The sequence below is a fragment of the Marinobacter sp. NSM genome (assembly GCF_052380025.1).
Classification (GTDB): Bacteria; Pseudomonadota; Gammaproteobacteria; order Pseudomonadales; family Oleiphilaceae; genus Marinobacter.
Genome location: NZ_JBQTCK010000005.1, coordinates 228,292 through 285,549 on the forward strand (window position 1 = coordinate 228,292; position 57,258 = coordinate 285,549).

53 protein-coding genes (2 of these 53 cut by a window edge) are annotated in these 57,258 nt (G+C 58.3%); 16 read left to right on the plus strand and 37 right to left on the minus strand.

Annotated features, from left to right (window positions below; all coding sequences use genetic code 11):
* From ACTZWX_RS13010 to mpl, 5 genes are all read right to left on the minus strand, one after another.
* Window positions 1-956, minus strand: partial view of an ABC transporter permease gene (locus tag ACTZWX_RS13010; protein WP_444714290.1) — the 5' portion only. 724 nt of this gene lie to the left of the window's left edge; the window shows 956 of its 1,680 coding nt (coding positions 1-956); it begins with the start codon at window positions 954-956; its stop codon lies beyond the left edge, outside the window.
* A gap of 1,054 nt (window positions 957-2,010) precedes the next feature.
* Window positions 2,011-3,948 (minus strand): hypothetical protein, encoded by a 1,938-nt coding sequence (locus ACTZWX_RS13015; protein WP_444714291.1) that lies wholly within the window; start codon window positions 3,946-3,948, stop codon window positions 2,011-2,013.
* Window positions 3,949-4,088: 140 nt separating this feature from the next.
* A complete protein-coding gene (locus tag ACTZWX_RS13020; protein ID WP_444714292.1) occupies window positions 4,089-5,228 on the minus strand; it encodes an acyl-CoA dehydrogenase family protein in 1,140 nt (379 codons plus the stop codon).
* Window positions 5,229-5,357: 129 nt separating this feature from the next.
* On the minus strand, window positions 5,358-5,978 hold the full coding sequence (locus tag ACTZWX_RS13025) for a flavin prenyltransferase UbiX (protein WP_444714293.1): 621 nt from the start codon (window positions 5,976-5,978) through the stop codon (window positions 5,358-5,360).
* The gene (mpl, locus tag ACTZWX_RS13030) at window positions 5,971-7,365 is read right to left on the minus strand and encodes a UDP-N-acetylmuramate:L-alanyl-gamma-D-glutamyl-meso-diaminopimelate ligase (RefSeq protein ID WP_444714294.1); all 1,395 of its coding nucleotides are present in this window, start codon (window positions 7,363-7,365) and stop codon (window positions 5,971-5,973) included. Before mpl ends, ACTZWX_RS13025 begins: the two co-directional genes overlap by 8 nt.
* A gap of 144 nt (window positions 7,366-7,509) precedes the next feature.
* Here mpl and ACTZWX_RS13035 point away from each other — a divergent pair, with 144 nt between their 5' ends.
* Complete coding sequence (locus ACTZWX_RS13035; protein WP_444714295.1) at window positions 7,510-8,772, plus strand: 6-phosphofructokinase; 1,263 nt, start codon at window positions 7,510-7,512, stop codon at window positions 8,770-8,772.
* Window positions 8,773-8,843: 71 nt separating this feature from the next.
* Here the strand turns inward: ACTZWX_RS13035 and ACTZWX_RS13040 are convergent, their stop codons facing one another.
* Window positions 8,844-9,098, minus strand: coding sequence for a GrxA family glutaredoxin (locus tag ACTZWX_RS13040; protein ID WP_138435373.1), 255 nt, complete (start codon window positions 9,096-9,098; stop codon window positions 8,844-8,846).
* Between the two features lie 148 nt (window positions 9,099-9,246).
* Window positions 9,247-11,373 carry a methyl-accepting chemotaxis protein gene (locus ACTZWX_RS13045; RefSeq protein WP_444714296.1) on the minus strand — a complete coding sequence of 709 codons (2,127 nt, stop codon included), beginning with the start codon at window positions 11,371-11,373 and terminating at the stop codon, window positions 9,247-9,249.
* 59 nt (window positions 11,374-11,432) lie between these two features.
* Here ACTZWX_RS13045 and ACTZWX_RS13050 point away from each other — a divergent pair, with 59 nt between their 5' ends.
* A complete protein-coding gene (locus tag ACTZWX_RS13050; RefSeq protein WP_152437399.1) occupies window positions 11,433-11,882 on the plus strand; it encodes a YqaA family protein in 450 nt (149 codons plus the stop codon).
* Here ACTZWX_RS13050 and ACTZWX_RS13055 read toward each other — a convergent pair.
* Complete coding sequence (locus tag ACTZWX_RS13055) at window positions 11,816-13,267, minus strand: ABC1 kinase family protein (RefSeq protein ID WP_444714297.1); 1,452 nt, start codon at window positions 13,265-13,267, stop codon at window positions 11,816-11,818. The two genes, ACTZWX_RS13050 and ACTZWX_RS13055, sit on opposite strands and share 67 nt — an antisense overlap.
* A gap of 275 nt (window positions 13,268-13,542) precedes the next feature.
* Between ACTZWX_RS13055 and ACTZWX_RS13060 the strand changes: the two genes are divergently transcribed.
* Window positions 13,543-14,628, plus strand: a complete 1,086-nt coding sequence (locus ACTZWX_RS13060) for a GGDEF domain-containing protein (protein WP_444714298.1) — start codon at window positions 13,543-13,545, stop codon at window positions 14,626-14,628.
* A 3-nt stretch (window positions 14,629-14,631) separates the two neighbouring features.
* Here the strand turns inward: ACTZWX_RS13060 and lipB are convergent, their stop codons facing one another.
* From lipB to ACTZWX_RS13110, 10 genes are all read right to left on the minus strand, one after another.
* Window positions 14,632-15,273 (minus strand): lipoyl(octanoyl) transferase LipB, encoded by a 642-nt coding sequence (gene lipB, locus ACTZWX_RS13065; protein ID WP_444714299.1) that lies wholly within the window; start codon window positions 15,271-15,273, stop codon window positions 14,632-14,634.
* 4 nt (window positions 15,274-15,277) lie between these two features.
* Window positions 15,278-15,547, minus strand: coding sequence for an HP0495 family protein (locus ACTZWX_RS13070; protein WP_058090966.1), 270 nt, complete (start codon window positions 15,545-15,547; stop codon window positions 15,278-15,280).
* 42 nt (window positions 15,548-15,589) lie between these two features.
* Window positions 15,590-16,756 carry a D-alanyl-D-alanine carboxypeptidase family protein gene (locus tag ACTZWX_RS13075; protein WP_444714300.1) on the minus strand — a complete coding sequence of 389 codons (1,167 nt, stop codon included), beginning with the start codon at window positions 16,754-16,756 and terminating at the stop codon, window positions 15,590-15,592.
* Window positions 16,757-16,805: 49 nt separating this feature from the next.
* Entirely contained in the window at window positions 16,806-17,708 is a 903-nt protein-coding gene (locus ACTZWX_RS13080) for a septal ring lytic transglycosylase RlpA family protein (RefSeq protein WP_444714301.1), read from the minus strand.
* A 115-nt stretch (window positions 17,709-17,823) separates the two neighbouring features.
* On the minus strand, window positions 17,824-18,966 hold the full coding sequence (gene rodA, locus ACTZWX_RS13085) for a rod shape-determining protein RodA (RefSeq protein WP_342631915.1): 1,143 nt from the start codon (window positions 18,964-18,966) through the stop codon (window positions 17,824-17,826).
* The gene (gene mrdA, locus ACTZWX_RS13090; protein WP_444714302.1) at window positions 18,966-20,861 is read right to left on the minus strand and encodes a penicillin-binding protein 2; all 1,896 of its coding nucleotides are present in this window, start codon (window positions 20,859-20,861) and stop codon (window positions 18,966-18,968) included. Before mrdA ends, rodA begins: the two co-directional genes overlap by 1 nt.
* Window positions 20,862-20,869: 8 nt before the next feature.
* On the minus strand, window positions 20,870-21,340 hold the full coding sequence (rlmH, locus tag ACTZWX_RS13095) for a 23S rRNA (pseudouridine(1915)-N(3))-methyltransferase RlmH (protein WP_072678034.1): 471 nt from the start codon (window positions 21,338-21,340) through the stop codon (window positions 20,870-20,872).
* Between the two features lie 2 nt (window positions 21,341-21,342).
* Window positions 21,343-21,693, minus strand: a complete 351-nt coding sequence (gene rsfS / locus ACTZWX_RS13100; RefSeq protein ID WP_058090972.1) for a ribosome silencing factor — start codon at window positions 21,691-21,693, stop codon at window positions 21,343-21,345.
* 70 nt (window positions 21,694-21,763) lie between these two features.
* Window positions 21,764-22,414, minus strand: coding sequence for a nicotinate-nucleotide adenylyltransferase (gene nadD, locus ACTZWX_RS13105; protein ID WP_444714303.1), 651 nt, complete (start codon window positions 22,412-22,414; stop codon window positions 21,764-21,766).
* Window positions 22,415-22,418: 4 nt separating this feature from the next.
* Complete coding sequence (locus ACTZWX_RS13110; RefSeq protein WP_444714304.1) at window positions 22,419-23,675, minus strand: glutamate-5-semialdehyde dehydrogenase; 1,257 nt, start codon at window positions 23,673-23,675, stop codon at window positions 22,419-22,421.
* A 137-nt stretch (window positions 23,676-23,812) separates the two neighbouring features.
* Here ACTZWX_RS13110 and ACTZWX_RS13115 point away from each other — a divergent pair, with 137 nt between their 5' ends.
* The 3 genes from ACTZWX_RS13115 to ACTZWX_RS13125 are packed head-to-tail and all read left to right on the plus strand — an operon-like array spanning window position 23,813 to window position 27,277.
* Complete coding sequence (locus ACTZWX_RS13115) at window positions 23,813-24,829, plus strand: GGDEF domain-containing protein (RefSeq protein WP_444714305.1); 1,017 nt, start codon at window positions 23,813-23,815, stop codon at window positions 24,827-24,829.
* Window positions 24,826-25,827, plus strand: coding sequence for a GGDEF domain-containing protein (locus ACTZWX_RS13120; protein ID WP_444714306.1), 1,002 nt, complete (start codon window positions 24,826-24,828; stop codon window positions 25,825-25,827). Before ACTZWX_RS13115 ends, ACTZWX_RS13120 begins: the two co-directional genes overlap by 4 nt.
* Entirely contained in the window at window positions 25,820-27,277 is a 1,458-nt protein-coding gene (locus tag ACTZWX_RS13125) for a bifunctional DedA family/phosphatase PAP2 family protein (RefSeq protein ID WP_444714307.1), read from the plus strand. Before ACTZWX_RS13120 ends, ACTZWX_RS13125 begins: the two co-directional genes overlap by 8 nt.
* Here the strand turns inward: ACTZWX_RS13125 and ACTZWX_RS13130 are convergent.
* Complete coding sequence (locus ACTZWX_RS13130; protein WP_072678278.1) at window positions 27,274-27,852, minus strand: LON peptidase substrate-binding domain-containing protein; 579 nt, start codon at window positions 27,850-27,852, stop codon at window positions 27,274-27,276. The two genes, ACTZWX_RS13125 and ACTZWX_RS13130, sit on opposite strands and share 4 nt — an antisense overlap.
* 45 nt (window positions 27,853-27,897) lie before the next feature.
* Window positions 27,898-29,151: an HDOD domain-containing protein gene (locus ACTZWX_RS13135; protein WP_444714308.1), complete on the minus strand. Its 1,254-nt coding sequence runs from the start codon at window positions 29,149-29,151 to the stop codon at window positions 27,898-27,900.
* Window positions 29,152-29,302: 151 nt separating this feature from the next.
* On the opposite strand from ACTZWX_RS13135, the gene ilvD reads away from it, so the two are divergent.
* Window positions 29,303-31,138, plus strand: a complete 1,836-nt coding sequence (ilvD, locus tag ACTZWX_RS13140) for a dihydroxy-acid dehydratase (protein WP_444714309.1) — start codon at window positions 29,303-29,305, stop codon at window positions 31,136-31,138.
* A 69-nt stretch (window positions 31,139-31,207) separates the two neighbouring features.
* Here ilvD and ACTZWX_RS13145 read toward each other — a convergent pair whose 3' ends face one another.
* Complete coding sequence (locus ACTZWX_RS13145; protein WP_444714310.1) at window positions 31,208-31,612, minus strand: peptidoglycan-binding domain-containing protein; 405 nt, start codon at window positions 31,610-31,612, stop codon at window positions 31,208-31,210.
* Between the two features lie 96 nt (window positions 31,613-31,708).
* Window positions 31,709-32,800: an AI-2E family transporter gene (locus ACTZWX_RS13150; protein WP_444714311.1), complete on the minus strand. Its 1,092-nt coding sequence runs from the start codon at window positions 32,798-32,800 to the stop codon at window positions 31,709-31,711.
* Between the two features lie 137 nt (window positions 32,801-32,937).
* On the opposite strand from ACTZWX_RS13150, the gene ACTZWX_RS13155 reads away from it, so the two are divergent.
* The 3 genes from ACTZWX_RS13155 (at window position 32,938) to ACTZWX_RS13165 (ending at window position 34,656) form a co-directional block, all read left to right on the plus strand.
* Window positions 32,938-33,288, plus strand: a complete 351-nt coding sequence (locus ACTZWX_RS13155) for a hypothetical protein (protein WP_444714312.1) — start codon at window positions 32,938-32,940, stop codon at window positions 33,286-33,288.
* A gap of 97 nt (window positions 33,289-33,385) precedes the next feature.
* Entirely contained in the window at window positions 33,386-33,634 is a 249-nt protein-coding gene (locus ACTZWX_RS13160; protein ID WP_058090983.1) for a hypothetical protein, read from the plus strand.
* 122 nt (window positions 33,635-33,756) lie between these two features.
* Window positions 33,757-34,656 carry a haloalkane dehalogenase gene (locus tag ACTZWX_RS13165; RefSeq protein WP_444714313.1) on the plus strand — a complete coding sequence of 300 codons (900 nt, stop codon included), beginning with the start codon at window positions 33,757-33,759 and terminating at the stop codon, window positions 34,654-34,656.
* A gap of 12 nt (window positions 34,657-34,668) precedes the next feature.
* Here the strand turns inward: ACTZWX_RS13165 and ACTZWX_RS13170 are convergent, their stop codons facing one another.
* Window positions 34,669-35,457: an acyl-CoA thioesterase gene (locus ACTZWX_RS13170; RefSeq protein ID WP_319636315.1), complete on the minus strand. Its 789-nt coding sequence runs from the start codon at window positions 35,455-35,457 to the stop codon at window positions 34,669-34,671.
* 197 nt (window positions 35,458-35,654) lie between these two features.
* Between ACTZWX_RS13170 and ACTZWX_RS13175 the strand changes: the two genes are divergently transcribed.
* Window positions 35,655-37,178 (plus strand): DEAD/DEAH box helicase, encoded by a 1,524-nt coding sequence (locus tag ACTZWX_RS13175; protein WP_444714314.1) that lies wholly within the window; start codon window positions 35,655-35,657, stop codon window positions 37,176-37,178.
* A 20-nt stretch (window positions 37,179-37,198) separates the two neighbouring features.
* Here the strand turns inward: ACTZWX_RS13175 and ACTZWX_RS13180 are convergent, their stop codons facing one another.
* From ACTZWX_RS13180 to ACTZWX_RS13195, 4 genes are all read right to left on the minus strand, one after another.
* Window positions 37,199-37,714: a dihydrofolate reductase gene (locus tag ACTZWX_RS13180; RefSeq protein ID WP_444714315.1), complete on the minus strand. Its 516-nt coding sequence runs from the start codon at window positions 37,712-37,714 to the stop codon at window positions 37,199-37,201.
* Between the two features lie 351 nt (window positions 37,715-38,065).
* Window positions 38,066-38,905 carry a thymidylate synthase gene (locus ACTZWX_RS13185; RefSeq protein WP_444714316.1) on the minus strand — a complete coding sequence of 280 codons (840 nt, stop codon included), beginning with the start codon at window positions 38,903-38,905 and terminating at the stop codon, window positions 38,066-38,068.
* Window positions 38,902-39,690 (minus strand): prolipoprotein diacylglyceryl transferase, encoded by a 789-nt coding sequence (lgt, locus tag ACTZWX_RS13190; RefSeq protein WP_444714317.1) that lies wholly within the window; start codon window positions 39,688-39,690, stop codon window positions 38,902-38,904. The genes ACTZWX_RS13185 and lgt overlap by 4 nt, the downstream gene beginning before the upstream one ends.
* 10 nt (window positions 39,691-39,700) lie before the next feature.
* Window positions 39,701-40,498, minus strand: a complete 798-nt coding sequence (locus ACTZWX_RS13195) for a sulfite exporter TauE/SafE family protein (RefSeq protein ID WP_444714318.1) — start codon at window positions 40,496-40,498, stop codon at window positions 39,701-39,703.
* A gap of 99 nt (window positions 40,499-40,597) precedes the next feature.
* Between ACTZWX_RS13195 and ACTZWX_RS13200 the strand changes: the two genes are divergently transcribed.
* The 4 genes from ACTZWX_RS13200 (at window position 40,598) to dxs (ending at window position 44,650) form a co-directional block, all read left to right on the plus strand.
* Window positions 40,598-41,371, plus strand: a complete 774-nt coding sequence (locus ACTZWX_RS13200; RefSeq protein WP_444714319.1) for an NRDE family protein — start codon at window positions 40,598-40,600, stop codon at window positions 41,369-41,371.
* Between the two features lie 57 nt (window positions 41,372-41,428).
* Window positions 41,429-41,686, plus strand: coding sequence for an exodeoxyribonuclease VII small subunit (locus ACTZWX_RS13205; protein ID WP_058090992.1), 258 nt, complete (start codon window positions 41,429-41,431; stop codon window positions 41,684-41,686).
* The gene (gene ispA / locus ACTZWX_RS13210) at window positions 41,686-42,582 is read left to right on the plus strand and encodes a (2E,6E)-farnesyl diphosphate synthase (protein ID WP_444714320.1); all 897 of its coding nucleotides are present in this window, start codon (window positions 41,686-41,688) and stop codon (window positions 42,580-42,582) included. Before ACTZWX_RS13205 ends, ispA begins: the two co-directional genes overlap by 1 nt.
* A 136-nt stretch (window positions 42,583-42,718) precedes the next feature.
* Complete coding sequence (dxs, locus tag ACTZWX_RS13215) at window positions 42,719-44,650, plus strand: 1-deoxy-D-xylulose-5-phosphate synthase (RefSeq protein WP_444714321.1); 1,932 nt, start codon at window positions 42,719-42,721, stop codon at window positions 44,648-44,650.
* A 57-nt stretch (window positions 44,651-44,707) separates the two neighbouring features.
* Here dxs and ribA read toward each other — a convergent pair whose 3' ends face one another.
* From ribA to ACTZWX_RS13245, 6 genes are all read right to left on the minus strand, one after another.
* Window positions 44,708-45,319, minus strand: a complete 612-nt coding sequence (ribA, locus tag ACTZWX_RS13220) for a GTP cyclohydrolase II (RefSeq protein ID WP_058090995.1) — start codon at window positions 45,317-45,319, stop codon at window positions 44,708-44,710.
* A 132-nt stretch (window positions 45,320-45,451) separates the two neighbouring features.
* Window positions 45,452-45,934 carry a cyclic pyranopterin monophosphate synthase MoaC gene (gene moaC / locus ACTZWX_RS13225; protein WP_058090996.1) on the minus strand — a complete coding sequence of 161 codons (483 nt, stop codon included), beginning with the start codon at window positions 45,932-45,934 and terminating at the stop codon, window positions 45,452-45,454.
* A gap of 91 nt (window positions 45,935-46,025) precedes the next feature.
* A complete protein-coding gene (locus ACTZWX_RS13230) occupies window positions 46,026-47,006 on the minus strand; it encodes a Nudix family hydrolase (RefSeq protein WP_444714322.1) in 981 nt (326 codons plus the stop codon).
* Window positions 46,987-48,204 carry a bifunctional glutamate N-acetyltransferase/amino-acid acetyltransferase ArgJ gene (gene argJ / locus ACTZWX_RS13235; protein ID WP_444714323.1) on the minus strand — a complete coding sequence of 406 codons (1,218 nt, stop codon included), beginning with the start codon at window positions 48,202-48,204 and terminating at the stop codon, window positions 46,987-46,989. The genes ACTZWX_RS13230 and argJ overlap by 20 nt, the downstream gene beginning before the upstream one ends.
* A gap of 102 nt (window positions 48,205-48,306) precedes the next feature.
* Window positions 48,307-51,039 (minus strand): preprotein translocase subunit SecA, encoded by a 2,733-nt coding sequence (gene secA / locus ACTZWX_RS13240; RefSeq protein ID WP_444714324.1) that lies wholly within the window; start codon window positions 51,037-51,039, stop codon window positions 48,307-48,309.
* An 89-nt stretch (window positions 51,040-51,128) separates the two neighbouring features.
* Window positions 51,129-52,082, minus strand: coding sequence for a M23 family metallopeptidase (locus ACTZWX_RS13245; RefSeq protein WP_444714325.1), 954 nt, complete (start codon window positions 52,080-52,082; stop codon window positions 51,129-51,131).
* A gap of 217 nt (window positions 52,083-52,299) precedes the next feature.
* On the opposite strand from ACTZWX_RS13245, the gene ACTZWX_RS13250 reads away from it, so the two are divergent.
* Window positions 52,300-52,752: a DUF721 domain-containing protein gene (locus ACTZWX_RS13250; RefSeq protein ID WP_444714326.1), complete on the plus strand. Its 453-nt coding sequence runs from the start codon at window positions 52,300-52,302 to the stop codon at window positions 52,750-52,752.
* Between the two features lie 11 nt (window positions 52,753-52,763).
* On the opposite strand, the gene lpxC is transcribed toward ACTZWX_RS13250, so the two are convergent.
* The 4 genes from lpxC to ACTZWX_RS13270 form a co-directional block, all read right to left on the minus strand.
* Window positions 52,764-53,678, minus strand: a complete 915-nt coding sequence (gene lpxC, locus ACTZWX_RS13255) for a UDP-3-O-acyl-N-acetylglucosamine deacetylase (RefSeq protein WP_058091002.1) — start codon at window positions 53,676-53,678, stop codon at window positions 52,764-52,766.
* Window positions 53,679-53,894: 216 nt separating this feature from the next.
* Complete coding sequence (gene ftsZ / locus ACTZWX_RS13260) at window positions 53,895-55,052, minus strand: cell division protein FtsZ (protein WP_444714327.1); 1,158 nt, start codon at window positions 55,050-55,052, stop codon at window positions 53,895-53,897.
* A gap of 102 nt (window positions 55,053-55,154) precedes the next feature.
* Window positions 55,155-56,390 carry a cell division protein FtsA gene (ftsA, locus tag ACTZWX_RS13265; protein ID WP_058091004.1) on the minus strand — a complete coding sequence of 412 codons (1,236 nt, stop codon included), beginning with the start codon at window positions 56,388-56,390 and terminating at the stop codon, window positions 55,155-55,157.
* Window positions 56,391-56,426: 36 nt separating this feature from the next.
* On the minus strand, window positions 56,427-57,258 hold the 3' portion of the coding sequence (locus tag ACTZWX_RS13270; protein WP_444714328.1) for a cell division protein FtsQ/DivIB. 8 nt of this gene lie beyond the right edge of the window; 832 of the gene's 840 nt are visible here — the last part of the coding sequence; its start codon lies beyond the right edge, outside the window; its stop codon occupies window positions 56,427-56,429.

Consider the following 57,258-nt stretch of genomic DNA (forward strand, 5'->3'; position numbering starts at 1 on the left):
AGGATCAGCGCTGGCACAATGAACCCGATCAGAATTGGCAGGAAGCACACCAGAAAAGCCAGGGCGGCCTGTCCGGATTTGAGCGAATACTCCGGCAGAGCCTGGTAGCGCGCCGAGGTATGGTATTGCTTGCCCCCGCGGGAAACCCTTTCAAGAACCACAACCAATACCACGAACACCAGCAGACAGGCCGCCAGCTGCGCAGCCGCCACCGGCTCACCCAGACCAAACCAGGTGCGATAGATGCCGGTCGTGAAGGTATCCACACCAAAGAACTGGACCGCCCCGAACTCGTTCAGCGTTTCCATTAGTACCAGTGAGACCCCGCCGATAATGGCGGGACGCGACAGCGGCAGGGCAATGCGTTTGAACATTCGCCAGGGGCCGAGGCCCAGAGTTCGGCCGACATCAAGCGCGCTTACCGACTGCTCCATGAAAGAGGCCCGGGCAAGCAGGTAAACATAGGGATAGAGCACCATGGTAATCAGCAGGGATGCGCCACCCAACGATCGAATATCCGGAAAATAGTAGTCGCCAAACTCCCAGCCAAACCAGTCACGCAGCGTACTCTGTAATGGCCCTGCGAACTGCAGGAAATCGGTGTAGGCGTAAGCTATGACGTAAGTCGGTACAGCAAGGGGTAGTAAAAGTGCCCACTCGAACAGACGCCTGCCGGGAAAACGGCACATCACCACCAGCCAGGCACAGGAGGTGCCGATCAAGGTGGTGCCAATAGCCACCGACAGGCTCAGAATCACCGTGTTGCTCAGATATCTGCCGAGCACGGTACTAACCAGGTGTTGCCAGACCCCGCCGGACGGGAAAAACACGTGGGCTAATATAACCAGAACTGGCAGAGCAACCAGCAACGCAATCAGGAAGGTACTGACCGTCCAGGCGCTGAAACGGCGGGCGCGATGACCGGCCGCACGGGCTCCGGTACCGGAGCCTGTCAAACCGCTTGTTTGCGATGTCGTATAATTAGCCATACAGCCTACGAAGAGCAGATAAGTTTGCGAAGTATAAGCGATACAATGGCACTATGAAAAATAACGAACCGGCAATCACGGACCTGACAATGCTATACCGGTGCGCGTTTGATCATACTCTACAACCGGTGCATGTTTAATTAGAGTCTGGACTTACGCCGGTCCATCAGAATCCCCTCGCCTATCATCGAACTTACCCGGCACCACCTCCAATCAATGGCCAACCCCGACATGGCAATCAGGACAGCTGTGTAATAGAAGCGCTGAGGTCAAAAAGCGATGACTGGTATTTGCTTCAGTTCGAGAGCGAATCGCCGAGACTTTGTCGAGCTACCCAGAACCAGAGTATGGTCGTCAACCAGATAGGGAACCTGCCTCTTGCCACCGAGCTTACTGAGTTCGTCCCTAAAGCTTTCTGTCACTTTGGGCAGGGTTTGATCAGCACAGATAGATCCAACACTACCAAGACTTCACTAACCGAACGAAATTATTGCCAGCCTCCATATAATAAGACTCCAGCCAGTGCTCTGACTGGGCAGTTTAAACCTCCGCAGATATCCCGCGCCATCCACGAGTGGTAGAGAGCAAGGTCGATTTATGTAGCAACACTAATCAGCATGCTGACCTTTTAATCTGTCTGTGCTCCATGCTTTTGAAACGAACCGACTGTCTTGCGCTTTCCTGGCCAGGGAGGTAATCAGCAGACAAACAGGCGCTATGCAACGCTCTCGGTAGACCGCACCTCGAGTGAGGCCAGGTCAGCCAGCCTGAAAATAATAATGCAACATATTGGTGGGCACTTTATTCACTGAGCTTTCCACCAACGTGGTGCCTAAAGCAAATGTTCGCTTTCAGTTATGATCGGGGGGGGGCAACTGGACCTATTCGGAGGCTGAACGCGTTAATAGTGAAATAATAAAAAAGCTCATTCATGTCTGATGCACTAACGTTCTGGCGAATCTGGACTCCTGAGCCCTGCCCCCTCGCCTAACCTCGGAAGCCACAACCCGACGAGCTCAAATCACTCCGCCAGCAACCCCAACAGGTAATCCGACAAGGTCTGATACTGATAATCTAACCTGGCATAGGCGTTTCTCGGCGCATTCTGGAACCGGGCACCACAACCGGCCACGGTTGTCGCATCCATCAGGTACGCCGTCTGGATCAAGTTTGGCAGGTCGGGGTTCAGGCTGTCGGCATCCAGCCGGGGGTAGTAGAGCGACCATTGGAAGGCGCCATCACCGGGGCTGACCCCATCGAGATTAGCCGTTGCCGTGTCCAGGAACGGCAGTTTCAGCAATCGCTTTATGGCCAGTCCGTCCACGTCACGGGCGTCGTACTCATAGGCTCGGGGCCCGAAGTTGTTGGCGGCCTCTGTATTGCCGGCGTAGTCAAACGGGAATAGCCGGGTGACATAGGGTGCCGCCTCATCAACCGGTGTTCGGTCGGTATCTTCAGGTTCGCAGGCCTCATCGGGCGTGGTGAAACTGAGTTCTGCTTCCGTCACCTCCTCCGCCAGTACCCGGTAACCGGTCACCCAATCCGGCGCATCTGCCTCCAGCTCTTCCGATGGCGAGTTGGCCGCCAGTGTCGTGAAGGTTCGCCGCTCAACTCCCGCACTCCCTTGGCGCTCAACCAACTCTACTCCGGCATCATCCTGGGTCCAGCTCCAGGACAGTTCCGGCGTTCCGTCCAGCTCTGAGCTTTCCGGAGAAACCGCCAGGGTTTGCTCGTGGCAGCTGGTTACGGTATCGAAGTACGCTTGCTGATTGTCCCAATCGAAGACTATTCGCTCGTGGATAGCCTCGCCCTCTTCCTCATAGCGCTGTCGACTTTGGCGGGAGAGAGAGGCCGACGGCAGCCACTGGGTCTTCAACTGCGCCATATAACCGTTCACCTGGATCAGGCGGGTGACCTCAGGCATGGAAGGCACCAGGCACCCACGACTGGACACGGAAAGCAGTTGCCCGTCTTCGGTGTAATCAAAAACCAGTTCCGCAGATATCTCGAGATCGGAGGTACCCGTGGGCAGATCCTGCCCCCGCCTGGAATACGCAGATACCTGCAGGCGGGTCAAGAGCATCGGATTGGCCAACCCCACTGGCACGTTGGGCAATGCCAGTGAATCGGTGTCCAGATTCTCATAATTGCCTGCTGCAGCCGCATCAACGATGGCAATAACATCGCCCGCGTTCTGCACCAGGGAATAGCCCAACAGGAAAACGGCATCCTTACTCAGTTGCCGCTCGGTACCGTCACTGCCGGGGCGCGAGAGCACTTCATTGTAACTATCCGGAATCTGGCTGGCCATGAAGCGAGCCAAGGCTCTGGCGTAAGCGTGGGCGCGATGATCACCGGCAACGATATAGTCCTGCCAGAGGTTCAGGCCATCCAGATCTGCTAACTGGCTTTCATTGACCGGGCTCAGGCTATTGCGGCGGGCGGCGTCGGCGCGGAACCGGGCCAGTGTGGTCAGTGGTGTCACGTTACGGATGCCGGGGCCGGCCGACATCAGGTAAGCCTGCTGAATTACCACGTCACCGCGGGAGGTTTCCTCCAGGGTTTTGCCGGGAATGGCCAGGGCGTACAGCGGGTAATGCCTGGGGTCCAGATTAGGCCCAACGGATGGGTCCACGCTGAGTGCCGAGATATTGATGGAGAACCTGCCGCCCGGGCCACTCATGGCCGTGGGCTCACCTTCGTCGAGAATCACAACTGCGCCGTTGGCCAACTCCACTTCCAGCGGGCCCGGGGTGAATTGGCCATCACCATCAATATCCAGCCAGACTCGGGCATTGTTGAGGTAACCGTCAATCACGCGCCCCTGATATGGCGCAGGCTCGCTGTAATCAACCCCATCGAAATCTCGCCCGTCAACGGGCAAGCGATCGGATTCTTCACCGCAGCCGGCGATAACAAGAGACAGCAAAGGAACAGTAAGGGTGATCAGGCGTTTCATCGCGGCAACCATTTATCTTTATTAGTGCCGCTACTTTAGGAGATGTGATCGGTACAGACCTTGACAGGCTTGGCAAATTGTAAAGTTTGGTAACAGGCAAGCCCCGGAATGTGCCGGGGCTTGCACTTACAGGGCTCCGATCAGAACGACCGGGCCACGATTTCCTTCATGATTTCGTTGGTGCCGGCGTAGATGCGCTGAACCCGCGAGTCTGCCCAGGCCCGGGCGATCGGGTATTCCCACATGTAGCCGTAACCGCCGTGCAGCTGCACGCATTCGTCCATCACCTTGCACTGGAGGTCGGTGGTGTGCTGCTTGAGCATGGCAGCGGTGGGAATGTCCAGCTTCTTGTCCAGGTGCAGTTCCAGGCAGCGGTCGGTAAACACGCGGGCGGCGGTGATTTCGGCTTTCAGTTCCGCCAGTTTGAAGCGGGTGTTCTGGAACGCGATAACCGGCTTACCGAAGGCCTTGCGCTCTTTAACGTAATCCAGGGTCCATTGCCAAGCGGCTTCTGCGGCGGCTACGGCGGTCAGCGCCACCTGCAAGCGCTCCGCCGGCAACTCCTGCATCAGCTGGAAGAAACCCTGTCCTTCCATGGCGCCCAGCAGGTTGTCTGCCGGTACTTTTACATCCTGGAAGAACAGCTCGGAGGTATCCTGGGCCTTCATGCCCACCTTGTTCAGGTTCTGACCTTTCTCGAAGCCTTCCCAGGCGGTTTCCACCAGCAAAAGGCTGGTGCCCTTGGCGCCTTCCTTGGGGTCGGTCTTGGCGACAACGATCACCAGGTCCGCCAGCTGGCCGTTGGTAATAAAGGTTTTGGAGCCGTTCAGAATGTAGTGGTCGCCCTGGCGAATCGCGGTGGTTTTTACGCCCTGGAGGTCAGAGCCCGCGCCCGGCTCGGTCATGGCGATGGCGGTAATCATTTCACCAGAGGCCATTTTGGGCAGGTACTTCTGTTTCTGCGCTTCTGAACCGTAGTTCAGAATGTAGGGTGCAACGATATCGGAGTGCAGGCCCCATCCGATGCCAGACAAACCGGCCCGGGAGATTTCTTCCATAATCACCGCGGAATATCGGAAATCGGCGCCAACACCGCCAAACTCTTCCGGCAGCATCGGGCACAGGAAGCCCAGCTCGCCCGCCTTCCGCCAAAGCTCGCGGCTGACCTGGCCGTCTTTTTCCCATTGTTCGTGATAAGGCGCGGCTTCCTGCTCCAGGAATTTGCGGACGGAGTCCCGGAAGCCTTCCAGATCGGCGTCGAAAAGAGTACGTGGAATCATGCTGAACCTCGGTGAACGGGTTGGTTTATCGTTGTGTTCAGCAAGTCTGTGGCGGGGCGGGTTTTCGCTCAATGGTGAAAACCATCAATCGCTTTGGCCAAAACCATCGCCCCGGACGGGCGCGGATCGTCAGTCCGCGCTCTCGCCCCAACGGGGTACCAGGGTTTGCGGCAGGTCCAGGTGGTCCAGAATCCGCGCCACCATGAAGTCCACCAGGTCATCCAATGATTGGGGGTTGTGGTAGAACCCGGGGCTGGCGGGCATGATTACCGCGCCCATGCGGGTGAGCTTAAGCATATTCTCCAGGTGAACCTCGGAATACGGTGTTTCCCGCAACACCAGGATCAGCTTGCGGCGCTCTTTCAGCGCCACATCGCCGGCTCGCTCGATCAGGTTGTTGCTGGCGCCGGTAGACAGCGCCGACAGGGTGCCTGTGCTGCACGGGCAGACAACCAGCGGGGCCTTTTCTCCAGAGCCGGAAGCTGGTGGCGAGAACCACTCTTCCCGGCCAAACACCTGCACCTGCCCCGGCTTTGCCTTGGTATAGTCCGTGAACGCCTCAACCATGGCCGGCTTGGAACCCGGCAGCCGGAACTCTGTCTCGGTGGCGATTACCACCTGGGCAGCCTTGCTCACCATCACATTCACCCGGCAGCCATTGGCCACCAGGCATTGCAGCAGTCGCAGCCCATACTGGGCACCAGAGGCACCGGTAAAGGCCAGATTGATGACCGGCGGGTTATCAGCCACGACGTTTCTCCAGTTCGGCAACCAGTTTGCGATGAATACCACCAAAGCCGCCATTGCTCATAACCACAATGTGGCAGGTTTCAGGTAGTTGTTCCACGGCGCGGGCAATCAAGGCTTCAACCGATGCTTCCACCCAATGGTGATCCAGTTCACCATGTTCAGCACGCCAGCCTTCGACCAGCTCTGGCAGCCAGGTCATATCGCTGAGGTTACCCCAGAGGACCCGGTCAGCAGCGGCGGCACTGGGAATCAGGGTTTGCTGGTGCACCCCTTGCTTCATGGTGTTGGAACGGGGTTCGATGATCGCCAGTATCGGTTCATCCCCCACCCGGTTGCGCAAGCCCTCCAGAGTCAGGGCGATGGCCGTGGGATGATGAGCGAAATCGTCATACACACGCACACCGCCTACTTCGCCCACCAGTTCCATGCGCCGTTTCACGCCGGAGAACCGGCACAGGGCCGCCACTGCATGGTCCGGGGTGACACCCACATGGCGGGCAGCGGCGATGGCCGAGAGCGCATTGCGCACATTGTGCATGCCGGTGAGGTTCCATTTCAGGGTGGCGACTGGTTGCTCGTGGTGAATCACCATGAACCGGCTGCCATCCTCCGCCAGCAGTTCAGCGCGCCAGTCTGCGGTGCGGCTGATCTCGCTGCCGATGGCGGTATCCTGCACCGGGCTCCAGCAGCCCATGTCGAGGGCATTATCCAGGTGCTTGTCGACCGCCGGGCGGATAATCAGCCCTTGGGAGGGTACGGTACGCACCAAGTGGTGGAACTGGCGTTCAATGGCTTCCACGCTGTCAAAGATATCAGCGTGGTCGTATTCCAGATTGTTCAGAATCAGGGTGTTCGGGCGGTAATGGATGAACTTGGAACGCTTGTCGAAAAACGCACTGTCGTATTCATCCGCCTCAATCACGAAAAAGTCACTGGTACCGAGGCGCGCCGAAACCGGGAAATCCTGGGGCACGCCACCTACCAGGTAACCGGCATCAAACCCGGCCTGGTCCAGAATCCACAACAGCATAGCGGTGGTGGTGGTTTTGCCATGGGTGCCGGCGACCGCCATCACCCAGCGATGGCGGAGCACTTCACGGGCCAGCCACTCGGGGCCAGACATGTAATCAATGCCCCGGTTGAGCACCGCCTCCACTTCCGGATTACCCCGGGACATGGCATTGCCGATCAGCACCAGATCTGGCCTGGGCTCAAGGTTGTCGGCACGGTACCCTTGCATCAACTCAATGCCCTGAGCCTCAAGCTGGGTACTCATGGGCGGGTAAACACCCTGATCGGAGCCGGTCACGGTATGGCCAAGCTCTCTGGCGATAACCGCCAGGCTACCCATAAAGGTGCCGCAGATGCCCAGAATGTGTATGTGCATTAACGTGTTGCCTCCGGTTTGAAACCTGCCAAGCCTCTACCATACTTTCTGCGGGGTCAAGAGCCGGTATGTGCTCATGAAAAACCGCCGTGTTTGGCGTATCATCTGCGCCATCGTTGAACCAGCAGGAGGCCTTAGCCCGAGATGGCTATCAAGAACGCATTTTATGCCCAGTCTGGCGGGGTTACCGCCGTTATCAATGCCAGCGCCTGTGGCGTTATCCAGACCGCACGCAAGCACACGGATAAAATAGGCAAGGTGTTTGCCGGTCGTAACGGCATTATCGGTGCCCTGAAAGAAGAGCTGATCGACACCAGCCTGGAATCAGACGACGCCATTGCGGCGCTGCTTCACACCCCGGGCGGCGCCTTTGGCTCCTGCCGCTACAAACTGAAGAATATCTCCGAGAACCAGCGCGAGTACGAGCGGCTGATCGAAGTCTTCCGCGCCCACAACATCGGCTACTTCTTTTACAACGGTGGCGGCGACTCTCAGGATACGGCGTACAAGGTCTCACAGATTGGTGAAAAAATGGGTTATCCGATCACCTGCATTGGTGTGCCCAAAACTGTCGATAACGATCTGCCGTTCACCGACTGCTGCCCGGGCTTCGGTTCGGTGGCCAAGTACATTGCCACCTCTACCCTGGAAGCCAGCCTGGATATCAAATCCATGTGCGAAACCTCCACCAAGGTGTTCATCCTGGAAGTAATGGGCCGGCACGCGGGCTGGATTGCAGCGTCCGGTGGCTTGGCCGGCCAGGGTGAAGGCCAGCCACCGCACATCATTCTGTTCCCCGAAATTCCGTTCAACCGGGAGAAGTTCCTGGAGCGAGTCGACCAGTGTGTGAAAGATTACGGCTACTGCGTGGTGGTCGCTTCTGAGGGGGCCCAGTACGAAGACGGCCGCTTTGTGGCCGACGCCGGTGCCAAGGATGCCTTTGGCCATACCCAGCTGGGCGGTGTTGCTCCGGCACTGGCCAACATGGTCAAACAGGCCCTGGGACACAAGTACCACTGGGCCGTTGCTGACTACCTGCAGCGGGCCGCCCGGCACATTGCCTCGGCCACCGATGTGGAGCAAGCCTATACCGTAGGCAAGGCCGCCGTGGAAATGGCAATAGCAGGCAAACAGGCGCTGATGCCGACCATTGTTCGCGAGCAGGCCAAGCCCTACCGCTGGAGCATTGGTGAGGCCAACCTGAGCGAAGTAGCCAACCAGGAAAAGAAAATGCCAATCCACTACATCACTGATGATGGCTTTGGCATTACCCAGGATTGCCGGGACTACCTGCAGCCGTTGATCGAGGGCGAGAGCTTCCCGCCATTCGAGAATGGTCTGCCCAAGGTTGCGCACCTGAAAAACCAGCTGGTCGAGAAGAAGCTGAGGACTGAGTTCAAGCTCTGATCTGGTCGTCATGAAAAAGCCCGGTCACCTCACGGTAGCCGGGCTTTTTTGTGCCTGAAAACGGACGGCGATCAGCGTGCTGTTGCGGCCTCGTGGTCGCGAACATAGCCATAAAAATCATCGAAACCGCCAACGTATTCGGAACCGACGAGAATCTGGGGCACGGTATACACCGGGCGGCCGATCTGATCGGCAATATCCTGCTTACTCATTCCCCGCTCGATCATATCGACCCAGATATACGGGATATTTCTGGATTCACACAGGTCCCTTGCCCGAACACAAAAACCACAGCTTGTACGGCCATAAATAGTGACCTGCTCCATAACAACCTCCTGAATCCGGGTGAGCCCAAGGGCGAAACGAATGGTTCAATAGTTGGTATAAATGATGACATGAGAAGCAACAATTGAAAATTGATGCTTCTCATGGCTGTGATAGTAAGGGGCGATACTGATCCTCTGCGTTAAGCCATCAGGTTTTCAGCCGGCCCAGTTCCCGGTCAAGCACTTGCACCTGGCCGTCCAGCGCGTCACCGCTCTGGCGGACCCGCTGTGCCAGTTCCCGCAGATCGTTGGCCGCATCGCCAATCTGGGTCAGGTTGCGGTTGATCTCTTCGCTCACCGAACTCTGTTCTTCGGCGGCCGTGGCCACCTGGGTAACGTGCTCGAAAATGGTACCAATCCGCTCCACCACCGTGGCCAGTGAATGGTCCGCTTCGCGAGTGCCGTCTACAGCAGTGGTTGCTCGCTCTACACCACCCTGAATGACGGTTACCGCGCCGTCCACATCGCCTTTGAGGCGTTCGATCATATCGCTGATTTCGTCAGTGGATTCCCGGGTTTTCGACGCCAGGGTTCGCACTTCGTCGGCCACCACCGCAAAGCCCCGGCCCTGCTCGCCAGCCCTGGCCGCCTCAATGGCCGCATTCAGTGCCAACAGGTTGGTCTGTTCGGCAATGCCGCGAATCACTTCCAGGATTCGGTTGATCTCCTCGCTGCGCTGTGCCACATGGCCGATGGCGGAGCTGGCCTGCTCCATATCCCCCGCCAGCGCATCGACACCCTTGAGCGCCGCGCCCAGGGTATCCTGGGTAAACCGAATACCATCCCGGGCGGCCCGCGCATTGTCGGCAGCCTCACCGGCAAAGCCTGCCACTTCGCCGGCGGCGGCAGACATCTCGTTCATGGCGGTGACGACGCTGTCGATGTCCTGATGCTGTCGCGACGTCTGTTCGTCAGTATCACGGGCGATGGCGCCCACGTCTGCAGCCTGGCCTCGCACCTGGGCATTGACCTCTTTCAAGTCATTGATCATTTCCCGCAGGCGAGCCAGGAAAGCGTTGAAGCCACCGGCCAGGTCAATCAGCTCGGCGTGGGTGTCTATATCAAGTTCCCGGGTAAGGTCCCCTTCTGCACTGGCCAGGTTGCGCATCCGGTCTCGAATTTCATCCAATGGCCGGGTTACTGAACGCACCAGCAGAATCAACACGGCAATGGCAATCAGTACCACCACCACACCCACTATGGTCTGCCGCGCAGCCGTATCGGACACTTCGGAGGACAACAGACCGGTGATTTCCTCAACACTGGCCAGGGCCACTGAGCGCGGCAATTCAATCAGCAATGACCATTCGGCGCCGGGTAACTGCACTTCCACCGGATAGGCCACCGCCAGGGTCTGCCCATCATCAAACCGGCCGCCACGCTGGTGCAGGCGGACAAATTCATCAGCCAAGTCTGGTAAGGCTTCCTGTAATGGCCGGCCGAGGTGGGACTGATAATGGCTGGATGCGGCAATCAGCCCACCCTCGCTTAACAGTGACACCCGGGACTCACCATCAAACAACGCCTGGCTGACACCAGCAATCGTGGTTTGCAGTGTGGACAGGTTGATATCCACACCGGACACACCGGCAAACTCACCGTTGTTCTGAATCGGCACCACCAGGCTGGTCATCAGCTCAGAGTATCCCTCCTCGATTTCGTACTCGTAAGGCTCCATCAGGCAGGGTTTGAGGGAATCCCGGGAACACAGATACCACTCTGCTTCACGAATGCCGAATTCGTTCCGGTTGTCGAGGTACTTGGTGGACGGGTCTTCGGTGCGGCTGAACAACACATTGCCCTGAGGATCACGGTAATAGTAGATCTCCAGGGTGCCTTCATCACTGCTGTGTTCCTCTACACCGTCGGTGAAATAGATGTCCATACCATCGTATGCGTCAGGTTCAAACTGGGCGTAGATGGAACTTAAATGCTGCTGTTCGGACAGAATGGTTCCGATGGTTTCCTGAAGATCCCGGCGGCTAATGCGGCCGGAACTGTCCGATTCAATGTTGCGGGTGATCAGGCTGCGCACCACTTCCGGCGTCTGGTAGGCGGTTTCGAACAGGCCGGTCACCAATTCACCGTATTGCCCCGCCGTTGCGCTCAGCTGGTCCATGACAATATTCTGCAAGGTATCGCGGGTTTCCCTGGACAATCGCTCTTCCATCGAACCAAGTGATAACTGGGCAGTCACCACAATACTGATGCCCATTACCAGTAGCAGTGAGATAACCAGACCATAGAGCTTGAAGCGAAGCGACAGGTGTTTCATAAACCGCGAAACCTTTGTTAATGAACCTTTACTGACAATACTAGAGCATGGAGGCGCCCTTGGCGTATCTGACCCTCTTTTTCACCGCATTCGCCGCCGCCACATTGCTGCCAGCCTATTCCGAGCTGCTGCTGGGCACGCTGGCCAGTCAGGGCCGGCCGCTATTCTGGCTGTGGTTCTGGGCCACACTGGGCAATACGCTGGGGTCAGTCGTTAATGGGCTTATCGGCCGGCAGGTGGATCGCTTTAAGCATAAACGATGGTTTCCGGTCAGCGAATTGCAGCTGCACAAGGCCCGCAACCGGTTTAACCGCTATGGGCAATGGTCATTGTTGCTGGGCTGGCTGCCGATTGTTGGAGACCCGCTGACCCTGGTGGCCGGCATTATGCGAGTGCCCTGGCTCAACTTTGTGATCCTGGTGGGTATCGGAAAGGGCCTGCGCTATGCCTTTGTGATCTGGGTAGTGCTGGAAGCCACCGGATTTGCCTCATCGGCGCCATCTCCGTAAAGGTATTTGCGCAACAGGTCTTCGCCGTTGAACTCCGCGTGCATCACCGCGATGAAGGTATACACTCCGATCAACTTTCGGTTGAGGAACACGAATTCCTTCGGGGGCACCCGGAAGTACCGACTGATGGCTGAGCGCGCCGCGTGTTTGGCTACCCGCGAAGGCAAGTCGCTCTGCTTCCAGCGGTACTGGCCCCTGGCGTTCACGGCATAGTCCGGCCACTGGCTGCGGTCCCGGGCCAGGGGCTCCAACACCGACATACACACAGAGCCAAACTTCTCCAGGACTTCTTCTGGCCAATCCCGGCTCATGAACCGGAGGGTAACGCCACCCTCAATCACCTGCTCCAGATCCTGCTCGTATGACGCGCGAATCATCTGGATAACCGGATCAAGAAAGGCCGGTGAGTAACTTTGAACGGCACCAAAGTCCAGAAGTACGATGCGGTCATAATCTTCGTCACCACCTTCCTCACCGGCAATCCGGATGCGGTAGTTCCCGAAGTTTGGGTCTGTCTGGATTTCGCCCCAGTCAAACAGCTCCCGGAAGAACAACTCCAGCGCCGCCTCACCCAGGGCACTGCGGCGTTCCAGCGGCAAATCCCGTACCGCCGGGGAGCCAACGGAATGGCCGTGCTCGTAGGTAGAAGCGATGATATGGTCGGTCGAATACTCCTGTAATACCCTGGGCACAACAAACCTTGGGTCGGAGCCCAGCATGTTGCGGAATTTCTCGGTGGTCCTGGCCTCCAGGCGGTAATCCACTTCCCGGTGCATCATCTGCCGGACTTCTTCGAGCCAGTCATTGAATTCCGGGCCGAAGCTCACCAGCCGGGCCACTTTCAATAACTGCGCCACTGCATTCAGATCGCTGTCCACGGCATCAGCAACGCCGGGGTATTGCACCTTGAGCACCAACTCCAGGCCGTCACTGCGTCGCACTGCACGGTGCACCTGGCCAAGAGAGGCAGCACCGATTGGTTCCGGATCGACATCCAGCTCTGCGAGCCTTTCGGCACCAATCTCGGCCTTCAGCACCCGCTCGATCGCCGGCCATTCCAGCGACGTGGTCTGGTCTTCCAGCGTATGCAGGGCTTCGGTCACCTCTTCCGGCAAAAAATGCTCGCCATAGAGCGCCATCACCTGGCCAATCTTGACCACACTGCCCTTCAGCCGGCCCAACTCATCCACCAGGAAACGCGCCTGGCTCGACAACATCGCACGATGGCGCTGTTCCCGAGTTTCCTTGCTGCTGAACCAGTTGGTGGCCATGTGTGATGCCATACGGGTACCAGCGAAAAGCCCGGCCTTGGTCAGGGAAAGCCTGCGCTCGAAGCTGCCGGTTTTAATGCGGGACACGGATTTTCCGGGGCGTCTGGAAGACATGGATAACCTGTATGCTCAGAAAATTTTGGCGTTTCGACCGCGCCCGGAACAGTTTTTCCCGGCGCCGTTACTGCATTATACGGATCGCAAGCGGTGACAACCTAACCTCTACGCCGCAAAAGCTCCGTTTCCGCAGCCAATGTGGACAAATATTGTTCACCGTAAATATGTTCAGGTCGATGGTTACGATTTAACACAAACTCAGGTCACAATGCGTTCTAGAATTGGTTAACAGGAACAATGTGACTTTCGTCAATTACAATAAAAGCCAAGACATGAAACCTTCAATAACCAGAACACCAGATTCTGAACTTTCCCAGTTCCGGGTGAAAGGTGAGATTCCTGTGCCGGCCCTGATCAACGGGCTTTCGGCCGCGGCGGTGCCGTTGCTACTGTTCTTCGCGTGGCGTTCAAGCCTGCAGGGGGATTCAGTCACCACACCGTTCTTGGCGGGCTTCGCCTTGTTGCTGGCCACCAATAGCCTGATATTTCTGTTCGTGGGCCACAAAACCTTCCATCGCCGGGTCTTTATTACCTTGATCACCGCGCTGTTTACCTATCTGGCAACGCAAGCAGTAGAGGATGGCTCAGCGATTATCTGGCTGTTTGCCTACCCACCGATTATTTTCTATATCAGTGAGGCCCGGGTCGGCATTTACGCCTGTCTAGGCGGCTGGCTGGCCGTTCTGATGTTGTTTAGCCCGATTGGCGACGCATTGTTTGCATCCCCCTACAACGCAACCTTCCGCCTGGTCATGATCATCGTCCTGGCGTTCGTCATGGTGACCTGCTACATCCTCGATCAGAGTCGACGGCGCAGCAAACTCGGGTTGATTAAGCTGGCCACGGAGTTTGAATACGCTGCGAAACACGATGCACTAACCGGCTTGGCCAATCGGCGCGAAGGCCTTGAACAACTCGACAATGAGTACCAACGTTACCTGCGTAGCGGCCGGGGCTTTTCAGTCCTGCTGATGGACATCGACCTGTTCAAGAGTGTGAACGACACCCACGGCCACCAGGCCGGTGACGAGATAATTGTTCTGGTCTCAAGAACGCTGGCCAGCCAGTGCCGAAAGGTGGACACCATTGCCCGTTGGGGCGGCGAGGAGTTTCTGATTCTGCTTCCGGAAACATCGTTAGCGGATGCCTACGCCTCCGCTGAGCGGATACGGCAGGCGGTATCCAGCCAGACCATTACCGTGGATGGCAAGGTTATTCGTGTCACGATAAGTATTGGCGTGGCAACGATACAGGGATCTGAGTCGATTGACCGCCTGCTGCAGCGATCAGACGAGGCGCTCTACCAGGCAAAGTCCGAGGGCCGCAACCGTACCTGCCAGGCCAGCGTCGCCGCCTGAGCATCATTGCCAGCCCTGTCGCCGCTCCACCTGCTGGCGGTCGAGACCGCTGACCAACTCGTGAATAAGCCTATGCTCCAGGCTATACACGCTGGCTTCCGGTTCGAAATCACTGACCTGGCACATGGACATACCTGCGTAGCCGCAGGGATTAATGCGGCTGAACGGTTCCATATCCATATTGACGTTGAGCGCCAGACCATGGAACGAGCAACCCCGGCGTACCCGCAACCCCAATGAGGCAATCTTGGCGCCGTCGACATAGACACCGGGCGCATCCTGCCTTGGCGCCGCCTCGATGCCCGACTGCGCAAGCGTGCGAACAATGGCCTGCTCGATGTGATCCACCAGCTCCCGAACACCCAGTTTGCAACGGGGCAGATCGATCAGTAGATAGATAACAAGCTGGCCGGGGCCGTGGTAGGTCACCTGCCCGCCCCGGTCCACCTGAATCACCGGGATATCGCCCGGCAACAGAATATGCTCTGCCTTGCCCGCTTGGCCCTGGGTAAACACCCGCGGGTGCTCGAGGCACCACAGCTCATCCACGGTGGTTTCGTCCCGGTTGGCGGTGAAGGTTTTCATCGCTTCCCAGGCTTCCATGTAGGGCTGCTGGCCCAATGAACGGACAATCAGGTCAGCCATGGCGTCAGAGCACCATGTGCACGCGACCGCTCGCTTTCAGATCTTCGAACAGGGCCTTGAGCTGCGCTTCTCCAGTGGCCACAATCTTGAGCTGCACCGAGGAAAATCGACCTTTGCTACTGTCCGTCACCGAAATATCGGTTTCGCTGATGCCAGGAGCGTGCTGCTCCACAACTTCCACTACAAACTCGGTGAAATCCGGAGCGGAATTGCCGATCACCTTGATGACATAGTCACAGGGAAACTCGATCTTCGGCGCTTTTGGCTCACTCATGCCAGATACTCCCCGATGCCCGGCTGGCTATCGCCGACCACCTTAATTGAACAGTTGTACGAAAAACAGTTTGATAGCATCCCAAAGCCGTTTGAAAAGGCCACCCTGCTGCACATCAGTCAGTGCCAGTGCAGGCTCATCCACCAACACCTCACCGTCGAGCATAACCTGGATCCGGCCCAGCTCATCCCCCACCTTGATGGGTGCCTTGATGACAGAATCAAGGTCTACGGTTGATTCAAGCTTATCCCGGGCACCGCGGGGAATCGTTACAAACACATCCTCCGCCAGGCCTACAGAAATCTGATCGCTCTTGCCACCCCAAACCTTGGCATCCACCAGCTCCTGACCGGCCCGGAACAGTCGCTCCGTCTCATAGTAACGAAAGCCATAGTTCAGCATCTTCTGAACTTCGCGGGCCCGCACTTCGGCACTGTTGGATCCCATCACAGCAGCAATCAGCCGGGTGTTGTCTCGCTTAGCGGAGGCCACCAGGCAGTAACCGGCTTCTTCAGTATGGCCGGTTTTCAAACCATCCACACTTTCATCCCGCCACAACAGACTGTTCCGGTTCGGTTGACGGATGTTGTTGTAGGTAAAGCTTTTCACCGCATACAACGGGTAGTTCTCCGGGTAGTCCTCAATAATGGCCTTGGCCAGCAGAGCCAGATCATAGGCAGTGGAGTACTGGTTAGGATGAGGCAACCCGGTGGCATTCTCAAAATTGGTATTGTTCATGCCCAGCTGACGCGCCTGCTGGTTCATGATATCCACAAAGGCATCTTCACTACCGGCCACAAATTCCGCCAACGCGACGGAGGCGTCGTTGCCGGATTGAATAATCACGCCTTTAAGAAGGTCTTCCACGGACACCTGTGTACCCTCCCGGACAAAGGTCCGGGAGCCGCCGGTTCTCCAGGCCTTGACACTGATCGGCACCATATCCGTCATGGCAATCCGGCCTTCGTCCAGCTCGCGCTCAACGATGTAAGCCGTCATCATCTTGGTCAGGCTGGCCGGTGGCAGTCGTTCATTACTGTTGTGCTCCATGATGATACTACCGCTAAGGGGGTCTTTCAGCACCCAGGAACTGCCTGCAATCTGGGGCGGAGACGGAATCAAAGCCGACTGGGCAACCGCCTGTCCCACCAGCAGGAGGGCCAGGGACAAGACAAAAACAAAGCTGCGAATCACTGAATTAAAAGCCATGGGTAGGTTCATTCGTCGTAAGGTGTATTTTCTTCTGGGGTTTCAGGAATCAGTGGCTGTCAGTCAGCACGATAGACTGACCAAAGCCCCGGGATTCCAGTAAATTCTGTGCATGACGGGCCTCGGTCTCATCACTGAATGGCCCTATCTGGGCCCGGTGAAAGCGACCAGAGCCCGTTGTCACTTCGTGCACCCGCATCGGGGTTTCGACGACTCCCCGCGCCTTTGCCAGCAAGGCCTCCGCCGGGTCGCGCTGACTGAACGAGCCGAGCTGAACAAACAGCCCACTGCTCCCGCCCGCCGATTGGCCCGGCACCGGAGCAGCGGCGACAGCAGGTGCCCCGACACCCGGCTTGAACGGTTTGCCGGCCAGCGTCATGGAGCCGTCTTCCCGAACGGTAATAGCGGCCACCTCAACCCTGGCTGTGCCTTTCGACTTGTAGCCAAGTTTCTTGGCCGCCGCATAGGACAGATCAATCAGCCGGTTATCGTGAAACGGCCCGCGATCGTTCACCCGAACAATCACCGACTGGCCGTTTTCAAGGTTCGTCACCCGGGCATAGCTCGGTATGCGCAGGGACTTGTGGGCGGCAGACATCGAATACATGTCGAATATCTCGCCATTGGACGTTTTGTGACCATGGAACTTCTCGCCGTACCAACTGGCGATTCCGCGGGCGACGTAGCCGTCGTTACTGTCCATAACCCGATACGTTTTCCCCCACACCTTGTATTGCGCCATATTGCCGGCAGTCCGGGGCTGCTCGTAACGGGGAACCGCATCTTGGAGGCCGGATACGTCGAAATTTCCTGAGGGAGCCCTATCCTGCTTGATCGTATAGCGAGAGGAGTGATCTGGCCCTGAAGTTGTCGACTTGGACGCACTGGAGCAGCCCGCGAGGAAAAGAATCGCCAGCAGCCCCAACCACATTGTTTGTTGTTCCCTGATCATTATGTTCGGCAACCCATGCATCTTTATCCGGCACCCAGCCTTAGTGACCTGTAATATTGTAACGGGTTCCCGGCACGATTCACCATTACCGGCAAGCCATCATCGCTTACACCCTCTATGCAGAGATCATACGGCGATGGGTATGAATCGACATCAACACCCCGAACGCAGCCATCAACGTTACCCCGGACGTGCCACCGTAGCTGACCAATGGCAGGGGCACACCCACCACGGGCAGCAATCCACTGACCATGCCCACATTCACAAAAACGTAGATAAAGAAGGTCATGGTCAAGGCACCTGCCAGTAAACGACTGAATGAATCCTGGGCGGTGACCGCAATATACAGGCAACGAAGAATGATCAAGAAATACAGGGTCATCAGCAGCAACATGCCAATAAAACCGAATTCCTCGGCCAGCACTGCCACGATAAAATCCGTGTGACTTTCGGGAAGGAACTCCAGATGGGACTGGGTACCCTGCAACCAGCCTTTGCCATCCATGCCACCGGAACCAATGGCGGTTTTGGACTGGATGATGTTCCAGCCCGCTCCCAGAGGGTCACTCTGAGGGTCGAGCAATGTCAGCACTCGCTGCTTCTGGTAGTCCCTCATGACAAAAAACCACATCATCGGCGCAGACACCGATACCAGCGCAAAGAACGCCGAAATCAGCTTCCAGCTCATGCCCGCAAAGAACACCACAAATATCCCGGCCATACCCACCAGCAGCGAAGTACCAAGGTCAGGCTGCTGAACAATCAGGGCCATGGGCACCAGCACCAGGACCAACCCAACCGCGACGTGGGATAGGCGCGGCGGCAGAAAATGCCGCGACAGATACCAGGCAGCCATCATCGGAACAACCAGTTTCATGAATTCCGAGGGCTGGAATCTAGGCAATCCGGGAATCGCCAGCCAGCGTTGGGCACCCTTGGCTCCCACGCCCACCAACAACACGGCCACAAGCCCAACAATGCCCGCCGCATAGAGCCAAGGAGCCCAGCGTCTGAATACGGCCGGGTCCAGTTGAGCAAAAACGAACATCACCACAAGCGCCACACCAAACCGGATACCCTGAGCCTTGACCACTTCGATATTCCGGTCAGCGCCACTGTAAAGTACGAAAAGGCCGCCGCCCATAAGCAACAACAGTAGCGCAAGCAGCAACGGATCCAGATGGATGGCCGACCAGACTCCCCGAGACCGGCCAAGATTGTGATCTGCGGGATTATTGAGCAAGCTCCCCAGTGCCATCAGCGCCCTACCTCCTGGTTAAGCTGACTGATCACCGAGGGCTGATCGGCCGCAGGAAAATCCTCGAGCCAAGCATCAAACAGCGCCCGGGCAACCGGCGCAGCGGTGGAGCTGCCACCACCGCCGTTTTCAACGATAACCGCCACTGCAATCTTGGGATTATCCGAGGGAGCAAAACCGACGAAAAGAGCATGGTCCCGCAAGCGCTCTTTTATTTGTTCTTCATCATATTCCTCATCTTCCCCTAGGCTGAAAACCTGCGCGGTTCCGGTTTTCCCCGCTATTCGATAATTCGCATCTCTACCAGATGAAAACGCCGTGCCCCGTGGGCCATGCATGACCTCTTCCATGGTCTCTACAACGAATTCCCAATCGTTGGAATTTTTCAACCTTAAAGGCTTGTGAGTTTCGGCAGACAAAAATTCCTCAGCAGAACGGCTACCACGAATATCTTTCAATAACCGGGGCTCAACCCAAATACCGCGATTTGCAATCAGCGCTGTTGCAGTTGCAAGTTGCAATGGTGTAGCCAGCATGAACCCCTGGCCGATACTCATATTCACAGAATCCCCGGGGTACCATGGCTCTCCTCGGGCCGCCCGCTTCCATTCTGCTGTCGGCAAAAGTCCACTCAACGCTCCCGACACATCGAGAGTAGCGTCTTCACCAAAACCGAAATGGGCGAGGTATTCAGACATAACACTCACACCCATTTCGGCGCCTACCTCATAAAAATAAACATCATTTGATCGGGCCATGGAATACTTTAGGTCGACCCAGCCATCGCCAGACCGGTTCCAGTTGCGGAAACGCCGGCCACCTTCACGCAACTGAAAGAATCCGGGATCCCAGATCTTCCGTTCCCGGTCGGTCGCACCGCTGTCCAGAGCCGCAATAGCCATCATGGGCTTGATGGTGGAGCCCGGCGGATACTGACCACGCAGTGCCCGGTTGAACAGGGGCTTGTCAATATCAGTGCTAAGATTGCGGTAGTCCTCAACACTGATTCCGGTGACAAACTTGTTGGCATCAAAGCCAGGCACGCTGGCCAGCGCCAGGATACCTCCAGTCTCTGGTTCGATTGCCACAATAGCGCCGCGGCGCCCCTCGAGCAGCTGATAGGCCTTGCGTTGCAGCCGCAGGTCAAGGTGCAGCTGCAGATCCTCACCGGGCACCGGGTTTACCCGCTCGAGTACCCTCAGAATACGACCCCGGGCGTTGGTTTCGACGTGCTGGTAGCCCACCGTACCGTGCAACACCTGCTCGTAGAATCGCTCAATACCGGATTTTCCAATGTAGTTGGTTCCCGCGTAGTTCACCGGGTCAATCCGCTGCAGCTCTTCCCGATTAATTCGGCCAACGAAGCCCAGGGCATGAGCGGTCAGTTCACTGTGGGGGTAATATCGAACCAGTTCAGCGCGCACCTCCACGCCGGGGAACTCATGCCGGTGCACCGCCATTCGGGCAATTTCCTCTTCGCCCAGATCGTAGCTCAGAGGCATTTCCTGGAAGGGCCGGCGAGGTTCACGAAGCCGCCTCTTAAACCGTTCTATGTCCTCCTCGGCGATGTCCAGAATCTCGGACAACCGGGCCAGGGTGGCCTCCATACCCGCCACGCGTTCTGGCACCAGTGTAAGGCTGAACACCGGGCGATTCTCTGCCAGCAGCAGATCGTTCCGGTCGTAAACCAGCCCCCGGGGCGGTGGCACAGACTGGACCTGAACCCGATTTTTGTCTGACAGCGTGGTGTAGGTCTCATGCTCGACAATCTGCAGCTGGTACATCCGCGCCAGCAGGCCGATCATCATTAGCAGGACGAACACCAGCATGACCACGGCACGGCGCTGGAATAGCCGGCGCTCCGCTGCAGTATCCTTGAATTCGCCCCAGGCCATGGAAACTCCTAGGCCCGGTGATACGGGTGGTTACGGGTGATCGACCAGGCGCGGTAGAGCTGCTCGGCGAGCACAATACGCACCAGGGGGTGGGGCAAGGTAAGCGGCGACAGAGACCACTGCTGGTCAGCTCGCTGCCGGCAGGCATCGGCCAGACCGTCGGGGCCGCCTACCAGAAAACAGACATCCTGACCGTCTTGTTGCCAGCTCTCCAGCTGGCTGGCCAGTTTTTCCGTGGACCAGGGCCTGCCGCCCACTTCCAAGGCGATGACCCGGTCACGGGGGGCGACCGACGCCAGGATGGCATCGCTTTCACGCTGCATCAGCCGCGGAATGTCCGGGTTCTTACCCCGGTGAGCCATGGCAATTTCGGTCAGTTCCAGGGGCAGCTCCGGCGGCATCCGGCGAGCATAATCGTTATACCCCGTACTGACCCAGTCGGGCATCTTCTGCCCCACACAGATCAGACGCAGTTTCATGGTTACTCGTGACCTGCCGCACCCAGGTCTGGCGCGTCACGCCAGAAGCGTTCCAGGTCGTAAAATTCGCGGGTTGCAGGCATCATGACGTGCACGACCACGTCTCCCAGATCCACCAGAATCCAGTCGCTGCCACCCTCGCCTTCAACGTTGTTTGCCCTTACGCCCTGATCTTTGGCTTCAGATACGACGGAGTCTGCCAGGGATTTTACGTGACGGCTTGAGGTGCCAGATGCAAGAACCATAAAGTCGGTAACACTGGTTCGATCACGGACATCAATCACACTGACGTCCTGTGCCTTGATATCTTCAAGTGCGGTTACGACCAGATCTTTCAGTTGTTCTGCCTGCATAATTACCCTGTATTCCGGGCTCTGGCCAGGATGACCGCCCGATAAGTGATATTCAAACGCAATTGTACCATTAAAAGTTCCCGGCGGGGCACGCACCGTAAAGGCCGAGCGTCTGGATTCTCTGCCATACAGAATCCGGGGTCAGATACCTGGGAGAGCGCCCGTCCGCAATGCGCTGCCGGATACCCGTTGCAGAGATATCCAGCAGGGGTGGATCCAGCTCCAGTACCGCCCCGCAAGGCGCTGAGTTTAAAGCCTCAAGGCCATCCGCCCGGCGCTCACGCACCAGGCGAGCAGCCTCACTGCCAACGGGCAAATCCGAACCAGGGCGCTTCACAACGACAATGTGCGCCAGACCCGGAATGTCGGCCCATTCCCGCCAGCGATCAAAAGCGGCAAAGGCATCGGTGCCCACCACCATCGCCAGTGGCTCATCTGGCCCCAGCTCATGGCGCAACTGACGCAGGGTATCGGCAGTATAGGAAGCGCCAACCCGGCGCAGTTCGCGGTCATCTACCCGTAGGCAGGGCTCGTCTCCAATGGCGATTCGGATCAACTCCAGCCGCTGTTCGGAGCTGGCGCCGGTGCTGCCCCGATGCGGTGGAATATGGCAAGGCACCAGATGCACCCTTGTCACCGCCAGGGCATCGGCTATCTCCAGCGCAAGGCGCAGGTGGCCATGATGGATCGGGTCAAAGGTGCCGCCGTAGATCACATGCATGACATCATGCCCGGATGTGGCCGTCGCCAAACACCACGTATTTTTGTGACGTCAGTCCTTCCAGGCCCACCGGTCCACGGGCATGGAGCTTGTCGGTCGAGATACCTATTTCTGCACCCAGGCCGTATTCAAATCCGTCAGCGAAGCGGGTAGAAGCATTCACCATCACCGAACTGGAATCGACTTCGGTCAGGAATCGGCGGGCACGGGTGTAGTTTTCTGTAATGATGCTCTCGGTGTGCTGGGAGCTGTAGCGGTTGATGTGATCCATGGCCGCGTCCAGCCCAGCCACAACCCGCACCGCAAGAATGGGCGCCAGGTACTCCGCATGCCAATCTTCTTCCGTGGCAGCGATCACATCGGGCAGGACCGCCCGGGTGCGTTCACAGCCACGCAGCTCAACCCCCTTGGCTACAAACTCCCGAGCCAGCAAAGGCAGTATGTCATCGGCAATTTCCTCATCCACCAGCAGGGTTTCCATGGTGTTGCAGGTTCCGTAACGGTGGGTCTTGGCATTGACGGCGACCTTCAGCGCCTTTTCCGGGTCCGCGTGGCTGTCAATGTAGACATGGCAAACACCATCCAGGTGCTTGATGACCGGCACCCGGGCGTCACGGCTGATTCGTTCAATCAGGCCTTTGCCGCCCCGCGGCACGATCACATCCACATACTGGGGCATGGTAATGAGTTCACCTACTGCAGCCCGGTCGGTAGTCGCCACCACCTGCACTGCCGTTTCAGGTAAACCGGCTTCAGCCAGCCCGGTCGCCAAGCAGGCAGCGATGGCCTGGTTGGAATGAATAGCCTCAGAACCTCCGCGCAGAATGGTAGCATTACCCGACTTCAGGCACAGGCTGGCTGCTTCAACCGTCACGTTGGGGCGGGATTCGTAGATAATGCCAATCACCCCCAGAGGCACCCGCATCTTGCCAACCTGAATGCCGGACGGCCGGTAGGTCATGTCGGTAATTTCACCCACAGGATCTGGCAAGCCTGCCACCTGTTTCAGCCCCTCAATCATGGTGTCAATGCGGGCCTCAGTAAGCTCCAGGCGGTCAAGCATGGCATCATCCAGACCATTCGCCCGGCCATTTTCAAGATCCTTATGGTTGGCCCGCACCAGCTCGGTACGGGCAGCACTCAACGCCCTGGCCGTTGCCAGCAGTGCCTGATTGCGAACGGCGGTGGTTGAACGGGCCACTTCCCGGGCGGCGGCCCGAGCCTGTTGACCGAGTTCTGCCATGTAGGCTGCTACATCCATCGGATTACCTTTATATTTTTCATACTGATTCCAGAACTGGAACGCTACTTTACCTTTCCCGTTTCAAGTCCGCATCCCAAACGACTATTATAGCGCTGCACAGATTCAAATGGATGCGCCAGCAAAGGATAGATAACATGCCCCAGTCGGCTGAAAAGTTCCTGCCAGGCCGGCTCTCAAGAGCCGGTTTTGTTGCCCTTGCGCTCACCAGCGCGGCCGGCATAATGCTGGGCGAATTCCTGCTGGCGGCTTGCGCTGCCGCGGCGGCGGGCATCAGCCTGGCCAGCAACCCACGTTTCACCAGCCACCATGCCCGCTTCTGGAAACACTTCAAAACAGCCAGCTATTCAATCCTGGCAATCCTGTTACTGGTCGCACTCTGGCAGGGGCCCTGGGCGCTCAGCCACTGGCTCTATGTACTACCGCTGGTGACTTTTGCTCTGATGCCAACCTATATTGCAGCCCTGATCACTGCGCTCCTGACCTTTGCCATACTGGTTTCCACCCAATGGGCCGTGATTCTTCCCGACCGCCACCAGATGATCAGTGCCTTTGTGCTGACAACGCTGCTCTCCACGCTGCTGATCTTCCTGCGAGAATACAAGGCCCGGCAGCTGGCACCGCTGAGACGAACCGACGAACTCACCCAGGCCGCCAGCCGGGAGTACCTGTCTGCCGACCTGCACAAAGAAATCCAGCGCAGCGAGCGTGAGGGCACCGACATGTCTGTGATGATGATCGGGCTGGATACCCACCTGAGTGACAATGATCCGGACGAAGACATTCGCGCCATCCTGCCCAGAATTGGCCGTTACCTGCATTCCCAGCTTCGGGATTTTGACACTTACTACCGGGTAGCCGACCTGCAGTTTCTGGTTATCCTACCGGGTATCAATACCGCGGGCGCCGCCGCCAGCGCTGAGAAAATCCGCAACGGCCTGTGCAAGCTGCTGGCATCCCACGGCATGAAACTGACCGTCAGCACCGGCATTGCCGGCCTGAACATCGGCGACGACGCCGACAGCCTGCAACACAGTGCCGCCAACGCGCTCCGCCGGGCGCAGCAACAGGGGGGCAACCGCACCCAGGCCTACAGCAACTGGCTGCACCCGGATGTCCCGAGCCCCACCGGCACCGAAGGTGACGCGCGATGACAGAAACAAGACTCAGAACCTGGACTCACAGCTTCGGCTACGGACTGGCGGCCCTGTTCATTTTCTCGCTGGCACTGCAGAACCTGCGCTACGGCTTTTACGAGTTATTCTATCTCGCCCTGGCGATGACCTGCCTGTTGCTGGCCGGGCTGATCTACACCTTCGTGTGTCGCCGCCAGCAGCTATCGGCCCCCGGGCACCTGCTGATTCTGGCCGGTCTCAACGCAGGCCTGGTGGCCGCCATTCTGGTTTTGGACAGCCCCGGAGTAACTCACTGGGCGATGCCGCTCCTGATCCTGAATCTTTTGGTTCTGCCGCTGCGCCAGGGGCTAAGCCTGTCTGCCTTGCTCCTGGTTCCGGTAATGGGTGTTGTGTGGCTCGGTCATCCCGCCGCCTACGCCCTGATGACCTCCGTGGGCCTGATCCTGACGCTCGCAGTCGGCGCCCTGTACATCTGGCACTACGATCACATCGCCCAATCAGCGGAGGATCTTGCCATTACCGACCCGGTCACCGGCGCCCACAACTCACGGTTTCTTGACGAAACGCTGCAAAAGGAAATCAGCAGAGCGATTGCCACTGGCCACCCCTTGTCAGTGATAAACCTGAGCTTTGATTACACGGACGAAATAAGGGACCTGCATGGCAAAGCGGGGCTACAGAACCTGTTTAAATCGGTCACCGAGCATCTGTTTGGCGTTATCCGGGCGGGCGACAGCCTGTACACCCTGAACGACTCCGAGTTTTTCCTGATCCTCCCCTTCACGCCAGAGGAAGGTGTACGCGTTATCGCCGAGCGGATTCGAAGGACCATTGGCGAAAGGGAGTGGAGCGGCATTGGCAGGCTGTCTGTCAGCTTGGGCTGCACCACTCGCGGCAACGGCGATACCAGTACGGCCTCACTCCGTAACCGGGCCAATCAGGCAATGCATCAGGCTCGTAAACGGGGTATGGATTCGGCCTGGTTCAGCCCGGGAGAGTCCGTCGCATATGATTAAAAGCTGGCTGGCTGGTGCCGCAGCCTGGGTAGCAGACAACCCCGGCTGGCTGATACTGGCACTCTTTGCAACCGCCATGGTGGAGTCCCTGGCAATTGCCGGCATTGTTGTACCCGGCGTTGCCATGCTGTTTGGTTTTGCCGCACTGGCAGGAAAATCCGGCATGCCCCTGTCCGAAGCCCTGGCCTGGGCAGGCATGGGAGCGGTTATCGGTGACCTCATCAGTTTTGCCGTGGGCCGTTTCTTCAAGGGGCGGCTGCATTCGGTCTGGCCCTTCAGCCGTTACCCGGGGCTGATCACCCGGGGCGAGTCTTTTTTTAATGCCCACGGCGGCAAAAGTGTGATTGCCGGGCGTTTTATTGGCCCTATCCGCCCGGTCATCCCGCTGATTGCCGGTGCGCTGCACATGCCATGGCGCCGGTTTCTTACCTTCAACCTGATTTCTGCGGTCGGCTGGGCTCTGGTCTATGTGCTGCCGGGCTATGCCGTCGGCAGCGCCCTCGCCAGCGAAATAGAACCACCACCTCATTTCTACCCGGTTATTGGCATCAGCGCAGCGGTGCTGGTGGCTTTGTATGTGGTGGTTCTTCAGTTCCGGCTTGGCGTTGGCGAGGGCAGCAGGCCCTACCGCTGGCTGGAGTCGTTTATGGCCCGTTACGACACCACGCATCGTTTCTGGCGGCTTTACACCAACGAACGGCCTGCCCGCAAAGGCGAATTCCCCCTGCCATCGATTGTTCTGGCTACCGGGTCGCTGGCGATGTTTGTGATCCTGACCCAGTTGGTTACTTACAGCCGGCGGATCAACGAGCTGAACCACCTGGTGGTTGCCTGGTTTGAAGTGCTGCGGCAACCGCTGCTGGATATTCCGGTGATCGCCGCCACGCTCATGGGCGACCCTCCGGTACTGATCAGCGCGGCCGTACTGGCCGTGGCAGTTCTGTCGTTCAGGGGGTATTACGCCGCTGCCCTGCACATTGCCCTGGCGGCGATTCTCTGCTTTGCCTGTGTATGGCTGGTCAAAACCGGCCTGATGGTGGATCGCCCGGATCAGGTGCTTAGGCCACCGGCCTCAGGCGCTTTTCCCAGCGGCCATACTGCAGGGGCAACGGTGTTGGTAACTATGGCCGCCAGCTTAATCGCTGGCGAAAACAGAATGCGACAACGCTGGCAAACCTATGTATTGCTGTCCTTGCCTCTGGTGCCCATTGCCCTGAGCAGGCTCTACCTGGGGGTACACTGGTTTACCGATGTACTGGGAGGAGTATTGCTGGGGCTGGCCATTACCGGCGCCATTCGCGCCAGCTACAGTCGCTACGACCGGGTACCCATCTGGCCGGATGCCCTGACCTGGGCAGCGGTGATGCTCTGGCTTGCGTTCGCCGCAGGTTACCTCATCACTCAGTGGGACACCGCCAGTCTTGCCTATTCGCCCTTGCCTCCGGGCTAGTTCTGCTCCAGCGCCTCAAGCAATTCCTGAAGCCGTTGCAGCCGCTCGAGGGGATCCTGCAGTTCTGCCAGCCGCTGTTTTTCCTGCTTGTCCAGGGGCAGCAGCTCCGTCAGCCGCCAGCCTACGTCCCGGGCATCCTCGTAGTCCACGTCCATACCCAGATCCTTGACAACAGGGTGGCGGAACAACGCCCTCAGCACGGAAGGCAGTTCATGGTAACGCTCAGGGACCTCGCTTTCGGCTTCTGCGATCAGGCACTCCACGTCCCCCAGGTTCAAGCCGTCTTCCTGCTGCCAACTGCGAACAACAGACACTTTCAACTCACCTTCCACAGTAATCCCGAGCAGCCCGCTGTCCAATTGCTGGAAATCGATAATCCGCACGTAGGTTCCGATATCGTAGAACGCCGCCTGTCGGGCGGTTTCACCGCCCTCACGGAGCAAGACCACCACAAACCCACGGTCTTCTTTCATACACCGGGAGAGCATATCGATGTAACGCGGCTCAAACAGCTGGAGGGGAATGCGCCCCTTGGGCAAAACAATTGAATTCAACGGAAACAGGGGAACATTCATAATGGTGTCATTCACTGCAGGGCAGACTCCGTCATCAGGCAGTAGTTATCGGATGGACAGGAGCTTTTGCACCTCATCTACCCGTTCACGGGCCTCACTCAAAAGCTGTAGGCTCCGGGAGGCATTGAGATCCAGTCCCCCCAGGCGGCGCCAGGCTGGCACCTGGTCAAAAGCGGGCAAGCCGGCATTCTGACTGGATCCGATCATGGAATGCAACTGCGCCACGATCACAACATCAACCAGTTGGGGCGCAGACTCCCGACACTCATAGCTCCAGTCTTCCGCATGGCGGGCGGACTCAATAAACGCTTTCGGAAACTGCCAGTTCTCCAGAACCGCACACCCTACGTCGGCCCGCAACTCCGACATGGCATGCTGAAGGTTCTTTTCATCGGCAAACAGGTTTACATGGTGTTCTGCCTGCACCAAGACCGGAACGATACCTATATCGTGTAGCAAGCCCGCCAGCAAGGCCTCTTCCGGATCAATCCGGGTAGCATGATCTGCCAGCACCCAGCACAGGGCAGCCACTTCCCGGGAGTGCCGCCAAAGCTGCTCCATCTCTTTCTGCAGCGAGGCCCGCCGGGTCTTGAACACTTCGCGCATGGCAAACACCGTTACCAGCTGCCGGGTTGTTCGCATACCCAAGCGAACCACCGCCTCCCGCACATTCCGGACATCGCTGAAGCCACGATACAGCGGGCTGTTGCAGGACCGCACCAGCTTTGCCGCCATGGCAGGGTCGGCTGAGATCGCCTGGGCGACATCCAGCGCCGTGGAGTCTTCGCGGTCCACCACCCGGCGCACCTTCCAGGCCACATCCGGCACGCTGGGCAGCTTGAGTTGATTAGAGCGGAGTTCAGCGTAAAACTCCATCAGCAGGTGATGTTCTTCACTTTCATCGGTGCTGCCATCCGCCGAATCCATTTCCACCTGGTTCACCGGAGCGGACCTCAGCATCTGGTTCAGAACCTCCTGTTCAATCACCAGAAACTCGCACGGTTTGACCGCCGTGACGTCGTACATCCTGGGTTGCAACCGGGCGATGGGATTGAGCGCCTTTTCCGTTTCGGCTTCAATCACCGTTTTGCGGCCATCCACGGACTCGAGCTCCACCTTCCCGGATATCAGGAAAAAGTCCAGGCCATCGCGAACACCCCGCTCCATTACCCGTTGGCCGGGCCCATGGGTCCGCCGTTCAGCCCGGCTCGCCAGCAACACCAGTTGATCGTCCGTCAACCGTCCCAATGGCTGAAAATCCTTGAGACGACGCAGTTGCAGGCTTTCCTGGCCACCCATAGACAGACTCCCTCACCGTTCTTTCCAAAATATCCCGCTACTTGTTACGTATTGTAAACACGGACTGGCAAAACAGCCATGCGACCAGCGTTTAATCTGGTATCCTTTGCGCTCAAGTACAACCCGATAACCAGGGAGAGAGCAGAACACCATGCCCCAGTACCGTTCCCATACATCAACCGCTGGCCGCAACATGGCCGGCGCCCGGGCGCTGTGGCGCGCCACCGGCATGAAGAATGAAGACTTTGGCAAACCCATCATCGCCGTTGCCAACTCATTCACCCAGTTCGTGCCCGGCCACGTTCACCTGAAGGATCTGGGGCAGCTGGTCTGCCGTGAGATCGAAGCGGCCGGCGGCGTTGCCAAAGAATTCAACACCATCGCCGTGGATGACGGTATCGCCATGGGCCACGATGGCATGCTTTACTCCCTGCCATCCCGGGAAATTATTGCCGATTCAGTCGAGTATATGGCCAATGCCCATTGCGCTGACGCGCTGGTGTGTATTTCTAACTGTGACAAAATCACCCCGGGCATGCTGATGGCCGCCATGCGTCTGAATATCCCGGCCATTTTTGTCTCCGGCGGCCCAATGGAAGCCGGCAAAACCAAGCTGTCCGAGCATAAACTGGATCTGGTGGATGCCATGGTCATCGCCGCAGACCCATCGGCCACCGATGAAATGGTCGAAGAGTACGAGCGCAGCGCCTGCCCCACCTGTGGTTCCTGCTCTGGCATGTTCACCGCCAACTCCATGAACTGCCTTACCGAAGCCATTGGCCTGGCGCTGCCCGGTAACGGTTCCATGCTGGCCACCCACGCCGACCGTGAACAGCTGTTCCTGAACGCCGGTCGTCAAATTGTGGAGAATGCCAAGCGCTATTACGAACAGAACGATGCCAGTGTGCTGCCACGCAGCATTGCGTCGTTCCCCGCGTTCGAGAATGCGATGGTCATGGACATTGCCATGGGCGGCTCCACCAACACGATTCTGCACCTGCTGGCGGCGGCCCAGGAAGGCGGTGTTGAGTTTACGCTGGCCGAAATTGACCAGCTGTCGCGGAAAGTACCCCAGCTGTGCAAGGTGGCTCCCAACTCCCCGAAATACCATATGGAAGATGTACACCGGGCCGGCGGCATCATGGGCATCATGGGTGAACTGGAACGTGGCGGGCTGATCAACGTCGATTTGCCAACGGTACACAGTAAAACCATGAGAGATGCCCTGGAAGTATGGGACATCATGCGTTCTCCCACCGCTGAGGTGGTTGAGTTCTACAAGGCCGGCCCGGCGGGCATTCCCACCCAGACTGCCTTCAGCCAGAGCACCCGCTGGCCCAGCCTGGACGGCGACCGTGAAAACGGCTGCATCCGGTCCGTTGAAAATGCCTACTCATCCGAGGGTGGCCTGGCGGTTCTGTTCGGCAACATTGCCCAGGACGGCTGCGTGGTAAAAACAGCGGGCGTGGATGAGAGCATCTACGTGTTCGAGGGTAAAGCCAGGGTCTTTGAAAGCCAGGATGCTGCGGTTGCCGGTATTCTAAGCGACGAAGTGAAACCCGGCGAAGTCGTCATTATCCGTTACGAAGGTCCTCGTGGCGGCCCCGGCATGCAGGAAATGCTGTACCCCACCAGTTACCTGAAATCCAAGGGCCTCGGCAAGGAATGCGCCCTGCTGACGGACGGCCGCTTCTCAGGTGGCACTTCCGGATTATCCATCGGGCACGCGTCACCAGAAGCCGCCGCCGGCGGTGCCATCGGCCTGATCGAGAATGGTGACACCATCCTGATCAATATCCCGGAGCGCAGCATCAATCTGCAGGTCAGCAACGAAGAACTGGACAAACGTCGCAAAGACCGTGACGCCAGAGGCTGGAAGCCCGAACTCGCCCGCGACCGCAAAGTCTCTGCAGCACTCAAGGCCTACGCGCTGCTGGCGACCAGTGCCGACAAAGGTGCTGTGCGGGACCTGTCGAAACTGGACTAAGCACCCACGCACTAACAAAAAAGCCCGCCTGACGGATGCCTGGCGGGCTTTTTTGTGGCTATCGTCCGGTCACCACAGTGACCAGCCGCTCTCCTCTTCTTCCTCTTCCGGCTCCGGCTCGGTCGCGGCAGCGGCACTCTCCTCTGCCGCCGGCGCAGCTCCAGCTCCGGCCTGGCCCGCAGCGCTGGCCACCGGCTGCACAGCGGTCATACCCAGGGCGCGCTCGGTTGCCTCATCCAGCGAACCGGTTACCTCAAGCCCCTGGTCACTCTGGAACTTTTCCAGTTCGGCCCGGGTATTACTGTCCAGTTCCGGGTTAACGTTTTCTATATCGTAACCGGCACCGTACAAAGCATGCTTGAGGGCGACGACGTCGTTGGCATAGGCCGGGGATGTCAATCCCAGGAAAGCGATAGTTCCGGCGGCCATAACCGCCTTTCGTATGCGATGGCTGAAAAGATTCGTCAATGACACCTGATCTGCTCCTGATACCTCAGGGATATCGGTCTATTTATTATTATGTGGCGCCCATCTCCACAAGCCCGGGCGACCCACAGACCCTAACACAGATCAGTCGTCCTTTGCCGAACCTGTCGCACGTTTTGGCATATTCCCGGTAGTTTCGTTGCCAAACTCCCGGATAAAGATACCCCAGAACGCCATGAACAGAGCCGCCACCAGCGGGCCCATCACAAACCCGTTAATGCCAAACATGACAAGCCCCCCGAGGGTCGACAGCAAAACCAGGTAGTCCGGCATCTTGGTATCCCGCCCCACCAGGATGGGCCGTAACAGGTTATCGGCCAGGCCAATTACCACCATACCGTAGACCGTCAGAATGACCGCTGGCACCACGTCACCGATGGCAGCCAGGTAGACCGCCGCCGGAATCCACACAATGGCAGCGCCAACGGCGGGCAGCAGGGAGAAAATGGCCATCACCACCCCCCACAGGAGCGCACCGGAGATCCCCAGAATCCAGAAAATCACGCCACCCAGCGCCCCCTGAATGATGGCAATCAGCAAATTGCCTTTGACCGTTGCGCGGGTAACTTCGGCAAACTTGGCAAACAGCAGGCGCTCTCGCTCATCACCCAGGGGCAACGCCTTGATCAGCAGCTCGACCAGTTGCTGGCCATCCCGAATCAGGAAAAACGCCAGATACACCATAAGCGCCAGGCCGAGGAAAAACTGGAAAGTGTTCTGGCCGATGCCCAGCGCCTGCTTGGCAAGGAACTGGCTGCCTCCAACAAACACACTGACCACGCGATCCCGCAATTCACCGAAACTGATATCAAACTGGCTCAGAAACGCCTGAATGGCCGGGAACGACCGGTTGACCTGGTCAATGTATTCACCAGGACGGATCTCACCGCTCTGGATCTTCTGGTACAGCCCCATGCCTTCGGTGATCAGGGCCGCTCCCAGCCCAAGCACCGGAATCACCACGATGATGATGCAAACCAGCAGGGTGATCATGGCATTGATGTTAGGCCTGTCGCCCATACGGCGGGTCAGCCACTGATTGAACGGGTAAAAAATCAGGGCAATGGCGATCGCCCAGAATATTGGCCCGAAAAATGGCTTCATCAACAACGCGAAGGCGATGGAAACGCCCACCAGCATCGCCAGAAAAGTCCGTGTCTCAAGTTTTGCGTACATAATCCCTATACCCTGAAGCGAACGGTGCCCATAACAGATGGAACGTTTCATGAAAAAACAGACTAACACGATAGCGTGGCCACTATAGCCACCTTCACGATATAGTATCAGGTTATCGATCAGCCAATTAACAGGTCATGTTGTTGGATCCAGACGCTTTTACCGTTGAAACAGCCCTTGAGGCCGCAACAGAACTCCAGAAGGTTCTGGCTTCGCGTATGCACCGCCGCAAGGTGATGGGGCAGGAGGTTCTGGTGCCTGGTCAACTGGGTGAAGCCCTACATCTTCCGCGCACCATCAACCGCTTGCAGAGCAAACAGCAGAGGCAACGGGATAGAGGGCTGAAAGACTTCCAGGAACTGTGGCCAACACTCTCCGAGTTCACCCGGAATCGGGTTATGGACAAACTCGGATGGTACGACCCCAAGGACCTGGACTGGGAGGACAAACGCTCAAACCGTCGCCCCGTGGTCGATCCTGACGCCTGATACGTATAACTGCTGAACCCGAACCAACGCAGGATCACTGTGGCGACTTTGAACTGTCACATTTTGTCCTTATGTTCTATGGATCAGGAGGATTATCATGACAAATACGACCCATTACACCGCCATCCTGGCTGAAGGCAGTGCCGTGCCGACACTATTGTGCGGCCATTGCCGTTCCATTCTTTCCAGAGCCAGGATTTTCAGGAACCAGGGCGACGGCCATCAGGACATCCATTGCCATACCATCGGCCTGTGCTCGGCCGACGACTGTGGCGCCGTCAACTGCTGTGACGATGCTTTGGCCCGAATTGACAACCCCGAACGCCTGTTTGATATCGCGTCCTGATTCAAACCGGCAACGCACTGTTACGCAACTCAAACACACAAAATTTCCATCTGATTTATCCTGATTTCCGACGATTGCCGTAAAGACAATCACGCAACCAATCAGTCAGGACAGTCGATGGCATGCGTATTCTGAGAACCGACGAAGCCCGCTTCGCAGGCCTTCCGGATTATCCCTTCCAAGCAAATTATCTGGACGTTGAGCCAGGCCTGCGCATGCACTTCGTCGATCATGGTCCGACCAATGGCACACCGGTCGTCATGCTCCATGGGGAACCATCCTGGTCGTATCTTTACCGACACATGATTCCCATGGTCGCAGAAGCGGAATATCGGGTTTTGGCACCGGATCTCATCGGTTTCGGAAAATCCGACAAACCAGCCAATGTGACCGATTACAGCTACAGTCGCCATATGAGCTGGCTGACCCGCTGGCTGGAAGACCTGAACCTCACCAACATCACCCTGGTCTGTCAGAATTGGGGATCACTGCTTGGCCTGCGATTGGCGGCTGAACACCACAGACGTTTCAACCGGATCATTGTCGGTAACGGCATGCTGCTTACCGGAGACTCGCCGGTGCCTGCGTTGTTCCGTGCGTGGAAAGCGTTTGCCAGCCACAGCCCCTGGTTTCCTGTTTCCCGCATCATACAGCTGGGTACCGAAAGGGCTCTGAGCCCGGGTGAGATGGCGGCATACGAGGCACCCTTTCCGAGCGCGGAGTTCAAGGCGGGCGCCCGCGCCTTTCCGGGCCTGGTTCCGGTTTCACCGGATGATCCAGCCAGCGCCGCCAACCGTGAGGCCTGGCGGATCCTGGAGAAATGGCGCAAGCCCTTCATCACCTGTTTCAGCAATGGCGATCCGATCACCCGGGGAGGCGATCGTCACATGCAAAGACGCATTCCCGGGGCACTTGGACAGCCCCACATTACCCTGCGCGGTGGCCATTTCCTGCAGGAGGACTCCCCCAGGGAGTTTGCCCGGGTCATACTGGACGCCCTGAAAGCTGAAATGGCGGCCTGAGCCCCCACCCATTCAACCAAAAACGGTCACCGTCTGGCGGCTCAGCGCCACCAGTTCGCCGCTCTCAGTCCAGATACCGGCATGGGTATGGCCGTAACCGGCGCCTGCCTGATCAATCGTGGCCCTGTAGAGCAGCCACTCTCCCGGCTTCATGGTCGGCCGCGGATGCACAATCTCCAACGCCCAGCTCAGGGAACTGGCCGGTGCGGGCCCCTTCAAATGCGGCAATAATGCTGGTGGCCAGGCATCCACCAACGCCACAATGTGCGCGTCGGTCAGGGCCGAGGGCGTCTCCCGGAACTGCATCCAGCCCCCCATCTCACGACCACCCTTGCCGGAAAACGGCATGTTGCCGAAAGACCAGCGCATGTCGATATGCTGGGTAAATTCCGGGGTAACTCCGGGAATGTATGGCAACTCCTGGCACTGGTCTACCGGAACAGCCTCCGGGGCGGGCGATGGCGCCACCTGAACTGATGACTCCCGATCACCACCAAAACTCGCCAGGCACGCCAGCCTGGTCTCACCGTTTTGCAGAATTCGCCCCTGTACCTGAGAGACCGCCTTGCCCTCACGCAACAACTCTGCCTCAAACACCGCAGGCACATCCGGTTCCACCGGCCCGACAAAAGACACCTGCATCGCCCGCATGGCCCTGCCAGGGGCAACTTTCGACGCCATCACGTCGAATGCCAGCGCCGCTACCAGCCCACCGAAGGTAGCCCGTCCCTGCCCCCAACTGGCCGGGATCACAACGTCTCGGCCCTCGCGCACCGAATTCAGAAGCTCATCGAACGTCATACTCTTCCATTCCTGTTAATTAGCCTGCAAACAACCAAGACTGCCGCAGTTGACCGAAGCTGGCAAGCTGCTTCCCCGGCAACTACCTACCCTATTACCGGCAATAGTCATGTTAAAGACTGTCCAAACCGACTATAATGTTTCAAAATCATGCATTGCATTTGTAATGCGATACCCTCCGAATACCGAGTACATTCATGTCAGAATTGTCTTTTGCCGAACTGGGGCTGGATCCAGCAGTACTGGAAGCCGTCTCCGCAGTTGGCTATGAAACTCCGTCGCCCATCCAGGCGCAATCCATTCCAGCCTTGCTGGCCGGCAACCACCTACTGGGTGTTGCCCAGACCGGTACTGGCAAAACAGCCGCGTTTGCACTGCCGCTGCTGAGCCGTATTGATGCCAGCGTTGCAGAGCCCCAGATTCTGGTGCTTGCCCCTACCCGGGAGCTGGCCATTCAGGTAGCCGAGGCGTTCACCACCTACGCCAGCAAGTTCAAACACTTCCACGTTCTGCCGATTTACGGCGGCCAGGATTTTGCGCCACAGATCCGCGGCCTGAGGCGTGGTGCCCAGGTCATCGTGGGTACGCCAGGCCGGATGCTGGACCACCTGCGCAAAGGCACCCTGAAGCTTGGCAGCCTGAAGGCACTGGTGCTGGATGAAGCAGACGAAATGCTGCGCATGGGCTTTATTGACGACGTAGAAGCAATTCTGGCGAAGACTCCGGACACCTGTCAGCGAGCCCTGTTCTCGGCCACCATGCCGCCGCAGATCAAAAAGGTTGCCCAAACCTATCTGAAGAACGCCACGGAAGTGCGCATTGAAAGCGAAACCCGCACCGTTGAGCGTATCGCCCAGTTCGTTCTGCCAGTCTACGCGGAGCGTAAGCTGGACGCCCTGACCCGCATCCTGGAAGTGGAGCCGTTCGACGCCTCTATTATCTTCGTGCGCACCAAGGCCGAGACCACCCTGCTGGCGGAAAAACTGTCAGCCCGCGGCCATGCGGTTGCCCCCCTGAGCGGTGACCTCAACCAGCGCCAGCGTGAACAGACCGTAGAGGACCTCAAGCGCGGCAAGAAAGACATCATCATCGCCACCGATGTTGCCGCCCGTGGTCTGGACGTGCCCCGGATTACCCACGTGATCAACTACGACGTGCCCTACGACACCGAAGCGTACATCCACCGGGTTGGTCGCACTGGCCGCGCCGGCCGCACCGGCAAGGCGATTTTGCTGGTCACACCGCGCGAGCGCAGCTGGCTGCGCACCCTGGAGCGGGCCACCAACTCGCCGATGGAACCGTACCAGCTGCCGTCACCGGCTGCGCTGCAGAAAATGCGGGTAGAGCAGTTTGAAGAGCAACTGCTGGGCTTCACCAACGATCCCCGATCTGCCAAGGCCATTGCCCTGCTGGACGACATTGCCGAGCGCAATGACATGGACATGGCCGCCGTTGCTGGCGCCCTCGCCTGCTTGCTGGAAGCCTCCCAGCCGGATTCCCTGCCGCTGGAGCAGCCCGAAGCCCTGCCGGAAGTGTCCGCAGCGCCCCGTCGCGACCGCAAAGGCCCGCCTCCGGGCAAAGGCGGTTTCCGCAAGGGTGGACCCGGCAAGAAATTCAGCAAAGATGGCAAGCCCGGCTTCCGCAAGGGACCGCCCAAGGGCAAGCCTGCTGGCAAAGGCGGCAAGCCCTCTGCCAATGGCCCCAAGCGCGCCCCGCGCTAAGGGCCAGAACCGCTAGCCGGTCAGGCTGACCGGCTACGCTGGTAGACGACAAAGCTGTAGTCGTAAGGATTATTGTCAGACGCGGAGAAATCTTCGCGTCCGATCTCTTCCCAGTCATCCCAGTTCACTTCCGGAAAGTAGGCATCACCGTCCACCTCGGCGTGCACCTGTGTGATGTACATCCGGTCGACCATGGGCAGTGCCTCAGTGTAGATCTGGCCGCCGCCGATGATCATCAACTCATCACCACCCTCCAGCTCCGCCTGGGCCTGAGCCTTGACCAACGCCTCATCCAATGATGCCGCCGCAACCGTACCTGCCGGCGCCTGCCATTCCGGGTTTCTGGAAATCACCACATTCATCCGCCCCGGCAGTGGTCTTCCGATAGAGTCCCAGGTTTTCCGCCCCATGATGATGGGCTTACCCATGGTCGCCTGCTTGAAGTAACGCAGGTCGCCGGGCAGGTACCAGGGGAGCTTGTTGTCCCGCCCAATGACGCGGTTCCGGGACATAGCAACAATCAGTGCTTTTCTCATATGTCGTCCTCATAGCCTGGAGTTAGCGAGGGGCGGGAGCTGGTTTTCAAAACACGCTCAAGCACATCCATGTGACGCTTGGGCTCCGCTATCCCTGGCTCCGCACAGTCTTGAAAACCAGCTCCCGCCCCTCGCACCCAAACTTCACTGTATGACTTCATTTACTGCGATCTATCTCGCAGCGTGATCGCTGGCAAGCGGGTGGGGCTTTCCGAAAATCTGCGGAGCCAGGGATGGCGGAGCCGAAGCCGCACAGGGACGTCTTGAGGCGCTTTTCGGAAAGCCCCACCCGCTTGGCAGCAGCCCCCATACTCGCGGGCCCGTCTGACGAAAACACCGCCAGACTATCAATCAAATCGCAATAGGGGCCTTGATGACCGGATAAGGGTCATAACCGTCGAATTCGAAATCTTCCAGCTCGTAATCAAAAATCGACTCCGGCTTACGCTTGATCACCAGCTTCGGCAACGCACGGGGCTCGCGCTTTAGCTGCTCGAACACAATATCGTCGGTCAGGTGATTACTGTACAAGTGACAGTCCCCAAACGTGTGCACGAACTCACCAACATCCAGATCACACTGCTGGGCAATCATGTGGGTCAACAAAGCATAAGACGCAATGTTGAAAGGCACCCCCAGAAACAGATCCGCACTGCGCTGGTACAGTTGGCAAGACAGCTTGCCGTCCGCCACGTAGAACTGGAACAGACAGTGGCAGGGAGCGAGCGCCATTCGCCCTTCCCGCACATTATCCTGAGGACTGACTGACTCATCCGGCAGTTCCGCCGGGTTCCAGGCGGAGACAATCAGGCGACGGGAGTTGGGCTTGGTTTGGATTTGCTCGATAACCTCGCTGATCTGATCAATCACCCGACCGTCGTGGCATTGCCAGCTGCGCCACTGCTTGCCGTAAATTGGCCCCAGGTCGCCATTATCGAGTGCCCATTCATTCCAGATGCTGACCTTTCGTTCCGCCAACCAGTTGTTGTCAGTGGAACCTTTCAGGAACCACAACAATTCGTAGATGATGCTTCGCAGGTGGACTTTCTTGGTGGTCACCAGCGGGAAGCCTTCCTGCAGGTTAAAGCGCATTTGCCGGCCGAACACGGAGCGGGTGCCAACCCCGGTGCGGTCGCCCTTGTCGAATCCGTTGTCGACAACGTCTTGCATCAGGTCGAGGTAAGCTTTCATGCAGCGTTTCTCCGGTAAGCAATAACAATCAGGGCAGCGCCGGCAATAACCATGGGCAACGATAGCACCTGCCCCATGGTCAGCCAGTCAAAGGCCAGGTAACCCAGTTGCGGGTCAGGCTGGCGGAAGAATTCGGTAAAGAATCGGAAGCTGCCATAGCAGGCCAGAAACAGGCCAGAGACGGCCATTTTCGGGCGCGACCGGGAGGAGAACCACCACAGGATGGCGAACAGTACCACGCCTTCCAGGGCAAACTGGTAGAGCTGGGAGGGGTGCCTGGCCAGGCTGTCTGGAGCGGTGCGGAACACCATGCCCCAGGACACATCCGTCGGTTTGCCCCAGAGCTCCCCATTGATGAAGTTGCCGATGCGGCCCGCGCCCAGGCCCACCGGCACCAGCGGCGCCACAAAATCTGCGATGCTCCAGAACCCGGCCGACGTTTTACGCCCGAACCACCACATCGCCAGCATAACGCCCAGCAGGCCGCCATGGAACGACATCCCCCCTTCCCACACCCGCAACAACCATAACGGGTCGGCCAGGAAGGCATCGAAGTTATAAAACACCACATACCCGAAACGGCCGCCGAGAATGACACCCAGGGCCATGTAAAACAGCAGGTCACCTACTTGCTCTTCGTTCAGGGGCGACCAGGGTTTGCGGCTACGCAGGCGGCCAAGCCACCAGCCAGCAGCGAAGCCAACCAGGTAGGTCAGGCCATACCAGTGGATTTTCAGGGGGCCGATGGCGATGGCCACCGGGTCAATCTGCGGGTGTTGCAACATGAATACGCTCTCAACTCAGCAGGAATCGGAGGCCGACGAGGATCAGCACAACGGCAAATATCTTCTTCAACAGGCGGCCATCCAGCTTGTGCGCCAGCTTTGCGCCGAAACGGGCAAAAAAGACACTGGTGGCAACAATACCGACCAACGCCGGCAAATAGATAAACCCAATACTGAAATCGGGCAGCTGCGGGTTCTGCCAGCCGGTCCAGATGTTGCCAGCAGCACCAGCCAAGGCAATCGGCAAGCCACAGGCCGCGGACGTGGCGACAGCCTGTTGCATGCGCACGTTACACCAGGTGAGGTAAGGCACGGAGAGTGTGCCACCACCAATTCCGAAGATGGCAGATGCCCAGCCCACAAACCCACCGGCCACCCCGAGCCCGGCGTTACCAGGCACATCCCGACCGGGCTTCGGGTTTGCTTCCAGCAGCATTTTCAGCGCGACCAGAATCGCAAAGGCGCCAATGATGGTTTTCAGCATCGGGCCACTCAGCAGCGATGCCGTCCACGCCCCGGCCAACGCCCCGACGATGATTCCGACCGTCATGGGCCGCACCAGTTCCCACCGGACAGCCCCATGGGTATGGTGGGTGCGGATGGAACTGATGGACGTAAAGACAATCGTGGCCAGAGAAGTACCAATAGCGAGGTGAGCGGCGATCTCGGCACTGAACCCCTGGAAGCCAAAAGTGAAAATCAGCACCGGAACGATAACCAGGCCACCGCCGATTCCGAACAGGCCTGCCATGGTGCCTGCCAGTGCACCTAGTGCCAGATACAGAATGAATATACCGATCAGGGTCATGTTTGTTTGCTTAATCCCGGGAATAAATCAGGCTGGTATGATACGCATTGTTGCCAAACGCTGCAGCCTCCCAATTCAATTAAAGGATTGCCATCGACCATGTGCCTCATTGCTTTCGCCATCGGACAAAGCCCGGAATTTCCCCTGGTGGTGGCAGCCAACCGGGACGAGTTCTTCCGGCGCCCCACCGCCGCCATGAACTGGTGGCAGGACAACAGCGGCCAGCAGATTCTGGCCGGACAGGACCTGGAATCCGGCGGCACCTGGTTGGCGGTCAATACCGACGGCACGGTAACAGCCGTTACCAATGTGCGGGAAGGAAGCCCCGAGGCTGGCCGCCAAAGCCGTGGCGAACTGCCCTTACACGCACTGAGACTCTCAACCCGTGAACTGCAATCCTCACTGGATGCAGAGCCCGGGCGCTATGCAGGGTTCAATCTGGTGAAGCTGACCGGTCTTGGAGGCTGGTATTACAGCAATCGGGACGCCCACCCGGGCCGGCAGGTATTCCGGGGCGTTTATGGCCTGAGCAACCACCTGCTGCAGACCCCCTGGCCAAAACTGCTGAGGCTACGCAAGGCCGTTGGCCATTGCGTGGAACAAGCGCGCCAAGACCCGGCGCCGCTGCACAAACAGCTACTGTCACTCTTGCAGGACACCACGCCAGCGCCAGACCGGAGCCTTCCGGATACCGGCGTTGGCGTGGAAACCGAGCGATTTCTGTCTTCACCATTCATCGTCGGCGACCACTACGGAACCCGAGCAACCACGGTTGTTACCTTGTCCCGACAGGGCCAGGTGTCAGTCACCGAGCAATCCTGGGGACCGAATGCCACAACTCTGGAAAAACGCCAATTCGCCTGGCAGCGATAGCTCAGGGACTCTGATATAATCCACGCAATTTCCGAAACACCTGACCGGAGGTCGCCCATGGCCGGTGAGAATAACAGCAGCACATCCATTGCCGACTTTGAAAAATCCCTGGACGAACTTGAGCGATTGGTTCGTGATCTTGAGCAGGGAGAGCTTTCGCTGGAGCAGTCACTGGCAGCCTTCGAACGGGGCGTAAAGCTCACCCGAGAATGCCAGACCGCCCTGAAAACCGCCGAACAGCGTGTTGAACAACTGGTTCAGAACAGCGATGGCTCCCTGGAGACCCGTCCCTTTTCAGCGGATGATGCCAACTGATGAGTGAGCGCCTGTCCCTGGCTCTGGAATTTCTGGAGCAATCCCGCCAGCAGATTGACCAGGCACTGGAACGCTCTATTCGCGATGGCGCCGCCTCACCCAGGCTGGATGAGGCCATGCGCTACAGCGTTCTGGGCGGTGGCAAGCGCGTTCGCCCGGCACTGTGCCTGGCCGCGGCCCGCGCCATCGGCGCCGATCCATTGGCGGCGTTGGCCCCCGCCTGTGCGCTGGAACTGGTGCACGCCTATTCCCTGGTGCACGACGACCTGCCCGCCATGGATGACGACGACCTTCGGCGTGGCCGACCAACCGTTCACATCGCGTTTGATGAGGCCAGCGCCATACTGGCCGGCGATGCGCTGCAAACACTGGCCTTTGCACTTCTGGCGGAGGCCCCGGAGCTGTCAGACCAACAACGCATCGCAATGATTCGGGAGCTGGCGACCGCCAGCGGACATCAGGGCATGGTTGGTGGCCAGGCCATTGATCTGGAATCGGTTGGCCAACAACTGACCATAGAACAGCTTGAGTCCATGCATCGCCATAAAACCGGCGCCCTGATCGAAGCCAGTGTTCGCCTGGGCGCGCTGACGTCCGGTTCGGTCACAGATCAACAACTGGCCGCCCTGTCTGATTTTGCCAGCGCCCTGGGCCTGGCGTTCCAGGTGCAGGATGACCTGCTGGATATTGAAGGCGATACCGAAATCATCGGAAAGCGGCAGGGCTCGGACGCCGCCAGGGAGAAACCCACCTATCCGGCCCTGCTGGGTGTTTCCGGTGCCAGGGAACACCTTGAGAAGCTGCTGGATCAGGCCCAAAGTGCCCTGGACAGTTTCGGCGAAGAAGCCGAGGTGCTTAGGGCCATGGCCGATTATGTGGTGGTCAGAAGGCACTGAACCGCGCTGACAAACAAGAATCGGCCGGCCTGACGACACCGTTTTGTAACATCTGGCCCGGGAAGTGTGAAACACACCTCCCTGTTCCCTTATAATGCCAGTCAAAGAATCCATATTCCGATAAAGACCCGAGCTGATGCAGGACACATACATTTTCAGGGAAATCCCGTCGCAGCGGCCCAACACGCCCATTCTTGACCGGATTGACGTGCCCGCCCAGCTGCGCACCCTGCCCGAGGAAGATCTTCCACAACTGGCCAGAGAACTCCGGGCTTTCCTGCTCTGGTCTGTCGGCCAGACCGGCGGCCACTTTGGTGCCGGCCTAGGCGTTCTGGAACTGACCGTCGCCCTGCACTATGTCTTCAATACCCCCGAAGATCGGCTGGTCTGGGATGTAGGCCACCAGGCCTACCCCCACAAGATCCTGACCGGGCGCCGGGAACAGATGGGCAGCATCCGCCGTAAGGATGGCCTGGCCGGGTTCCCGAAACGAGCGGAAAGTGAATACGACACCTTCGGTGTTGGCCACTCCAGCACCTCCATCAGCGCCGCACTGGGCATGGCCATTGCAGCCCGCATGCAGAATACCGGGCGCAAGAGCATTGCGGTGATTGGCGACGGCGCCATGACCGCCGGTATGGCCTTTGAGGCCCTGAACCACGCCGGCCACCTTCACGCCGATATGTTGGTTATCCTGAACGATAATGACATGTCGATCTCCCGCAACGTGGGCGGGTTGTCCAACTATTTTGCCAAGCTGCTGGCCAGCCGAACCTACAACCAGGTTCGGGACAGCAGCAAGAAAGTACTGAAAAGCACCCCACACCTGATGGCGCTGGCGAAGAAAACCGAAGAACACTTCAAGGGCATGATTGCCCCAGGCACGCTGTTCGAGGAGCTGGGCTTCAACTACATCGGCCCCATTGATGGCCACGACCTGCCATTGCTGGTTGAAACCCTGGAGAACATCCGGGAGCTGGACGGCCCGCAGTTCCTGCATGTGGTGACCACCAAAGGCAAGGGCTTTGCGCCCGCAGAGGCGGACCCCATTGGCTATCACGCCATCAACAAGATTGAACCCGTGCCACCGAACAAGCCGAAGCCGGTCAAACCGATGCAGGCCAAACCGAAATACGCCAACGTCTTCGGGCAATGGCTGTGCGATGCCGCTGAGCAGGATGAGCGCGTGGTCGGCATCACCCCCGCGATGTGCGAGGGCTCAGACCTGCTGGCGTTCTCGGAGCGTTTCCCGGACCGCTACTTTGACGTAGCCATCGCCGAGCAGCACTCGGTAACCCTGGCGGCCGGGCTGGCCTGTGATGGTGCCAAACCTGTCGTGGCAATCTATTCTACCTTCCTGCAACGGGGCTATGACCAACTGATTCACGACGTTGCCATCCAGGATCTGGACGTGCTGTTTGCCATCGACCGGGCGGGGCTGGTGGGCGAAGACGGCCCAACCCATGCCGGCGCGTTCGACATCAGCTATCTTCGCTGCATCCCGAAAATGGTGGTGATGACCCCCTCAGATGAAAACGAAACCCGCCAGCTCCTGCACACCGGTCTTCAATACCATGGCCCAGCTGCCGTGCGGTACCCCCGGGGCACCGGCCCCGGTGCCGAAATCCAGCAGACACTGACGGCTCTACCCCTCGGCAAGGGTCGCGTTGTCCGAGAGGGCACTCGGGTGGCCATACTTAACTTTGGCACTCTGCTGGGCTCTGCCCTGGAGGCGGCCGACAGCCTGAATGCCACCGTGGCCGATATGCGCTTCGTCAAACCGCTGGATGAGAGCCTGGTACTGGAACTGGCCGAACAACACGACCTGCTGGTAACGCTAGAAGAGAACGTGGTGGCTGGCGGTGCCGGTAGCGCAGTGACCGAATGCCTGAATAAACGGGAAGTGATGCTACCGGTGCTGCAGCTGGGCTTGCCTGACCGCTTCGTCGACCATGGCAAGCACGGGGAATTGCTCAAGGAATGCGGGCTGGACCCGGAAGGTATCCGTAGCGCCATCGCTAGTCGGATTGACCGCCTCGGTAACGCCGCCCTGACGGCCATCAAGTGATTACTGCTGGCTGATAGCACAGCCGTGCTATCAGCCTGATTCTGCCAGCGGACTCAATCAGGCCGGGTCGTCATCCTGATGAGTCTCGAGCCAGTGTCCGAGCTTGCTTTGCTTGGTATTGAGGTAGTGTTCGTTGTGCGGGTTGCGACCCACGTGCAGGGGAACACGCTCCGAAATCTGAATTCCGTAAGACTCCAACGCCTTGACCTTCCTGGGGTTATTGGTCATCAGCTTCAGGCTTCGAATCCCTAGGTGCTCGAGCATGTCCTTGCACATGCTGTAGTCCCGCAAATCCGCACCAAAACCCAGCCGCTCGTTGGCCTCTACGGTATCTGCGCCCTGATCCTGCAACCGGTAGGCGCGAATCTTGTTCAGCAACCCGATGCCACGGCCTTCCTGGCGCAGATACATCAGAATGCCACGACCTTCGCGGGCAATGCTGCGCAATGCTTCTTCCAGCTGATACCCGCAATCACAACGCATGCTGTACAGGGCATCGCCGGTCAGGCATTCGGAATGAGTACGTGCCAGCAGAGGCTCATCGCTATCAATATCGCCCAGCGTTAGTGCCACATGCTCTTTTCCGGTGTCCGGCTCCTCAAAGCCGTGCATGTCGAACACACCGAAGGGGGTGGGCAAACGGCAGGTCTCAATGTAACGAACAGCCACTGTATTTCCTCGTGGTTCTGACAAATTGGGCGGGCATTCTATCATGCGGCTGCTTGCCTGGCGTAGTGTTGGCACGTTTACTCTCCGAATACAGTGTGGTCGGAAAGAGTACGGCCAAGGCCAGAGAGCAGATCATTGTTCCGGCGCGCGCCAGTGTCCCGAGCGGCCACCCTTCTTTTCCAGCAGCCGCACACCATCCACCACCATCGCCTTATCAACGGCTTTGCACATGTCGTACAAGGTCAACGCGGCAACACTGGCGGCCGTAAGCGCCTCCATCTCGACGCCGGTCTGCCCCGACAGCTTGCAGCGGGTAAGGATATGCACCGAGGCGCCATCCGCCCCCGGGGACAACTCCACTTTCACCGATGTCAGATTCAGGGCATGGCACAGGGGAATCAGGTCATGGGTCTTCTTGGCCGCCATGATGCCGGCAATACGGGCAGTAGCCAGCACATCTCCCTTGGGATGCTCACCATCAATGATCATTCGCAGGGTTTCCGGCGCCATGCGGATGGTTGCTTCCGCCCGGGCCTCCCGCTCGGTGACGGCCTTGCTCGTCACATCCACCATTCGGGCTTCGCCCTTATCATCCAGATGGGTCAACTTGCTCACGCTGCGCTCCCCGCTCGTTTTTGATCTGTCACTGATTAACTACTGTTGCACAGACTGATGCCGGCGGAAATCCGTAATCTCCGCCAGCGGCTCACCACCAGAATCCGATGCCGGCAATGCCCTGGCCGCCCCGCTCACGACACAGTGTTTCATGACCTGGCGTCAGCCCCCCCAGCCCGTAGACTGGAAGCCTGGCATTGGCCACCAGGGATTCGAACTGCCCCCAGCCCATTCCGGGTTGCCCCGGATGGGTGGACGTTTCCAACACCGGGCCCAGCGTCGCGTAATCCGCACCCAGGGCCGCCGCATGGTGCAGCTGGCCTTGGTCATGGCACGACACGCCCAGCCATCGATCGGCCGGCACAGGGCGTCTTGAGAGCGCCTGAGCCTCACGCCAGGGCAGGTGCAGGCCGGCAGCTTTCGGAAATGCACCCAGCAAACGCGGATGGCCATGCAAAACCAGTCCGACGCCGGCACCGGAACAGATCGGCAAAGCCTCTGCCGCCAGTTTCAGGTAATCGTTATCCGGTAATTGAGGCGCCCGAAGCACAACCAGCTGCCCCGCCATCCCGCCAATCGACCGTTCCAGCCGGCTGATACCGTCCTGCCAGGATGCCATCGGGCCAACAATAGCCAGGCGCTGCGGTAAATTGAGTGCCCTTATGATCGGGCGGTTGGCGGCAGGGAAATCCGCATCGGCGAGCTCGCACGGGCGCAGCCAACTGATCGGCTGCCCTTCCCGGCCCTCTGGCTGCCCCTCGGCCTCCGAGGTTTTCCAGACATCCAGGAGCACCTGTTTGTCACCGTAGTCGTGGCGGATACCGATCACCGGTTCCAAGCTGGCCAGGGGTACCTGCAGGCCGGTTTCCTCGGCAATCTCCCGAACCAGGGCCTGCTGTACGGTTTCCCCCGGCTCCACCTTGCCACCCGGGAACTCCAGCAGTCCGCCCTGATGCACGTGATCCGGACGGCGGGCAATCAGAACCCGGCCGTCACGGATAATGACGGCGACGGCAACGTGGATCTGCTTCTTCCCCGCCAGGGTCTCAGGCTCAGGTACGGTATTCGGCATTGATGGTCACATAGTCGTGGGAGAAATCACAGGTCCACACCGTTTCCTGGACGCCACCGTGCTTGAGGTCGATGGCGATGGTGATTTCTTCCTGGCTCATTAGCCGCTGACCCCGGTCCTCGGAGTAATCATCGGCACGGCCACCGTTGCGCACCAGGCAGACATCCCCCAGATAGATTTCCAAAGAGCCCAGGTCCAGGTCCGACACGCCCGCGCGCCCCACCGCCGCCAGAATCCGGCCCCAATTCGGGTCCGAAGCAAACAGCGCGGTCTTCACCAGCGGCGAGTGCGCGACGGTATAGGCCACATCCAGCGCCTCCTGCTGGCTGGCAGCACCGCTGACGTCGATGGTGACAAACTTGGTGGCACCCTCACCGTCCCGGACAATGGCATGGGCCAGGTCCAGGTATACCTGGCGAAGGGCTTCTCTCAACGCCGGCAGGTGCGGGCTGTCTGCGGTAATTTCTGGCCCGTCGTACTGGCCACTGGCCATCAACATGCAGGCATCGTTGGTGGAGGTATCACCATCAATGGTAATCCGGTTGAACGACTTCTCGCCCAGTTCCGACGCCAATGACTGCAGCACGTCGGGTGCAATGCGGGCGTCGGTGGCGATAAACCCGAGCATGGTGGCCATGTTTGGCCGGATCATGCCCGCGCCCTTGCTAATGCCGGAAATGGTCACCGCATGGCCACCCAGGTCCACCCGCACAGACGCCCCCTTGGGCCGGGTGTCGGTGGTCATGATGCCACTGGCGGCTTCCGCCCAGCGGTCTTCACGGGTATTGGCCAGGGCTTCCGGCAGAGCTTTGATAATCTTGTCGACCGGCAGGGGCTCACCGATCACACCGGTTGAGAACGGCAACACCGCGTCAGGGCTGACGCTCGCTTCGGCGGCCAGCGCCTCACAACAACGCAGGGCGTCGGCCATACCCCGCTCTCCGGTACCGGCGTTGGCATTGCCGGTGTTGATCAGCAGGTAGCGGGGTGCGCCCTGGGCCAAGTGTTTCCGGCTGAGTACCACAGGAGCCGCGCAGAACTGATTACGGGTAAATATGCCCGCTACCCTCGCCTCCGGCACCAACTCGAACACCACTATGTCTTTACGCCCGGGCTTTTTGATACCCGCACTCGCAATCCCCACCTTGATACCCGCCACCGGGTAAAACTCGGGTAAGGTTCCGGGACCTACCGCCATGCCTGCCTCCTGAATTTATCCGAAACTGTAAACGACAAAACCCGCATACCGCCCATACACTGGCCGATTGCGGGTTCTGGTGCCGAGGTTGCTGCTCAGGTTTTAGCTGACCTTACCGCAACACTGCTTGTACTTCTTGCCAGACCCGCAGGGACACGGCTCGTTTCGCCCTACCTTGCGCTCCTGGCGAACAAAGGTCTCCGGGGTGCCCTGGGCCTGGTTGCCCTGGCCAGCATCTTCACCCTGGGTCGCGCTGGTCTGATCGTGCCGCAACTTGGCCCGAGCCATTTCCCGCTCCAGCTCTTCTTTGCGGCGACGCTCGATCTCTTCCATCTCTTCGCGACTCTGAACCCGGACATGGCACAACACACGGGTGACGTCACGCTTCATGGTGTCCAGCATGGTCTCAAACAGGTTGAAGGCTTCGCGCTTGTATTCCTGTTTCGGGTTCTTCTGAGCGTAACCGCGCAGGTGGATACCGCGGCGCAGGTGGTCCATGTTCGACAAATGCTCTTTCCACAGGGTGTCGAGCACCTGCAGGAACACCTGTTTCTCGAACTTGCGCATGGGTTCTGCGCCAGCAATCTCTTCTTTCGCCTTATATTCGGTGACGATGGCGTCAAGAATCTTCTGGCGCAGGTTTTCCTCATACAGTTTGCTGTCTTCGTCCAGCCACTGTTGAATCGGCAGATCAATCGCCATTTCAGATTGCAGCTGCGCTTCCAGCCCGGCCACATCCCACTGTTCCGGCATGCTCTGGGGCGGAATAAACTCGCTGACCATCGCGTCAACCACATCGCTGCGAATGGTGTCGACCATCTCGGAGATGTCGTCAGACGCCATCACCTCGTTACGCTGGTCGTAAATCACCGTGCGCTGATCGTTGGCTACGTCATCGTATTCCAGCAGGGTTTTACGCATGTCGAAGTTACGACCTTCCACCTTGCGCTGGGATTTCTCGATGGCGTTGGTAACCATCCGATGCTCGATGGCCTCACCCTTTTTCATACCCATGGCCTGCATCAGGTTCTTCACCCGCTCAGGCGCGAAGATCCGCATCAGGTTATCTTCCAGCGACAGGAAGAAACGGGAAGAACCCGGATCGCCCTGACGGCCGGCACGGCCCCGTAACTGGTTATCGATCCGCCGGGATTCGTGACGCTCGGTACCGATAATATGCAGACCACCGGCATCCAGCACCTGATTGTGGCGTTCGGTCCACTCCGCCTTCATGCGGGCGACTTCTTCCTCGGACGGATTATCCAGGGCGGCCACTTCGTATTCCCAGTTACCGCCCAACACAATGTCCGTACCACGACCGGCCATGTTGGTTGCAATCGTCACCGCGCCGGGGCGGCCCGCCTGGGCAATGATCAGTGCCTCAGAGTCATGCTGCTTGGCGTTGAGGATCTTGTGCTCGATGCGGGCCTTCTTAAGCAGCATGGACAGCAGCTCGGAGGCCTCGATGGATGCGGTACCCACCAGGATAGGCCGGCCTTCACCGGTGACATCCTTGATCTCATCAATGATGGCGTGGAACTTTTCTTCCTGGGTCAGGTACACCAGGTCGTTATAGTCAATCCGCTGAATGGGTTTGTTGGGCGGAATCACCACCACGTCCAGACCGTAGATCTGGCGGAATTCGAAGGCTTCGGTATCGGCCGTACCGGTCATGCCGGCCAACTTGTCGTACAGACGGAAATAGTTCTGGAAGGTGGTCGATGCCAGGGTCTGGCTCTCGGCCTGGATCTTCAGGCCTTCTTTCGCCTCGATGGCCTGGTGCAGGCCTTCGCTCCAGCGGCGGCCCGGCATGGTCCGGCCTGTGTGTTCATCAACGATCACCACCTGACCGCCCTGAACGATATAGTCGACATCCTTCTGGAACAGGTGATGAGCCCGCAGGGCTGAATGAACGTGGTGCAGCAGGCTCAGGTTGGCTGCCGAGTACAGGCTTTCGCCCTCTTGCAGCAGGCCTCGCTCCAGAAGCAATTCCTCAATCTTCTCATGACCGGCCTCGGTGAGCTCCACCTGGCGTGACTTTTCGTCGATGGTAAAGTCGCCGGAGCTTTCTCCGGATTCACTGACCTCGCCTTTTTCAAGGCCCGGAATCAGCGTATTGATGGCCTGATAGAGCTTCGAGGAATCTTCGGCAGCACCGGAAATAATCAACGGGGTACGGGCTTCGTCGATCAGGATGGAATCCACCTCATCCACGATGGCAAAGTTGAGACCGCGCTGAACCTTGTCATCAATACTGAAGGCCATGTTATCGCGCAGGTAGTCAAAGCCGAATTCGTTGTTGGTACCGTAGGTGATATCTGCCTGGTAGGCGGCGCGCTTCTCTTCCGGCGGCTGCCCAGCAACGACCACGCCAATGGTCAGGCCAAGGAAGCGATATAGCTTGCCCATCCACTCGGCATCACGGCTTGCCAGGTAATCGTTGACGGTTACAACATGAACGCCCTTGCCGGGCAATGCGTTGAGATAAACCGCTGCGGTGGCCACCAGGGTTTTACCCTCACCGGTCTTCATCTCGGCAATGCGGCCTTCGTGCAGGGTCATACCACCAATCAGCTGTACGTCGTAATGACGCATGCCCATCACCCGGCGGCTGGCCTCGCGAACGGTGGCAAAGGCTTCGGGCAACAGGGCATCCAGGGCTTCACCCTCATCAAGACGCCGGCGGAATTCAGCGGTCTTGCCCTGCAACTCGGTATCCGACAACCCGCCCAGCGCCTCTTCAAGTTGATTGATGCGCGTAACGGTTTTGCGCATCCGCTTGATTTCTCTGGCGTTTTTACTGCCGAACATCTTCGTTGCAAGCTTTGTGAACATAGACCACTGCTTCTTCAGTTAAACGGAGGAAGCCGGCATTCTAACCTTATTTGGCGACAGGACAAAAGGTGGGGTTCACGGGAATGGAATCAGCGGCTTGCGCGCTGGATATATTTCTCAGGATTTTCGGACTTGCCATTGCGGATCACTTCAAAATGCACGTGGGGGCCCGTCGACCGGCCGGTGCTTCCCATCAGTGCCACAACCTGCCCCTTCTGGACCACATCACCAGTTTCGACCTTGATGGTCTTGGCGTGGGCATAACGGGTAACCAGCCCGTCGCCATGATCTACCTCAACCAGATTGCCGTAGCCAAAGCGGTCACCGGCGAAGGTCACCACGCCGGCACCGACAGTGATGATATCACTGCCTTCCTTGCCGGCCAGGTCCACTCCGGCATGCCAGCGGCGCTTGCCGGTGAAGGGGTCGGTACGGTATCCATAAGGGGACGACAACCAACCCCAGGTGATGGGACGGCCCTGCAGATACAGCTCGTCTTCGAGCTTGTTGCGGGACGCCACCTTATCAAGCAATCGCAGCTGCTTTTCACGATCATCCAGCGTGCGCTCCAATTGCTCGATCATATCGGTCAATTCAGGGGCACTGTAGGACTCACCACCCATACCGTCTTCGGGGCCACCCACAGCCGCCGGCTGATCAAAGTTGAATTCATCGCTGGCCACCAGCCCGGACTCAACGAAGCGCTGACCAAGGGCGTCCAATCGCAGAAGCCGCCCCTGGATATCACCAAGCCGGAGTGTCAAAGCGTCCACCTGCTGCTGCACGCTCTCCCGAACCCGCGTCACCTCGACCCGCTGCTCCTGAAGCTTGTCCTGCCAGGTAGATACCAGCTCGGTCTCTGTGGGCTTTTTGGCCTCAGCCTTTGCCACGGCCACCTGATAACCCGCCCAGCCAGCCGCCAACAGCAGCGCCAGCACAGTAAACACTAGAGCTGCAACAATACCGGCGTTGAGCGCGATTGCCCGGGAACGGCCGTGACGTTTGCTAACGAATATTACGTTCATATCGTCATTCGATTTCATTGAAGAGCCGCATACCTGTCCCTGTAGTGCTGCGGCCCGGAAATAAATATCCGAGCGGTTCTGCTATCCTTGGCAACAACTACGTACTGATAAATCGCAGCGCCCGGTAGACATACTCATTACCCACAATGTAAAACGAGTGTGTTATCAGCGCTACGCACAAAGCGTGCCGAAGTGTAACCAATCGTAAACACTCCCGTCGAGAAAAAAGCCGGTTATGAGCAAAAAAAATGACCAAAAAATGATCTTTGGCAAAGTGGCTTCCAGCCCCGGCTCTACTCTGAAAGCCCTGCTGACCAAAGCCGAGCTTCACCAGCAGGCGGAACAACTGGTGCTCGACGCGGTTCCGGAAGAGCTGGCAGACGGAACGCGTTTTGTCAGCTGCACTGACGGAGAACTGGTGCTGGCCACCGACAACTCCAGCAAGGCTACCCGGTTACGGTTCCGGCAACACGAGATCATGGAAAAGCTACGGGAACAGGAGCTGTTCGGGTTTGTCTGGAAGGTTCGCATCAAGGTTTCACCCTTGAGGTACCGGGACAAACCGAAGATAAAAATGACACCCCTGAGCAAAGAAAATGCCCGGCTCCTCAAAGAGGAAGCCGGGCACACGAAGGATAAAGCACTACGCGAGGTTCTCGAAAAACTCGCAAGCCACGTCCGGGATTAAGGCTTCCGGCCTTAACCCACCGCGAGCACAGGTTTCATATAAGAGATAGGAGCAGTGGCTTCATCATCGAAGGTCACCACTTCCCATGCGTCTTCTTCTGCCCTGAGCTTGCGCAGCAGCTTATTGTTCAGGTCGTGACCGGACTTGATACCGCGGAACTCACCGATCAGGCTGTTGCCCAACAGGTAAAGATCACCGATCGCATCCAGAACCTTGTGCTTGACGAACTCATCATCATAACGAAGGCCATCCTCGTTAAGAATCTTGTAGTCGTCGACCACAATGGCGTTGTCCACGCTGCCACCCAGCGCCAGATTCATCGCACGTAACTTTTCAATATCCCGCATGAACCCGAACGTGCGGGCACGGGAGACTTCCTTCACAAAAGACGTGCTGGAGAAATCCACCGTTGCGGTCTGGGCGCGACCCTTGAACACCGGATGGTCAAAGTCGATACCGAAGCTGACCTTGAAGCCTTCAAACGGCAGGAAGGTCGCTTTCTTGTCACCTTCTTCGATGGTGACTTCCCGCTTGATGCGGATAAAGCGCTTAGCGGCATCCTGTTCGGAAATGCCGGCCGACTGCAGCAGGAATACGAACGGCCCGGCTGAACCATCCATAATCGGCACTTCCGCCGCGCTCAGTTCGACATAGCAGTTATCAATGCCAAGACCAGCCATGGCTGAGAGCAAATGCTCTACGGTCGCCACACGGACACCGTCATTTACCAGCGTCGTGGACAGCATGGTCTCACCTACATTTTCCGCGCATGCCCGGATCTCAACCATCGGGTCGAGGTCCGTACGGCGGAAGATGATGCCCGTATCAACCGGAGCCGGCTTCAGGGTCAGGTAAACCTTTTCCCCTGAGTGCAGGCCGATACCGGTCGCACGGATGGTATTTTTGAGTGTCCGTTGTCTGATCATCGGTTCATCATTCCGTCACAAAAAGTCGATATTCTGAGCAAAAAACTGCCCGGAGAATATCAGAATTCAAGACTGAGTACCATTTAGCCAACATGACTTTACTTAAAAATTGCAATAGTCACCCGCTATGGCCAACCAGCTCACGTTTATTCTGGACTAAAGGTTCCATTTCACTGCGTTGAAACCGATACCCCGGAACACAGGTGAGACAGGTTATCAATCAGCCTGCCGGCGAAGGAATGCGGGAATATCGAGATAGTCCACGCCCTGCTCTTCGCTTTCTTTGCTCTGGTCCAGCGCCACATTGCCCTGCGAAACCGCACGACGACGCAGCACAGCAGGCCGGTCCAGCTGGTTGTAATCGGTCTTGCCGTCCAGTGTGCGTGAGTTGTCCACCACCTTGGTGGGCTTATCACGTTCACCACCGAGCCCCGTCGCCACCACGGTGACCTTGAGCTCGTCGGTCATTTCCGGATCGATAACCGTGCCCACCACTACCGTGGCGGCGTCTGACGCAAATTCACGAACGATATCGCCAACTTCGGAGAATTCGCCCAGATTCAGATCCATGCCGGCGGTAATGTTGACCAGGATGCCTTTGGCGCCCTGCAGGTTGATGTCTTCCAGCAGCGGGCTGCGAACGGCGGCCTCGGCGGCTTCACGGGCGCGGTTCTCGCCAGTGGCACGACCGGTACCCATCATCGCATTGCCCATTTCGGACATCACGGTTTTAACATCGGCAAAGTCAACGTTGATCATACCGTTGCGGGTGATCAGGTCAGCGATACCCTGAACCGCGCCCAGCAACACGTCGTTGGCGGAGGCAAAGGCGTCCAGCAGGCTAGTCTTCTTACCCATCACCGCCAACAGCTTCTCATTCGGGATGGTGATCAGTGAATCAACGCTCTCGCCCAGCTCTTTCAGGCCGGACTCGGCCACGCTCATACGCTTGCCACCCTCGAACTGGAACGGCTTGGTGACCACGGCAACGGTAAGGATACCCAGCTCCCGGGCGACTTCCGCGACAACAGGCGCGGCACCGGTGCCGGTTCCACCGCCCATACCGGCGGTGATAAACACCATATCCGAGCCACTGAGCGCCTCAGCAATACGGTCACGATCTTCCAGGGCAGACTGACGGCCCACTTCCGGGTTGGCACCAGCACCCAGGCCCTTGGTGATGTTGCCACCAAGCTGGATAATCTGGCGGGCGTCCAGGTCTTTCAGTGCCTGGGCGTCTGTGTTGGCGCAGATAAATTCCACACCTTCAATGTCGCTGTTAAGCATGTGACGAACGGCGTTACCGCCACCGCCGCCAACACCGACAACCTTTATAACTGCGTTTTGCTGAACACTATCAACGAGTTCAAACATATCCCCTACTCCTTCGTGCTGTTTCCGGCCTTTCCAGACCGGTTTCATTCGATCGTTTTGTGTTTTTCGAGATACCTTCGTGTACTACCTGCTGATTCACCGTCAGAAGTGACCGGTAAACCAGGCTTTCATCCGCTCAATCAGGGAAGGTGCATCCTCCCCCTTGAGCACCGGCGCCCGGCCAAGATCCATTTGCCGGAAGCCATGAATCAACAACCCCACACCCGTGGCGTAGATCGGGTTGTTGACCACTTCGGTCATGCCGGAGACCGCCTGCGGACAGGCCAGCCTTACCGGCATGTGGAAGATTTCTTCGGCCAGCTCCACCACCCCTTCCATGGTGGACGAACCGCCCGTAATCACGATGCCTGCGGGAATCATGTCTTCGAATCCCGACCGGCGAAGTTCTGACTGCACCAGGGTGAACAGCTCCTCGTAGCGGGGCTCCACCACCTCCGCCAGCGCCTGGCGTGACAGGTCTCTGGGCGCCCGGTCACCGACACTCGGAACCTTGATGGTTTCATCGGCACCGGCGAGCTGAGTCAGCGCGCAGGCGTATTTGATCTTGATCTCTTCGGCATTTTGCGTTGGCGTGCGCAGCGCCATGGCGATGTCATTGGTGACCTGATCACCGGCAATGGGAATCACCGCGGTATGGCGGATCGCACCGCCGGTAAACACCGCGATATCGGTGGTGCCCCCGCCGATATCCACCACACAGACACCCAGCTCCTTTTCGTCCTCGGTCAGAATCGCGTGGCTCGATGCCAGCTGCTCAAGAATGATGTCGTCTACCTCAAGGCCGCAGCGCTTCACGCATTTCTCGATGTTCTGTGCCGCGTTTACCGCACAGGTCACCAGGTGCACCTTGGCTTCCAGGCGCACACCGGACATGCCCATGGGCTCCTTGATGCCTTCCTGGTTATCGATCACGAATTCCTGCGGCAGGATATGCAGGATTTTCTGATCCGCGGGTATGGCAACCGCCTGGGCCGCGTCGATCACCCGGTCGATATCGGCCTGAGTCACTTCCCGGTCGCGGATGGCCACAATGCCGTGGGAATTCAGGCTCTTGATATGACTTCCCGCGATGCCTGCGTAGACCGAATGAATACGGCAGCCAGCCATCAGCTCGGCTTCCTCCACTGCCCGCTGGATGGCCTGAACCGTGGTTTCGATATTCACCACCACCCCCCGCTTGAGGCCGCGGGACGGGTGTGAGCCGATACCAACCACTTCGATGGTTCCATCCATCTTGCGCTTGCCGACAATCGCAACCACTTTGGAAGTTCCGATATCCAGGCCGACAATCATGTTTTCCGTTTCAACCGATGACATGTGTTTCACCAAACCCTAGGTTCGTAATAATCGTTATCAGGATTTCGGCGCGGCGGTTGCCACATCCGACTTCCACTGCACCGCCACGCCGTTGGAGTAGCGGGCATCAACCCGACTGACTTCGTCCACTCGCGAAGCCAGGCGGTTCTCATAAACCGTAATAAAACGCTCAAAACGTTGCTCAACCTTGTCGCGCCCCAGAACCACCTCAATGCCGTTTGACAGCGTGAGTGTCCAGGCGCCCCGTTGTTCCAGGGACAAGCCAGCAAATCCGAGCCCGTAGCCGGCCAACTGGTCACTCATGGTGCGGGCCATGGAAATCACCTCTCGCACCCGCTCATCCGGCCCCGCCAGCCTGGGCAATCTGCCCGCCACTTCCGGGTTTGGCGGCAGGAATAGCTCGCCTGACCTGCTTACCAGCCAGCCATCCGTCCAATACGCCAATGGCTTTTTCTCCCGGATGTCGATCTCCAGCCGCCCTGGCCAAACCCGCCTGACCGCGGCCGAGGCTACCCAGGGCCGCTGTTCCAGTTCGGCTTTCACCTCCGCCAGATCGGTAGCGAAGTAACTCTTGCCAATCCAGGCTCCGGCAGCACGCTCCACGGCCACCGAGCTGTCGCCAACAAAGTCTCCGCGCACATCCACCGCAATGATCTGCTGGTCCATGGCGGTAAGCAGCCGGTCGGTTGCCCAGGGCACCATGGCCGCCAGCAGAACAATGGTCGCGCCCAGCCCCACCTGCAGCCAGGGCACCGCCGACAATACCCCTCGCAACACACCAAACCGGTCCCGCTCCGGTCCGACCGAGGTTGCCCCCCGTCGCCGGGGCGGCTCGGGCGGTACCGCCCGGCTCCGGATCAGTAATGTT

Bases quoted from the DNA above. Each gene is read 5' to 3' on its own strand.
- ACTZWX_RS13015 (WP_444714291.1), bottom strand. From the start codon at position 3,948: ATGAAACGCCTGATCACCCTTACTGTTCCTTTGCTGTCTCTTGTTATC.
- ACTZWX_RS13020 (WP_444714292.1), bottom strand. From the start codon at position 5,228: ATGATTCCACGTACTCTTTTCGACGCCGATCTGGAAGGCTTCCGGGAC.
- mpl (WP_444714294.1), bottom strand. From the start codon at position 7,365: ATGCACATACACATTCTGGGCATCTGCGGCACCTTTATGGGTAGCCTG.
- ACTZWX_RS13035 (WP_444714295.1), top strand. From the start codon at position 7,510: ATGGCTATCAAGAACGCATTTTATGCCCAGTCTGGCGGGGTTACCGCC.
- ACTZWX_RS13040 (WP_138435373.1), bottom strand. From the start codon at position 9,098: ATGGAGCAGGTCACTATTTATGGCCGTACAAGCTGTGGTTTTTGTGTT.
- ACTZWX_RS13045 (WP_444714296.1), bottom strand. From the start codon at position 11,373: ATGAAACACCTGTCGCTTCGCTTCAAGCTCTATGGTCTGGTTATCTCA.
- ACTZWX_RS13055 (WP_444714297.1), bottom strand. From the start codon at position 13,267: ATGTCTTCCAGACGCCCCGGAAAATCCGTGTCCCGCATTAAAACCGGC.
- ACTZWX_RS13060 (WP_444714298.1), top strand. From the start codon at position 13,543: ATGAAACCTTCAATAACCAGAACACCAGATTCTGAACTTTCCCAGTTC.
- lipB (WP_444714299.1), bottom strand. From the start codon at position 15,273: ATGGCTGACCTGATTGTCCGTTCATTGGGCCAGCAGCCCTACATGGAA.
- ACTZWX_RS13070 (WP_058090966.1), bottom strand. From the start codon at position 15,547: ATGAGTGAGCCAAAAGCGCCGAAGATCGAGTTTCCCTGTGACTATGTC.
- ACTZWX_RS13075 (WP_444714300.1), bottom strand. From the start codon at position 16,756: ATGGCTTTTAATTCAGTGATTCGCAGCTTTGTTTTTGTCTTGTCCCTG.
- ACTZWX_RS13080 (WP_444714301.1), bottom strand. From the start codon at position 17,708: ATGATCAGGGAACAACAAACAATGTGGTTGGGGCTGCTGGCGATTCTT.
- rodA (WP_342631915.1), bottom strand. From the start codon at position 18,966: ATGGCACTGGGGAGCTTGCTCAATAATCCCGCAGATCACAATCTTGGC.
- mrdA (WP_444714302.1), bottom strand. From the start codon at position 20,861: ATGGCCTGGGGCGAATTCAAGGATACTGCAGCGGAGCGCCGGCTATTC.
- rlmH (WP_072678034.1), bottom strand. From the start codon at position 21,340: ATGAAACTGCGTCTGATCTGTGTGGGGCAGAAGATGCCCGACTGGGTC.
- rsfS (WP_058090972.1), bottom strand. From the start codon at position 21,693: ATGCAGGCAGAACAACTGAAAGATCTGGTCGTAACCGCACTTGAAGAT.
- nadD (WP_444714303.1), bottom strand. From the start codon at position 22,414: ATGCATGTGATCTACGGCGGCACCTTTGACCCGATCCATCATGGCCAC.
- ACTZWX_RS13110 (WP_444714304.1), bottom strand. From the start codon at position 23,675: ATGGATGTAGCAGCCTACATGGCAGAACTCGGTCAACAGGCTCGGGCC.
- ACTZWX_RS13115 (WP_444714305.1), top strand. From the start codon at position 23,813: ATGCCCCAGTCGGCTGAAAAGTTCCTGCCAGGCCGGCTCTCAAGAGCC.
- ACTZWX_RS13120 (WP_444714306.1), top strand. From the start codon at position 24,826: ATGACAGAAACAAGACTCAGAACCTGGACTCACAGCTTCGGCTACGGA.
- ACTZWX_RS13125 (WP_444714307.1), top strand. From the start codon at position 25,820: ATGATTAAAAGCTGGCTGGCTGGTGCCGCAGCCTGGGTAGCAGACAAC.
- ACTZWX_RS13130 (WP_072678278.1), bottom strand. From the start codon at position 27,852: ATGAATGTTCCCCTGTTTCCGTTGAATTCAATTGTTTTGCCCAAGGGG.
- ACTZWX_RS13135 (WP_444714308.1), bottom strand. From the start codon at position 29,151: ATGGGTGGCCAGGAAAGCCTGCAACTGCGTCGTCTCAAGGATTTTCAG.
- ilvD (WP_444714309.1), top strand. From the start codon at position 29,303: ATGCCCCAGTACCGTTCCCATACATCAACCGCTGGCCGCAACATGGCC.
- ACTZWX_RS13150 (WP_444714311.1), bottom strand. From the start codon at position 32,800: ATGTACGCAAAACTTGAGACACGGACTTTTCTGGCGATGCTGGTGGGC.
- ACTZWX_RS13155 (WP_444714312.1), top strand. From the start codon at position 32,938: ATGTTGTTGGATCCAGACGCTTTTACCGTTGAAACAGCCCTTGAGGCC.
- ACTZWX_RS13160 (WP_058090983.1), top strand. From the start codon at position 33,386: ATGACAAATACGACCCATTACACCGCCATCCTGGCTGAAGGCAGTGCC.
- ACTZWX_RS13165 (WP_444714313.1), top strand. From the start codon at position 33,757: ATGCGTATTCTGAGAACCGACGAAGCCCGCTTCGCAGGCCTTCCGGAT.
- ACTZWX_RS13170 (WP_319636315.1), bottom strand. From the start codon at position 35,457: ATGACGTTCGATGAGCTTCTGAATTCGGTGCGCGAGGGCCGAGACGTT.
- ACTZWX_RS13175 (WP_444714314.1), top strand. From the start codon at position 35,655: ATGTCAGAATTGTCTTTTGCCGAACTGGGGCTGGATCCAGCAGTACTG.
- ACTZWX_RS13180 (WP_444714315.1), bottom strand. From the start codon at position 37,714: ATGAGAAAAGCACTGATTGTTGCTATGTCCCGGAACCGCGTCATTGGG.
- ACTZWX_RS13185 (WP_444714316.1), bottom strand. From the start codon at position 38,905: ATGAAAGCTTACCTCGACCTGATGCAAGACGTTGTCGACAACGGATTC.
- lgt (WP_444714317.1), bottom strand. From the start codon at position 39,690: ATGTTGCAACACCCGCAGATTGACCCGGTGGCCATCGCCATCGGCCCC.
- ACTZWX_RS13195 (WP_444714318.1), bottom strand. From the start codon at position 40,498: ATGACCCTGATCGGTATATTCATTCTGTATCTGGCACTAGGTGCACTG.
- ACTZWX_RS13200 (WP_444714319.1), top strand. From the start codon at position 40,598: ATGTGCCTCATTGCTTTCGCCATCGGACAAAGCCCGGAATTTCCCCTG.
- ACTZWX_RS13205 (WP_058090992.1), top strand. From the start codon at position 41,429: ATGGCCGGTGAGAATAACAGCAGCACATCCATTGCCGACTTTGAAAAA.
- ispA (WP_444714320.1), top strand. From the start codon at position 41,686: ATGAGTGAGCGCCTGTCCCTGGCTCTGGAATTTCTGGAGCAATCCCGC.
- dxs (WP_444714321.1), top strand. From the start codon at position 42,719: ATGCAGGACACATACATTTTCAGGGAAATCCCGTCGCAGCGGCCCAAC.
- ACTZWX_RS13230 (WP_444714322.1), bottom strand. From the start codon at position 47,006: ATGCCGAATACCGTACCTGAGCCTGAGACCCTGGCGGGGAAGAAGCAG.
- argJ (WP_444714323.1), bottom strand. From the start codon at position 48,204: ATGGCGGTAGGTCCCGGAACCTTACCCGAGTTTTACCCGGTGGCGGGT.
- secA (WP_444714324.1), bottom strand. From the start codon at position 51,039: ATGTTCACAAAGCTTGCAACGAAGATGTTCGGCAGTAAAAACGCCAGA.
- ACTZWX_RS13245 (WP_444714325.1), bottom strand. From the start codon at position 52,082: ATGAAATCGAATGACGATATGAACGTAATATTCGTTAGCAAACGTCAC.
- ACTZWX_RS13250 (WP_444714326.1), top strand. From the start codon at position 52,300: ATGAGCAAAAAAAATGACCAAAAAATGATCTTTGGCAAAGTGGCTTCC.
- lpxC (WP_058091002.1), bottom strand. From the start codon at position 53,678: ATGATCAGACAACGGACACTCAAAAATACCATCCGTGCGACCGGTATC.
- ftsZ (WP_444714327.1), bottom strand. From the start codon at position 55,052: ATGTTTGAACTCGTTGATAGTGTTCAGCAAAACGCAGTTATAAAGGTT.
- ftsA (WP_058091004.1), bottom strand. From the start codon at position 56,390: ATGTCATCGGTTGAAACGGAAAACATGATTGTCGGCCTGGATATCGGA.